The 57,671-nt window shown below is 35.3% G+C and carries 62 protein-coding genes and 2 riboswitches (2 of these 64 only partly in view); of the genes, 17 read left to right on the top strand and 45 right to left on the bottom strand.

The features are described from left to right. On the top strand, positions 1 to 70 hold the 3' end of the coding sequence (locus AC1DMU_RS09270) for a GNAT family N-acetyltransferase (RefSeq protein WP_088062589.1). Its footprint begins 509 nt before the window's first position; the window shows 70 of its 579 coding nt (coding positions 510-579); its start codon lies off the left edge, out of view; its stop codon occupies positions 68 to 70. Between the two features lie 37 nt (positions 71 to 107). Here the strand turns inward: AC1DMU_RS09270 and AC1DMU_RS09275 are convergent, their stop codons facing one another. Next, complete coding sequence (locus AC1DMU_RS09275; protein WP_088062586.1) at positions 108 to 710, bottom strand: histidine phosphatase family protein; 603 nt, start codon at positions 708 to 710, stop codon at positions 108 to 110. Between the two features lie 88 nt (positions 711 to 798). Next, positions 799 to 954, bottom strand: coding sequence for a hypothetical protein (locus AC1DMU_RS09280; protein ID WP_002096778.1), 156 nt, complete (start codon positions 952 to 954; stop codon positions 799 to 801). Positions 955 to 1,217: 263 nt separating this feature from the next. On the opposite strand from AC1DMU_RS09280, the gene AC1DMU_RS09285 reads away from it, so the two are divergent. Then, entirely contained in the window at positions 1,218 to 1,403 is a 186-nt protein-coding gene (locus AC1DMU_RS09285; protein ID WP_001165081.1) for a YkvS family protein, read from the top strand. A gap of 53 nt (positions 1,404 to 1,456) precedes the next feature. Here the strand turns inward: AC1DMU_RS09285 and queF are convergent, their stop codons facing one another. The 4 genes from queF to queC are packed head-to-tail and all read right to left on the bottom strand — an operon-like array spanning position 1,457 to position 3,835. Further along, on the bottom strand, positions 1,457 to 1,954 hold the full coding sequence (gene queF / locus AC1DMU_RS09290) for a preQ(1) synthase (protein ID WP_000918895.1): 498 nt from the start codon (positions 1,952 to 1,954) through the stop codon (positions 1,457 to 1,459). A gap of 18 nt (positions 1,955 to 1,972) precedes the next feature. Beyond that, positions 1,973 to 2,689 carry a 7-carboxy-7-deazaguanine synthase QueE gene (gene queE, locus AC1DMU_RS09295; protein WP_088062584.1) on the bottom strand — a complete coding sequence of 239 codons (717 nt, stop codon included), beginning with the start codon at positions 2,687 to 2,689 and terminating at the stop codon, positions 1,973 to 1,975. Beyond that, on the bottom strand, positions 2,682 to 3,173 hold the full coding sequence (gene queD, locus AC1DMU_RS09300) for a 6-carboxytetrahydropterin synthase QueD (RefSeq protein WP_000368411.1): 492 nt from the start codon (positions 3,171 to 3,173) through the stop codon (positions 2,682 to 2,684). The genes queE and queD overlap by 8 nt, the downstream gene beginning before the upstream one ends. Continuing rightward, positions 3,173 to 3,835, bottom strand: coding sequence for a 7-cyano-7-deazaguanine synthase QueC (queC, locus tag AC1DMU_RS09305; protein ID WP_000711595.1), 663 nt, complete (start codon positions 3,833 to 3,835; stop codon positions 3,173 to 3,175). The genes queD and queC overlap by 1 nt, the downstream gene beginning before the upstream one ends. A 93-nt stretch (positions 3,836 to 3,928) precedes the next feature. Further along, a riboswitch (PreQ1 riboswitch) is annotated at positions 3,929 to 3,972 on the bottom strand. Between the two features lie 207 nt (positions 3,973 to 4,179). Here queC and AC1DMU_RS09310 point away from each other — a divergent pair. Beyond that, complete coding sequence (locus AC1DMU_RS09310) at positions 4,180 to 5,388, top strand: ATP-binding protein (RefSeq protein WP_088062582.1); 1,209 nt, start codon at positions 4,180 to 4,182, stop codon at positions 5,386 to 5,388. 11 nt (positions 5,389 to 5,399) lie between these two features. On the opposite strand, the gene AC1DMU_RS09315 is transcribed toward AC1DMU_RS09310, so the two are convergent. The 4 genes from AC1DMU_RS09315 to AC1DMU_RS09330 all read right to left on the bottom strand — a co-directional run bounded on the left by AC1DMU_RS09315 (position 5,400) and on the right by AC1DMU_RS09330 (position 8,591). Further along, the gene (locus AC1DMU_RS09315) at positions 5,400 to 5,516 is read right to left on the bottom strand and encodes a DUF6254 family protein (protein WP_000038254.1); all 117 of its coding nucleotides are present in this window, start codon (positions 5,514 to 5,516) and stop codon (positions 5,400 to 5,402) included. Between the two features lie 100 nt (positions 5,517 to 5,616). Further along, the gene (locus AC1DMU_RS09320) at positions 5,617 to 6,150 is read right to left on the bottom strand and encodes a DinB family protein (RefSeq protein WP_087984814.1); all 534 of its coding nucleotides are present in this window, start codon (positions 6,148 to 6,150) and stop codon (positions 5,617 to 5,619) included. A 139-nt stretch (positions 6,151 to 6,289) separates the two neighbouring features. Then, the gene (locus AC1DMU_RS09325; RefSeq protein ID WP_087984813.1) at positions 6,290 to 7,984 is read right to left on the bottom strand and encodes a M3 family oligoendopeptidase; all 1,695 of its coding nucleotides are present in this window, start codon (positions 7,982 to 7,984) and stop codon (positions 6,290 to 6,292) included. Between the two features lie 160 nt (positions 7,985 to 8,144). After that, entirely contained in the window at positions 8,145 to 8,591 is a 447-nt protein-coding gene (locus AC1DMU_RS09330) for a MarR family winged helix-turn-helix transcriptional regulator (protein WP_000203344.1), read from the bottom strand. Between the two features lie 194 nt (positions 8,592 to 8,785). Here AC1DMU_RS09330 and AC1DMU_RS09335 point away from each other — a divergent pair, with 194 nt between their 5' ends. After that, positions 8,786 to 10,282, top strand: a complete 1,497-nt coding sequence (locus AC1DMU_RS09335; RefSeq protein ID WP_088062580.1) for a DUF3149 domain-containing protein — start codon at positions 8,786 to 8,788, stop codon at positions 10,280 to 10,282. 29 nt (positions 10,283 to 10,311) lie between these two features. Here AC1DMU_RS09335 and AC1DMU_RS09340 read toward each other — a convergent pair whose 3' ends face one another. Continuing rightward, positions 10,312 to 10,593, bottom strand: coding sequence for an aspartyl-phosphate phosphatase Spo0E family protein (locus AC1DMU_RS09340; RefSeq protein WP_000495532.1), 282 nt, complete (start codon positions 10,591 to 10,593; stop codon positions 10,312 to 10,314). 397 nt (positions 10,594 to 10,990) lie between these two features. Here AC1DMU_RS09340 and AC1DMU_RS09345 point away from each other — a divergent pair, with 397 nt between their 5' ends. After that, the gene (locus tag AC1DMU_RS09345; protein WP_046958227.1) at positions 10,991 to 11,761 is read left to right on the top strand and encodes a divergent polysaccharide deacetylase family protein; all 771 of its coding nucleotides are present in this window, start codon (positions 10,991 to 10,993) and stop codon (positions 11,759 to 11,761) included. Positions 11,762 to 11,827: 66 nt separating this feature from the next. Here AC1DMU_RS09345 and cbpA read toward each other — a convergent pair whose 3' ends face one another. From cbpA to AC1DMU_RS09400, 11 genes are all read right to left on the bottom strand, one after another. Next, positions 11,828 to 12,451, bottom strand: coding sequence for a cyclic di-AMP binding protein CbpA (cbpA, locus tag AC1DMU_RS09350; protein ID WP_048545012.1), 624 nt, complete (start codon positions 12,449 to 12,451; stop codon positions 11,828 to 11,830). A gap of 124 nt (positions 12,452 to 12,575) precedes the next feature. Then, a complete protein-coding gene (locus AC1DMU_RS09355) occupies positions 12,576 to 13,205 on the bottom strand; it encodes a class II aldolase/adducin family protein (protein WP_048545015.1) in 630 nt (209 codons plus the stop codon). A 248-nt stretch (positions 13,206 to 13,453) separates the two neighbouring features. After that, positions 13,454 to 15,754: an NEAT domain-containing leucine-rich repeat protein gene (locus AC1DMU_RS09360; RefSeq protein WP_142291694.1), complete on the bottom strand. Its 2,301-nt coding sequence runs from the start codon at positions 15,752 to 15,754 to the stop codon at positions 13,454 to 13,456. A gap of 429 nt (positions 15,755 to 16,183) precedes the next feature. After that, on the bottom strand, positions 16,184 to 16,966 hold the full coding sequence (locus AC1DMU_RS09365) for a DeoR/GlpR family DNA-binding transcription regulator (protein ID WP_088062576.1): 783 nt from the start codon (positions 16,964 to 16,966) through the stop codon (positions 16,184 to 16,186). A gap of 40 nt (positions 16,967 to 17,006) precedes the next feature. After that, on the bottom strand, positions 17,007 to 18,191 hold the full coding sequence (locus tag AC1DMU_RS09370; RefSeq protein ID WP_088062574.1) for a saccharopine dehydrogenase family protein: 1,185 nt from the start codon (positions 18,189 to 18,191) through the stop codon (positions 17,007 to 17,009). Further along, complete coding sequence (gene phnW, locus AC1DMU_RS09375) at positions 18,188 to 19,285, bottom strand: 2-aminoethylphosphonate--pyruvate transaminase (RefSeq protein WP_088062572.1); 1,098 nt, start codon at positions 19,283 to 19,285, stop codon at positions 18,188 to 18,190. The genes AC1DMU_RS09370 and phnW overlap by 4 nt, the downstream gene beginning before the upstream one ends. 15 nt (positions 19,286 to 19,300) lie before the next feature. Then, positions 19,301 to 20,095, bottom strand: a complete 795-nt coding sequence (gene phnX / locus AC1DMU_RS09380) for a phosphonoacetaldehyde hydrolase (RefSeq protein WP_088062571.1) — start codon at positions 20,093 to 20,095, stop codon at positions 19,301 to 19,303. Between the two features lie 21 nt (positions 20,096 to 20,116). Further along, positions 20,117 to 21,874, bottom strand: a complete 1,758-nt coding sequence (locus tag AC1DMU_RS09385; protein WP_142291693.1) for a putative 2-aminoethylphosphonate ABC transporter permease subunit — start codon at positions 21,872 to 21,874, stop codon at positions 20,117 to 20,119. Next, a complete protein-coding gene (locus AC1DMU_RS09390) occupies positions 21,875 to 22,876 on the bottom strand; it encodes a putative 2-aminoethylphosphonate ABC transporter ATP-binding protein (RefSeq protein WP_088062569.1) in 1,002 nt (333 codons plus the stop codon). Positions 22,877 to 22,896: 20 nt separating this feature from the next. Further along, positions 22,897 to 23,973, bottom strand: coding sequence for a putative 2-aminoethylphosphonate ABC transporter substrate-binding protein (locus AC1DMU_RS09395; protein WP_000750887.1), 1,077 nt, complete (start codon positions 23,971 to 23,973; stop codon positions 22,897 to 22,899). A gap of 228 nt (positions 23,974 to 24,201) precedes the next feature. After that, the gene (locus AC1DMU_RS09400; RefSeq protein ID WP_000240799.1) at positions 24,202 to 24,354 is read right to left on the bottom strand and encodes a hypothetical protein; all 153 of its coding nucleotides are present in this window, start codon (positions 24,352 to 24,354) and stop codon (positions 24,202 to 24,204) included. A 146-nt stretch (positions 24,355 to 24,500) separates the two neighbouring features. Between AC1DMU_RS09400 and AC1DMU_RS09405 the strand changes: the two genes are divergently transcribed. Further along, positions 24,501 to 24,836, top strand: coding sequence for a DUF3905 domain-containing protein (locus tag AC1DMU_RS09405; RefSeq protein WP_000725963.1), 336 nt, complete (start codon positions 24,501 to 24,503; stop codon positions 24,834 to 24,836). Between the two features lie 38 nt (positions 24,837 to 24,874). On the opposite strand, the gene AC1DMU_RS09410 is transcribed toward AC1DMU_RS09405, so the two are convergent. The 5 genes from AC1DMU_RS09410 to phaR form a co-directional block, all read right to left on the bottom strand. Then, positions 24,875 to 26,224, bottom strand: a complete 1,350-nt coding sequence (locus AC1DMU_RS09410) for a TrkH family potassium uptake protein (protein WP_088062567.1) — start codon at positions 26,222 to 26,224, stop codon at positions 24,875 to 24,877. 24 nt (positions 26,225 to 26,248) lie between these two features. Further along, positions 26,249 to 27,442, bottom strand: coding sequence for an NAD(P)/FAD-dependent oxidoreductase (locus AC1DMU_RS09415; RefSeq protein WP_088062565.1), 1,194 nt, complete (start codon positions 27,440 to 27,442; stop codon positions 26,249 to 26,251). Positions 27,443 to 27,536: 94 nt separating this feature from the next. Beyond that, on the bottom strand, positions 27,537 to 28,622 hold the full coding sequence (gene phaC / locus AC1DMU_RS09420) for a class III poly(R)-hydroxyalkanoic acid synthase subunit PhaC (RefSeq protein ID WP_000206842.1): 1,086 nt from the start codon (positions 28,620 to 28,622) through the stop codon (positions 27,537 to 27,539). An 82-nt stretch (positions 28,623 to 28,704) separates the two neighbouring features. Further along, positions 28,705 to 29,448: an acetoacetyl-CoA reductase gene (locus tag AC1DMU_RS09425; protein WP_000250411.1), complete on the bottom strand. Its 744-nt coding sequence runs from the start codon at positions 29,446 to 29,448 to the stop codon at positions 28,705 to 28,707. 153 nt (positions 29,449 to 29,601) lie between these two features. Further along, entirely contained in the window at positions 29,602 to 30,084 is a 483-nt protein-coding gene (gene phaR, locus AC1DMU_RS09430; protein ID WP_088062564.1) for a polyhydroxyalkanoic acid synthase subunit PhaR, read from the bottom strand. A gap of 199 nt (positions 30,085 to 30,283) precedes the next feature. Between phaR and phaQ the strand changes: the two genes are divergently transcribed. The 7 genes from phaQ (at position 30,284) to AC1DMU_RS09465 (ending at position 35,757) form a co-directional block, all read left to right on the top strand. After that, on the top strand, positions 30,284 to 30,736 hold the full coding sequence (gene phaQ / locus AC1DMU_RS09435) for a poly-beta-hydroxybutyrate-responsive repressor (protein ID WP_000903018.1): 453 nt from the start codon (positions 30,284 to 30,286) through the stop codon (positions 30,734 to 30,736). A 42-nt stretch (positions 30,737 to 30,778) separates the two neighbouring features. Beyond that, positions 30,779 to 31,303: a polyhydroxyalkanoic acid inclusion protein PhaP gene (gene phaP / locus AC1DMU_RS09440; RefSeq protein WP_000448583.1), complete on the top strand. Its 525-nt coding sequence runs from the start codon at positions 30,779 to 30,781 to the stop codon at positions 31,301 to 31,303. 101 nt (positions 31,304 to 31,404) lie between these two features. Further along, on the top strand, positions 31,405 to 31,848 hold the full coding sequence (locus AC1DMU_RS09445) for a MaoC family dehydratase (protein WP_001067916.1): 444 nt from the start codon (positions 31,405 to 31,407) through the stop codon (positions 31,846 to 31,848). Positions 31,849 to 31,995: 147 nt separating this feature from the next. Then, on the top strand, positions 31,996 to 32,181 hold the full coding sequence (locus AC1DMU_RS09450; RefSeq protein ID WP_000241212.1) for an alpha/beta-type small acid-soluble spore protein: 186 nt from the start codon (positions 31,996 to 31,998) through the stop codon (positions 32,179 to 32,181). 114 nt (positions 32,182 to 32,295) lie between these two features. Next, positions 32,296 to 33,615, top strand: coding sequence for a TrkH family potassium uptake protein (locus tag AC1DMU_RS09455; protein ID WP_087984798.1), 1,320 nt, complete (start codon positions 32,296 to 32,298; stop codon positions 33,613 to 33,615). 38 nt (positions 33,616 to 33,653) lie between these two features. Beyond that, a riboswitch (yybP-ykoY riboswitch) is annotated at positions 33,654 to 33,819 on the top strand. A 90-nt stretch (positions 33,820 to 33,909) separates the two neighbouring features. Continuing rightward, on the top strand, positions 33,910 to 34,704 hold the full coding sequence (locus AC1DMU_RS09460) for a TerC family protein (protein WP_000383317.1): 795 nt from the start codon (positions 33,910 to 33,912) through the stop codon (positions 34,702 to 34,704). A gap of 201 nt (positions 34,705 to 34,905) precedes the next feature. After that, a complete protein-coding gene (locus AC1DMU_RS09465; protein ID WP_048545034.1) occupies positions 34,906 to 35,757 on the top strand; it encodes a formate/nitrite transporter family protein in 852 nt (283 codons plus the stop codon). Positions 35,758 to 35,784: 27 nt separating this feature from the next. Here AC1DMU_RS09465 and AC1DMU_RS09470 read toward each other — a convergent pair whose 3' ends face one another. The 9 genes from AC1DMU_RS09470 to AC1DMU_RS09510 form a co-directional block, all read right to left on the bottom strand. After that, positions 35,785 to 36,096 (bottom strand): cyclic-phosphate processing receiver domain-containing protein, encoded by a 312-nt coding sequence (locus AC1DMU_RS09470; RefSeq protein ID WP_048545036.1) that lies wholly within the window; start codon positions 36,094 to 36,096, stop codon positions 35,785 to 35,787. A gap of 14 nt (positions 36,097 to 36,110) precedes the next feature. Then, the gene (locus tag AC1DMU_RS09475; RefSeq protein ID WP_000495731.1) at positions 36,111 to 36,833 is read right to left on the bottom strand and encodes a prepilin peptidase; all 723 of its coding nucleotides are present in this window, start codon (positions 36,831 to 36,833) and stop codon (positions 36,111 to 36,113) included. A gap of 112 nt (positions 36,834 to 36,945) precedes the next feature. Beyond that, positions 36,946 to 37,656 carry a LutC/YkgG family protein gene (locus tag AC1DMU_RS09480; RefSeq protein ID WP_000147203.1) on the bottom strand — a complete coding sequence of 237 codons (711 nt, stop codon included), beginning with the start codon at positions 37,654 to 37,656 and terminating at the stop codon, positions 36,946 to 36,948. Further along, on the bottom strand, positions 37,656 to 39,077 hold the full coding sequence (locus tag AC1DMU_RS09485) for a LutB/LldF family L-lactate oxidation iron-sulfur protein (RefSeq protein WP_000061936.1): 1,422 nt from the start codon (positions 39,075 to 39,077) through the stop codon (positions 37,656 to 37,658). The genes AC1DMU_RS09480 and AC1DMU_RS09485 overlap by 1 nt, the downstream gene beginning before the upstream one ends. Before the next feature lie 16 nt (positions 39,078 to 39,093). Next, the gene (locus AC1DMU_RS09490) at positions 39,094 to 39,813 is read right to left on the bottom strand and encodes a (Fe-S)-binding protein (RefSeq protein WP_000869144.1); all 720 of its coding nucleotides are present in this window, start codon (positions 39,811 to 39,813) and stop codon (positions 39,094 to 39,096) included. Positions 39,814 to 39,981: 168 nt separating this feature from the next. After that, the gene (locus tag AC1DMU_RS09495; RefSeq protein ID WP_255256195.1) at positions 39,982 to 40,671 is read right to left on the bottom strand and encodes a FadR/GntR family transcriptional regulator; all 690 of its coding nucleotides are present in this window, start codon (positions 40,669 to 40,671) and stop codon (positions 39,982 to 39,984) included. Positions 40,672 to 40,898: 227 nt separating this feature from the next. Beyond that, complete coding sequence (locus AC1DMU_RS09500) at positions 40,899 to 42,299, bottom strand: sensor histidine kinase (RefSeq protein WP_000494801.1); 1,401 nt, start codon at positions 42,297 to 42,299, stop codon at positions 40,899 to 40,901. 3 nt (positions 42,300 to 42,302) lie between these two features. Further along, positions 42,303 to 42,974, bottom strand: a complete 672-nt coding sequence (locus AC1DMU_RS09505; protein WP_088062562.1) for a response regulator transcription factor — start codon at positions 42,972 to 42,974, stop codon at positions 42,303 to 42,305. Then, positions 42,967 to 43,941 (bottom strand): YncE family protein, encoded by a 975-nt coding sequence (locus AC1DMU_RS09510; protein WP_097906771.1) that lies wholly within the window; start codon positions 43,939 to 43,941, stop codon positions 42,967 to 42,969. Before AC1DMU_RS09510 ends, AC1DMU_RS09505 begins: the two co-directional genes overlap by 8 nt. 136 nt (positions 43,942 to 44,077) lie before the next feature. On the opposite strand from AC1DMU_RS09510, the gene AC1DMU_RS09515 reads away from it, so the two are divergent. The 4 genes from AC1DMU_RS09515 to AC1DMU_RS09530 all read left to right on the top strand — a co-directional run bounded on the left by AC1DMU_RS09515 (position 44,078) and on the right by AC1DMU_RS09530 (position 49,341). Beyond that, entirely contained in the window at positions 44,078 to 45,193 is a 1,116-nt protein-coding gene (locus tag AC1DMU_RS09515; protein WP_088062558.1) for a CdaR family transcriptional regulator, read from the top strand. Between the two features lie 117 nt (positions 45,194 to 45,310). After that, positions 45,311 to 46,723, top strand: a complete 1,413-nt coding sequence (glcD, locus tag AC1DMU_RS09520) for a glycolate oxidase subunit GlcD (RefSeq protein WP_088062557.1) — start codon at positions 45,311 to 45,313, stop codon at positions 46,721 to 46,723. Next, a complete protein-coding gene (locus AC1DMU_RS09525) occupies positions 46,720 to 48,048 on the top strand; it encodes a (Fe-S)-binding protein (protein ID WP_088062555.1) in 1,329 nt (442 codons plus the stop codon). The genes glcD and AC1DMU_RS09525 overlap by 4 nt, the downstream gene beginning before the upstream one ends. A 465-nt stretch (positions 48,049 to 48,513) precedes the next feature. Further along, a complete protein-coding gene (locus tag AC1DMU_RS09530; protein ID WP_000747605.1) occupies positions 48,514 to 49,341 on the top strand; it encodes a CAP domain-containing protein in 828 nt (275 codons plus the stop codon). A gap of 40 nt (positions 49,342 to 49,381) precedes the next feature. Here AC1DMU_RS09530 and AC1DMU_RS09535 read toward each other — a convergent pair whose 3' ends face one another. The 9 genes from AC1DMU_RS09535 to potA all read right to left on the bottom strand — a co-directional run. Further along, positions 49,382 to 49,987 (bottom strand): DUF1648 domain-containing protein, encoded by a 606-nt coding sequence (locus tag AC1DMU_RS09535; protein WP_060489453.1) that lies wholly within the window; start codon positions 49,985 to 49,987, stop codon positions 49,382 to 49,384. A gap of 91 nt (positions 49,988 to 50,078) precedes the next feature. After that, on the bottom strand, positions 50,079 to 51,002 hold the full coding sequence (locus AC1DMU_RS09540) for an RluA family pseudouridine synthase (protein ID WP_087984791.1): 924 nt from the start codon (positions 51,000 to 51,002) through the stop codon (positions 50,079 to 50,081). Between the two features lie 100 nt (positions 51,003 to 51,102). Then, entirely contained in the window at positions 51,103 to 51,519 is a 417-nt protein-coding gene (locus tag AC1DMU_RS09545; RefSeq protein WP_060489448.1) for a hypothetical protein, read from the bottom strand. 101 nt (positions 51,520 to 51,620) lie between these two features. Next, on the bottom strand, positions 51,621 to 53,813 hold the full coding sequence (locus AC1DMU_RS09550) for an MMPL family transporter (RefSeq protein WP_088062553.1): 2,193 nt from the start codon (positions 53,811 to 53,813) through the stop codon (positions 51,621 to 51,623). A 109-nt stretch (positions 53,814 to 53,922) separates the two neighbouring features. After that, positions 53,923 to 54,570, bottom strand: a complete 648-nt coding sequence (locus AC1DMU_RS09555) for a phosphatase PAP2 family protein (protein ID WP_000727812.1) — start codon at positions 54,568 to 54,570, stop codon at positions 53,923 to 53,925. Positions 54,571 to 54,629: 59 nt separating this feature from the next. Next, on the bottom strand, positions 54,630 to 55,679 hold the full coding sequence (gene potD, locus AC1DMU_RS09560; RefSeq protein WP_000772499.1) for a spermidine/putrescine ABC transporter substrate-binding protein PotD: 1,050 nt from the start codon (positions 55,677 to 55,679) through the stop codon (positions 54,630 to 54,632). A 38-nt stretch (positions 55,680 to 55,717) separates the two neighbouring features. Beyond that, positions 55,718 to 56,518: a spermidine/putrescine ABC transporter permease PotC gene (gene potC / locus AC1DMU_RS09565; RefSeq protein WP_000714201.1), complete on the bottom strand. Its 801-nt coding sequence runs from the start codon at positions 56,516 to 56,518 to the stop codon at positions 55,718 to 55,720. 6 nt (positions 56,519 to 56,524) lie between these two features. Then, on the bottom strand, positions 56,525 to 57,373 hold the full coding sequence (gene potB, locus AC1DMU_RS09570; protein ID WP_000715495.1) for a spermidine/putrescine ABC transporter permease PotB: 849 nt from the start codon (positions 57,371 to 57,373) through the stop codon (positions 56,525 to 56,527). Continuing rightward, positions 57,370 to 57,671: the final stretch of a spermidine/putrescine ABC transporter ATP-binding protein PotA gene (gene potA / locus AC1DMU_RS09575; protein ID WP_000720323.1), read on the bottom strand. 682 nt of this gene lie beyond the right edge of the window; only the last 302 of its 984 coding nucleotides appear in the window; its start codon lies beyond the right edge, outside the window — the gene reads right to left on this strand; it ends in the stop codon at positions 57,370 to 57,372. The genes potB and potA overlap by 4 nt, the downstream gene beginning before the upstream one ends.

Raw genomic sequence — 57,671 nt, forward strand, 5'->3', positions numbered from 1 at the left:
CGTTATGCTTGTAGGCGAACCTTATGCACACCTCGTAAAAACATTAAACATCAAAATTTCTATGTCTTAAAAAGAAAGCACACGATTTATATATAAATCGTGTGCTTTTATGTTAATTTTGTATTTAATATATTTCCATCCATCGCTTCGTGGAATGTATAGGTTGTACATCCCCATGGCTTCCTATGTAAAATAGGAGAACCAGACCATCCCATCGCTCTCAGCTCCGCACCAACCATTGCATTAATGTAATTATGACCTACAAGAGCAATACTTCCATGTACGAGAGCATAACGGTGTAATAAGTAAGCCGCTTGCCTTGCCCTCTCTCTTACTTCCTTATAAGACTCAACACCTTTATAGTAACCAAGTATCCATAATGTTCGCCCGATAAACATCCATACGTTAGGTTTACATTTCAACCATGTTGGAGCATAAAAATTCGTCGGAATTTCAGCTTCCCTAAAAAGAGAATTTTGCATAAAAGATAAAGAATTCATTAATTCAGCTGCTGACTGTATAGCACACCTTTGATCACTCGTTACAATCAACTTTGCTGCTTCAACCGCTTCCATTGTTTCCATTGGTATAGGTGCTTTTTCTGTTATAGTATGTAAGTCATATCCTTTCATCCATTCATGAAAGGATGTAACCGTCATTGGTTCTATAGTACGATCTAAGCGGCCATGACGAATAAAAGAAATCTTCATTCTTTCCACTCTCCATTCATCACTTACGAACTCTATTATGTACTATTTTTAAATATCATACCACGCAAAAAAAGAAAGTTATACACCTTTACATATCCCCACCACTCTCATGTGTGACCCCAGCATGTATACCATCCATCCCATCAAAATATGTAGTCGTTTCATGATGACGAATCTTTTTTAAATTTATATAAGAAAATACAAATAAAGTTAATGCTATAACACTCCCCACAAATTCAAACATCATTTTACCGCCTCTAATTTCTCCCACTTTAGTAGGTTATTGTATTTTTTCATTATACCCCTATATAAAGATGCACGCATTTAAACCGTTCTTTTTTTCTAATAACTTGGAGTTCTTGCATATTTTCTTACAAAATGTGAATATTTTTCGAATTTTTACTTTGGAAACATTTACAAACTAGACAATATGGTTCAAAATAAGAGGAAATAAAAAAAAACCAAAATTATTCTTTTTTTGGAAAACTGTAACAAGGAGAGTTGCTTATGCAGATCGCAGAAACTGGAGATATCATTGAATTTAAAGGTGGAATGCAAGGCCGTGTTCAAAAAGTAAATCAAAACTCCGTTATTGTAGATATAACAATTATGGAAAATTTTAGAGAACTAGATATGGAACCTCTTACAGTTGTAAGTCATAAAAACTATACTGTCATTAATCAAAATGCATAATATAATAGAAAGAAAGGATCTGTATAACATACAGATCCTTTCTTTCTATTATATTAACGATTATCAATTGTTTCTGGATATAGATCATGGTTCATCATACGGTAGTCTGCCATTTGTTCATACTTCGTGCCTGGGCGACCGTAGTTGCAGTAAGGATCAATTGAAATCCCTCCACGTGGTGTGAATTTCCCCCATACCTCAATGTAACGCGGATCCATTAATTTAATTAAATCATTCATAATAACGTTCATGCAATCTTCGTGGAAGTCACCATGATTGCGGAAACTAAATAAATATAGCTTTAAAGATTTACTCTCTACCATTCTTTGTTCTGGAATGTAGCTAATATAAATTGTTGCAAAATCTGGTTGACCTGTTTTCGGACATAAACTTGTAAATTCAGGGCAATTAAATTTCACAAAATAATCACGGTTTGGATGATTGTTATCAAATACCTCTAAAATTTCTGGGCTATATTCAAATAAATATTTTGTATTTTGATTTCCTAATAAAGTTACATCTTTTAAATCTTCATCTAATCTTCCTGCCATTTTAAACATCCCTTCTCATTATACTCCGCGTTTATTTCCCCATACTAACGCATGAAGCTGTGGCAATACTTTTGCATTATTCATTTCTTTACAGTTAACCGCTTTTTCAATAAGCCACTCGTATTTATCTAATAATTTTTTAATCAACATCGCATCATCCACAGTTTTTGTATCATCATTCCCTACTTGTAAGAAGAATGGAACATTTGGATAACGTTCGTGCATCTTAACTGCATACTCAAAGTCATAATCGTCAAATACTACTACCTTTAAACTAATATCTTTTCCTGCTAGTTTCTGAATAACAGCATCTAACTTCTGAAAATCAGTATTCATCGTCGAACTTGGTGGTTTTGGAGAAATCGTTATCTCATCAATTTGAAGTAACCAATCTTGCCATTTACTCCCTTGCGTTTCGATTGCCGTCCGCATTCCATTCTCTTTTAATATAGAAAGAAGAAACTCAATATTTTTCAACAATGCTGGATTTCCACCTGAAATCGTAACATGAGAAAAATTTTCGCCACCAATTTCTACAAGCTCGTTCCAAACGTCCTCTGCTGTCATCTGTCTAATTTGTTCCTTAGCCGATCCATCCCACGTAAAAGCAGAATCACACCATGCGCAACTATAATCACAGCCAGCTGTACGGATAAACATCGTCTTTTGTCCCACAACCATTCCTTCACCTTGAATGGTCGGACCAAATATTTCTAAGACAGGGATTTTACTCATCGAGCATCCACTCCCGTCTTACTTCCGCATAACTAGTTGGCGTCTCGAAAAGACGAACAAATTCAACACGAGCTCCTTTATATTCGTTCGCACGATTATCTTTTAGTAATGCTTCTGCCATCTTTTCATAAATCCAAACGACCATGTTTTCAGCAGTCGTATTCATTGCTGGTAACGTTTCGTTTAAATAACGATGGTCTAAATAAATTTCTATTTCATTCTTCCAAATTTCTTTTATATCTCCAAAGTCAATCGCAAGACCTATTTCATTTACATATCCACTAATCCCAAATACAACTTTATATGTGTGACCATGTAAGTTTTTACATTTCCCCTCATAACAGTGTAAATGGTGTGCTGCATCAAATGTAAATTCCTTGCTGACCATTACTCTTTTATTATGATATTTGAGCTGTTTACGCTGAATATCCTTGTCCATTTTTTGCAAATTTTCTACGATGCGAAATCCAAAGAAATTATCCATTAGTTATTTGCTCCTTCGCGTTCTTGTAGGTACGTATCTAATCCTGCTTTACGAAGCTGACATGCTGGACATTCACCGCAACCATCACCAATGATTCCGTTATAACATGTTAATGTTTTTTCTCGAACAAACTCGAATGCTCCAAGTTCATCTGATAATTTCCATGTTTCCGCTTTATCAATCCACATAAGTGGTGTATGAATTACGAACGGATAATCCATGGATAAATTTAAAGTAACGTTTAACGATTTCACAAACACGTCACGGCAATCTGGATAACCACTGAAATCAGTTTCACATACACCCGTTACAATATGACGTGCTCCAACTTGTTTTGCTAATACAGCAGCAAATGATAGGAATAGTAAATTTCGTCCATCTACAAACGTCGATGGCAATTCACCTTCTTCATGTGTAATCTCCATATCCGTTCTCGTTAACGCATTTGGAGCAAGTTGATTTAATAGACTCATATCTAGCACCGTATGTTTAATTCCTAGCTCTTTCGCAATTTCCGCTGCACAATCAATTTCTAGTTTATGACGTTGATTGTAATTAAACGTTACAGCTTCTACTTCTGCAAACTGCTCTATTGCCCAAAATAAGCATGTCGTACTATCTTGTCCTCCACTAAAAACAACAACTGCCTTTTCTTTTTTCATTTCACTCATTCTCCTTCTCTACTACGAATAAGAAGAAAGAACGTTCTTGAACTGTCACAATAAAAAAACAAAACAATACCTAAAGATATTGTTGTTTCCATAGTTTTTTATAGAGGGAGTTCGCGAACCTCTCCCGTGCAATGCACGGAATTCCTTCTTTCATTGACAAAGCTTATTGTAACATATTGTATACTACCAGAAAAATTTTCTGATTTTTCCGCTATTTTTCATTTCATTTCTTTCATTTTATAGTATGATGAATTTAATGCGAGAAGAGAGGAGGCACCCCACTGAAACCCTTTATTATTTATCTCTTTCTAAATATATTATTCATCCTTGTTACAATGCTCGTATACCATTTATTTTGGAATCAAAAAGGGAAACGTTCTCCTAAATTAAATTCAGCTATATTTATTGCATTATGTTGCCTCGCTACCATACTATGTATTACTTTCGGAGCAAAAACAAATTATGGATTTCAATTTGATATGCGCCATATCGTATTAATTGTCGGTACATTAACAGGGGGCCCTATTGCTGGTGCTTCCATCTTAACTGTATTAAACATATACCGCTTCTTATTAGGGGGAATAGGTGTTTTTCCATCCCTTATCGCTTCGGTTCTACTGTTTATTGTTCTACTATTAACATACAAACTATTTAACCGAAGTTCTAATCGAATAAAAATAGCACTCGCTATCTTTTACAGTCTCATATTTAGCTTGGGCTGGGTACCTTCTTTCCTCTCAGAGGTTACAAATAGCGCCGATTACATACCCCATATTATCGTGTACGAAATATGTACAATAATTGGAACAATCCTTATTTTATATTTGCTACACATACTACAAATGCAAGTTCGTCTTCAAAACGAACTTATGAATGCCGAAAAATTCCATTTAATTGGAGAAATGGCAGCGTCCATCTCTCATGAGATTCGCAATCCATTAACTTCAACAAAAGGATTTTTACAACTCTTGCAGTCAAATACATGCACTGAGCAAGAGCGAAAATTATATATCGACATAGCCATCAACGGAATCGAACAAGCAAATCATGTTCTTACAGACTACTTAACTTTCGCGAAACCAAGTATTGAAAAAGAACAACAGTTACAAGTAGAGGAAGAATTATTGCATGCCTTATCTTTAATCACACCTCTTGCTAATTTAACAAATGTTCGTATCCACTATATCAAACAAAGTACATCTTTCTATATCGCTGGTGAAAAACAAAAACTAAACCAATGTTTATTAAATATTTTAAAAAACTGTATTGAGGCAATGCCTACAGGCGGTGATCTCGTACTCACTTTAGTTCCAGACCATAAGCATATACAATTGTATATAAAAGATACAGGAGTTGGTATGGATCAAGAACAAGTAAAACGCCTTGGATCCCCTTTCTACTCAACGAAAGAAAAAGGAACTGGTCTTGGAATGATGGTCGTATTCAGTGTTATTCAAGCTATGAACGGAAAAATTGATATTATAAGCGAAAAAGGTACAGGTACAACCTTCTTATTAACTTTTCCACTCATACAAAAAACGTGATGAAATACTCATCACGTTTTTTCTGTTCCTTCAACTAATTCAGCAAAGGCTTTCACTTTACCATGTGGTTTTTGATTTTCTTTACGTGCTTTCCACGCGCGCTCTTCTTCTTTCTTTTTCTTGGACATACTTTTCAACTCCTTCTATTCTTTCTCCATGTAGTATTCCAAAATAAGAAAGAAAACTATGCACGTATCAAAAAAGAAGTGGTCTCCCACTTCCTTCTGATTATCGTTGCAAAATTGCGTGTTTCGCCTCTTTTAACTGCGTAAGATGTCTTTGTTCATGCAAATCAAGAAATTGAACCCACTGATACAAATTCAAATCGTTAAAAATAGGATGCTTTAATCCATTTTCAAATAAATCTTTTTCATCTATCACACTATGAAGCGCGTGTAATAGTTCTTGTCGTGAATGTTCTAGCAATTGAATTCCTTGCTGTTTTTTCATTAACGTTTCTGTTGGTTCCATTTGCTGAGGAGCTTCTCGTTTATGTGTGCGATCAAGCGTAAGTTGGAGGTCTTTAAATGGAGTCGTGTTTCTTTCATTTTTTTGTAAAGCATATACAAGGGCAGATGTAACTGATTGTTCAACTAAATGCAAGTGATGCAAAATTTGAATAATACTCCATTTATCACGGCGTGGCTTTACATTCACTTCTGTATCATTTAACATTTCAATTTCTGATAATAGCGTGCTTCGAGTAGACTGTAATGAGTTCACCAAACTTTCTAAACTCACATCCATATTAGATTGAAGCATAATTCTTTCCCCCCTTTTTGTTGGTGAAAAGAGGTGCTCCTTATTAGAAACACCTCTTTAGTATTCTGAATTTTCTTTTATTATCTCATCATTTTCTAGTTATGTCGATGTTAAACATGTGAAAAAAAGCGCATGTTTTTTACAATTTTGTGTCGTCAATCGCACGTAGCCACGCTTCAATTTCTGTAATGACACTTTTCACACAGCCTTCAGCAAATGGTGATGTTAAATTTGCAACTTCTACTAATTCCAAGAATGATTTACTTCCACCTTGTTGACACAGATTCACATAATCTTCCCATGCCTCTTGTCTATTATCTCTTGCACGTTTCCAAAATTGCAGTGCACAAATTTGTGCTAATGTGTAGTCGATATAGTAGAACGGCGAGCTATAAATATGTCCTTGACGTTGCCAGAATCCACCGCGCTCTAAATAATCATTATCTTCATAATCACGATGCGGCAAATACTTTTTCTCTATATTACGCCATGCTGTCTTACGCTCTTCTGGTGATGCTTCTGGATTTTCATATACATAATGTTGGTATTCATCAACAGATACACCATACGGTAAAAACAGAAGTGCTGAACTTAAGTGAGAGAAATAATATTTATCTGCATCTTCTTCAAAGAATGACTTCATCCATGGCCATGTAAAGAATTCCATACTCATAGAATGAATTTCACATGCTTCATACGTTGGCCAATTGTATTCTGGAATTTCAAACTTACGACTTTCATATACTTGGAAAGCATGACCAGCTTCATGTGTTAATACATCAATGTCGCCAGATGTTCCGTTGAAGTTTGAGAAAATAAATGGCGCTTTATAATTCTCAATATATGTACAATATCCGCCACCAGCTTTTCCTTTTTTCGCAACTAAATCTAATAAATCATTATCTAGCATGAAATTGAAAAATTCATCCGTTTCAGCCGATAACTCTTTATACATCGTTTTCCCATGATTAACAATCCAATCCGCATCTCCTTTTGGAGTTGGATTACCAGTAGCAAACTCAAAGTTTTCGTCGTAATATGCTAACTTCTCTACACCAATACGTGCTTGTTGTCGTTTTCTTAACTCCGTTGTAACGGGAACGATATAATCTAGTACTTGCTGACGATAATTCGCCACCATTTCCGCATTATAATCTGTACGGTACATTCTTGCATATCCAAGTTCAACAAAGTTTTTGAAACCTAAAGATTTGGCGATTTTCGTTCTCACTTTAACAAGCTCATCATAAATACGATCTAACTCTTCCTCATTCTCAGCTAAAAATCCGTAATATGCTTCACTTGCTGCTTTACGTTCACTTCTTTCTTTCCCTTGCATAAACGGAATCAGTTGCGATAACGTTCTTTCTTCTCCTGCAAAGTCAATTTTTGCAGATGCTAATAACTGTGTATATTGTGAAGACAATTTATTCTCTAATTGTAAATCTTTCACAACTTCATCAGAGTATGTTTTCAAATCACACTCCGCTAAAGCAAATAATTGCTTTCCATAATACGCTTCTAATTCTTCACGGAATGGAGAATGAATTAACGCATTATAATACTTTGTACCATATCCTTGTACAACGGGAGAGAATTCATCAAAGAAATCTTGCTCTTCCTTATAAAAAGCATCTGTCGTATCAACAGAATGACGAATGTAACAAAGGTTCCCCATTGTACCGAAGTCGTTGCGAATTTCGTTAATTGAATTGATGACTTGTTTTTGTTCTTCTACCGTTTTTACGTTATCAAACTTCTCTAAAGCAACGGTAAACTTTTCTTTTAATTCTTCAATATTTGGCCGTTTATATTCATAGTCTTTAAATGACATGAACGAGCCTCCTCTCCATTATGTGCATCCTTACTATAATTCAATGCTTACTTACAAATCTCCTCTTATTCTTCAACAAAATACGGCAGATGCTGTCATAATTACATGTAAACAAAAGAACCTTGGATTTCTTTATCCAAAGCTCTTTTGAAACATACTATTATTTTTCATATTTTCCAATCTTTTTTAATAGAGCTAGTAATTCATCCTTTTCCTCTTTCGTTAACATTTCAAAAGACTGATGTATAACTTGCTCATGCCCTGGAAAAATAGAAGCAATAAAGCTCTCTCCAGATTCAGTTAGTTGTGCATAAATAACACGTCTGTCATTCGGGCACGGAATTCTCTTTACTAGTCCCTTTTTCTCTAGCTTATCTACAACATATGTAATGCTGCCACTAGCTATTAAAATACGCTCACCAATTTGCTGAAGCGGTTGACCGCCTTTATGATATAACAGTTCTAATACAGCAAATTCAGTTGGATTTAGCCCGTTACTTTGTATAGATTTATTTGTAGTATCCATAACAGAACGATGTACACGAGATAATGCAATAAATACTTTTAAAGATTGAGAAATATCTTCTCGTTCATTATTTGATGTCATACAACTTTCAACCCTTCACTTAAATTCTCAGTAATAAAAAGAAAAAACAACTTAGTACTTCATCTGAATTCCGAATGAGTATTCACTCATTCATTTCCTCTCCCCAAATATATTATGAATGATTCTTGAATAAAAACATGACAATTTTAACATAGTTTATATATAATGATAATAAAAAAGAAGGAGTACCAAATTTGAAAGTCAAATTCCACAGCATAGTTTTATATATAGTGCTTGTTATCCTACCAACGATAGGGATTGGTGCTACATTTTATTCATATCATTCGTATAAAATGAAGCAGGAAAACAAACTATCTGCTCACACGGTTCTCTTTTTATATAGAGACTATTTAGATCATCACCTTGGTGAAGCAATTTCCGCATTAAAAATGCTCTCAAAGGTCGTAGGAACCGAGACTGGAAATATAAATGGAGTTAAACAAATTGTACATGATACAGATGGAAACGATGCACGTTTTTCTGGTTTATATTACGCTACACCAGAAGGAATCATTACAATCGCATCTGAAGGCGACCGGCCACCTGTTGATGTCTCAGATCGCAAATATATTCAAGACGTATTGCAAACGAAGAAAACAACTGTATCATCAGTCATTACAGATCGTGTTCTTGGACATCAAGCTATTATGATTGCTTCTCCCATTTTCAATAAACAGAAGGAAATCTCAGGCTTATTGTTAGCAAGTTTACGCTTTGACTACATTTCAGCATCTTTAAATGCCATTAAGCCACAATATCATTTTGAAGTAACTGATAAACATGATGTAGTTTTTCTCACCGATGATAATAACGAAACAAGTGATGCGCATTCTAATATGCTTACTACCCCACTCAAAAGATTAAATTGGAAGGTCTCTGTTTCTCCATTGCCTATCCATCAAAAAACTTTATATCAGTGGGTTGCAATAGAGTGTATAGCTACTTTATTTTTAATGTCTATTTTATTTTTACTTGCTCAATATATGTTGTTAAAACGTCAAACAAAACTGGAAAGACAACAAAATGAACTACAAAAAATTGAATTAGTTGGAACTTTTGCAGCTAGTACAGCCCACGAAATCCGTAATCCTCTTACCGGAATTAAAGGGCTCGTCGCTCTATTAAAAGAGAAATATAAAGATGAACAAGATCAGTTTTATTTTTCCATCATCGAACAAGAAATAGAACGGATTAATGAAATTGTAAGCGAATTTCTTATTCTTGGAAAGCCAACTGCTATCATTGAACAAACATATGATGTGAGAACCATTCTAAATGAGGTAGCATTAATTATTCAATCTGAGGCGAATCTACATAACATTGTATTCCATTTACATTTGCCAGACCATCCTGTTCATATCCGTTGCTCAAAAGACCATATGAAACAAGTGGTTTTAAACATTACAAAAAATGCAATTGAAGCCATGAATTCTGGTGACACACTGACCATTTCCGTAACAAACAATGAGACACACGCACAATTGAAAATTACAGATACTGGAAGGGGAATTCCGAAACATATTCAAAAACACCTCTTTCATCCGTTCTTTACTAATAAAGATACTGGAACCGGTCTTGGACTTGTCATATGTAAACGAATTGTAGAGATGTACAATGGGCATATTTTTATTGATAGTATAGAAAATGAAGGAACGACAGTTCATATCGAAATTCCGTTACACCTAGTATAATTATCCTTATCCCAAAAGGGTAATTATACTTATTTCATAAAACCAGCCACAAGCATTCGCCAAAAATTACTTGATTTCCCTTCATACCCAATTTGAAAAATAGGTACCTTTATAATTGATAACCATTTTGGTGTTTGTTTTTCTTTATAACACTGGTACTGTAAAATAAGCTTGTCCAATTCTTGACTCACTTGAATTGTCTCCATACTATTTAACCCACTTGTTAAACCTAATTGAATCATTTCTTCACGTTTCATATGAATATCACGTGAAAGCTTTTCTAATGTGTACTTCCTTTTTACAGTAAACATCCATATCCCCCTTATTATACTTCCGTGCTCTCGACTTTACTTCTCCATCGGCCTTTTAACTACTTAATCATATTTGAATTTGAAGAATCAGAAAATTTAACATTTTCTCCCTGTAATTTACAAATCTTTACCCTCACTTTGAGAATTATTACAAATTATTCTATCTTTGTAAATACATTCGCAATAATAGACATTTTTTTCATCTTCTTTTTTTACAAATACCAATTAAATAGCGGATTCTCTATTTTCCATATACTTTTCTTCGACATTTTTTGTTTAATTTATATAAAAACGCAAAACATAATGATGATTGATAAATTGAAATTTAATCATTGGGGATTTTGTCCATTCCTCACTGCTCGCAAATAGCGGGATAAAATAGAAAGGAAATATTTATATGCGCAAATATACGATTGCATTGCTTATATTTACTATGTTTTTACCATCCTTCTTGTTTCCTGTTCAAGCAAAGGCCCATACAAACAAAGTCGCTATTGTCATTGATGACTTCGGCAATAATATGAAGGGGACTGATAAAATGTTATCACTTCCTATTCCACTGACTGTTGCCGTTATGCCTTTTCTCCCTTCCACAAAGGAAGATGCGATAGCGGCTCATAAGAAAGGGCACGAAGTTATTATACATATGCCAATGGAACCTATTAAAGGTAAAAAAGAATGGCTTGGACCAAAAGCAATTACAACTGATTTAAGCGACGAAGAAATAAATAACCGACTCGAACAAGCGATTCAAGAAGTACCGCATGCAATTGGCATGAACAATCATATGGGATCAAAAGTGACCGCGGACGAAAGAATTGTACGACTTATACTTGCAGCTTGTAAAAAACACGGTTTATTTTATTTAGATAGCAAAACAAATCCTAAGAGTGTTGTCCCAAAAATCGGGAAAGAATTAGGAGTGCCTATTATTGAAAATCAATTATTTTTTGATGATGTGTATACGGCGGCACATATTTCAAAACAAGCCCAATTACTCATTAAAAAACTTCAAGAAAAACCGATTATGGTAGCTATTGGACACGTTGGACCTCCAGGTGAAATTACATCACGTGTTATAGAAACTTCTATTCCTAACATTCGCGCGCATGCAGATTTTATTTTTTTATCTGATTTAGCACTATCTCCACCTCCTGTTTCAAAATAAGATTCATTACTCACACTAAAAAGGTACCAATCTGCATATAGCAAATTGGTACCTTTCCTTTTCACCTTAAATATAATCTACATGACTCACCCTGAATCCTTTTTTCTCTATTTTTTCGATTAATTGCTTTAATCTTTTTTCATTTAACTCATCTGCTATATTTACGATAACGCGGCGAATATATTGATCACCGTTATCTAGTGTAAATAATCCACCGATATTAAATGCTTTCAACAATGTCCCAAGTTCTTTAATCGTTCCCTTACAATCTTGTGTTGCAATTGTTAATATATAACCACCCGTCCGCATACCGAATGAATCTTCAATAACATCAAATATATTGGAATGCGTTAAGATACCGACAAATTCATTATAGTCATTTAGCACAGCTAAAAATGGAAGTCGACGAATAACATAAAATGCTCTAAAAAAAGAATCCTTTTCAAAAATAAATGCGGAGGAATCTCCCAGCATATGTTCCGCACTTAATTTCTCTAATCCGCTATTACACTTCTTTTCTAAAAGATCTACTTTATAAATAATCCCTATGAATTTCTTTTCATCTTCTGCTAATACAGGGATTGCTCGAAATCCCGTTTCATTCATAATGTGCAAAGCCTCTTCACCTGAATCGTTCATTTTGCAAAATGTTACTTGCTGTTTTGGCAGAAAATGATATTTAACTCGCAAAATATGTTCCTCCTTACATGTCAACATGTAATCTATATATAATAAGGAGACCTATATTTTATGAGTGAAATTATTTTTAAAACGCTTTCATTTTTTATTGACTTGTAACGACATCACAAACATTTTATATAACAGAGCTCTTTGCACCTTTTATCATTAACAACTTTACATGGTAATTCATTAAATATTCTATACCCTCTAGCCATTTTTTCGCTTCTTCTGGAGTTTTCCCCCACACAATCATGCCATAATTATGAACAAGAACTACTCCTCCACCTTCAATAAAATTCGGTACATTATTTTCTAATAAATCAGCAAATTTCTTCTCATCTTCTACAATGGGAATTGTCATTTCTGTTATACCTTCTTTTCCAAAAACACGTTCCACACTACGTTTATCGAATGTTACTTCCCCTTCTTCTCCATATAACTCTGATATTAAATGACTATCTACAGTCTGCACTTGTAAAATACATTCTGCACTACTTTTTTTATAAATATCCGCATGCATAAACGATTCTGCAGCTGGTTTTTCCTCATTTTCAAATACTGGCTCACACATACAATTAACAACAATAAAGTCTTCTTCTGAAAATAACCCTTTATCTCTTCCCTCAACGTTTATTAAAAAAGTTAACGGCTCTTTTGACGTACAGAGTGATAAACTAATTTTTGTACCATAAAACCAATCACGAAGTGCCAATTCAGATTTCACATCTTTTAATTCATTCCATTTTTTTAGAAAAAATAACATTTCGTCACCCCCGGCATAATATTTATATAATGTTCGAATCCTTTCTATGTAAAAGGAGTATTTTTTGATTATTCTAAAAATTTAATTGAATTATCACATGATAACGCCTTTTTGTCAATATAGTTTCATAGCTCTTCTTTAAAATGGGCCATCCATATATCTATACTTCTGTCTATTCCCTATTTCATTTTGTACATAAAAAATACGTTATTCTTTTTAAATCAAAGAATAACGTATTTTCTCATCTTTTATTTCTTTATTGCGTTATATAAAAACTGTGCATATTGTTCACGTGTTACGAAATCATCACCTAAAAAGTTTCCTTTTCCATCACCTTTTGATATATTATTATCCGCTAAAGCTTTCACATAGCCTTCTGCCCAATGACCTTTTGGCACATCAGTAAAGTTCTCTACACTCTTTTCATTTCCCTTTAACTGAAATACTTTTTGTAATACTACTGACATTTCATATCGAGTTAATACTCCATCTGGACGGAACTCCCCAGTACCATCTCCTTGCATAATTCCAGCTTGCGCAACTGTGGCAATCTCTTGCTCAAACATATGCCCTTTCGTATCTGTAAATCTCTCTTTCTGCTCTACTTTATTTTCTAATTTCAAGTACCTTTGTACTAAAGACGCAACTTGTCCACGAGTAATACTATCCCCAAATCCAAATTGTCCATTTCCATATCCCTTGAAAATATTTTCTTTCGCTAAATAATGAATTGCTTCTTCTGACCAATGTCCTTTTGGTACATCTTTAAATTCTACTACTTCTACTTTTTCATCTTCTTTAGAAGTATTGTTTTCTTTAGAATTGTTGTCCCCTTTACTTTCTACTACATTTTGAATTATAGATCCTGTAAAGAAAATACCTGTATCTGCAAATGGATCTTTCACTCCAAATTCATATACTTTCTCACCTGGTGTACTCCATTTCACTACACCATTACTATACGTACCACCATCACTCTTCAGACGGATTTTTGTAGATACCTCGCCGTCTTTTTCGTATATAGGTACTTTTACTTCTTTATTTACTTCTGTATCCTCTAGAAAGACTTTTTGGTTTTGAACATTAATATAAGCCTTCTTACTTAGTTCTATTACTGGTCTAACATCGCGGATTTCATTTGCAACAAAACTTAAATATACTAACTTATTCAACTTACTAACTGGCGATAAGTCTGAAATATAATTTGCTTCTAAATCAAGTTTTTGTAAGTTTACTAGATTTGATAATGGAGTAATATCCTTTAACTCATTATTAGGTAAATCTAATTCTGTAAGCTGAGTCATTTTAGCAAGTGGTGTCACATCTTCAATTTGATTTTTACCGATAAATAATTTATTTAATTGATTCATTTGATCAATACCCGATAAATCTTTAACTTTATTACGCGTTAATACTAAATCTTTTAAAGGTAATGAATATAACGGTTTAATATCTTCAATTTGATTACCTGCTAAAGTTAAGTATGTTACATTTTTCAACGCGCTTAATGGAGCAACATTCGTAATTTTATTATTTGCTAAATTCAAGTAATCTAGTTGTTCCATTTTCGCTAATGCTGTTACGTCTTCTATTTGGTTGCCTGATAGATATAAACTTTTTACATTTTTCATTTCAACGAGTGGTGCAACGTTTGTAATTTTATTATTACTCAAATCAAGAGATGCTAAATTATCCAGCTTAACAAGTGGTGTTACATCTGAAAATTCATTACCACGCAAAGCTAAATGATTTAATTGCTTTAAATTAGCAAAGAACGACGGATCTGTTATCTTCGCATTCGCAACTGTTAAAGATTTTAAATTTGGCATATATTTTAATGCACTATAATCAAGAATCTCATTCGTGTTTAAAAACAAGTCCTTTACTTGTAATAACTCCTCTTTCGTAATTGGTGTATTTAAATCTTTTCTATTAAATACTTTTTTATTAACAAGTTCTCTTAATTTGTTATCTGTTATCATATTTTGACTATCAACTGGATGATCCGTTTCCGTATTGCCTGAATTAGAGTTATCATCTGGTTTCTCTGTTTCTTTGTCACCTACAGTTGGATCTTTAATTTCAAATTGAACTTGATATTTGTGATCATATCCGATGGCCGGAATAAGTATATGCATTTGCATATTATGCTTCTTCTCAAATTCGCCAATTTCAAATTGGACCACTTTCGTTCCATTTTTCCTCTTATCTTCTGATAAAACTTTCACATCTTGAAATACACCAGGTTGGTTTTTATCCTCTATTCTAAGATATTGAAAATAATCGCTATCTTGTATTGTTACAGTAACGATTTTTTTCCCATCTTCAATTGCTACTTTAGGATTTTTTATGTACTGAGAAACCATAGATGGCTCATTTTTTTGATCCTTATATATTTTAATCTCAGTATCGTATGTACGTTCACTAGCTGCTGCCACCGACTGGTTTGCTTCAGCTTTTAGTGCTGCTAATGCTGGAGTAGAGTATGTAGCAAATGGAATTGCTAATGTTGTGGCTACTACTAGCGCCTTAATATAACTTTTTTTCAAAATAATATCCCCTATCATATATAATTTTCATAATTGATAAATGTTATCAATTATCTACAAATAAATGATAATGAATATCATTATCATTGTCAATGATAATATTACATTAAGTTTATATTTCCAAAGATAAAAAATAAAAAACCCTTTAATCAAAGGGCCTTTTTACCTAGCATATGAAGAATTTCACTTTTTTCTTTTTCATTAATAAAACCAATTTTTTGCAAAATATTTGCATACAATACAAGTTTATTATATATCCGTTCTGACATGCTTCTCCCTTCTTTCCTTCGACCAACTTTTTTTGTATTGGTAAATTATATGAAAGAGATGAGAAAATGTGTCCACTTTTTGCATACATACAAATCTTTTATCCCGCTATTTGCGGACAGTAAAACTCCCACCTCAAAAACAGGTGGGAGTTCAATTTATTTAGCAAATTGTCCATTGAATATTATGATTTTTGACTTCCTCTTCAAAACTATAGGGCATTTTCTTATCACAAATTACATGTTGAATACGTGAAAATGCTGCTATTCGATAATTTCCTTTTACCTCTACTTTTGTATGATCACATAAAATATATGTTTTCTCCGCTAATTTCAGCATCGCTTCTGACAGTTTCGCCTTTTCTAATTCAAAACTAGAAACCCCAAAACCAGGTAACAATCCATCAATCGAAACGAATGCTTTATGAAAATGAAATTGCTGGATTACTTGCTGTGAAATAGAACCTGACACACGTGAATGCTTTGGAGATACTTTTCCACCAATAAATAAAACTTCACCGTGAAACATCTTTTTATTAATAGAAGAAATTAATTGTGTAGCTACTGGAAATGAACTTGTTACAATCGTTAAATTTTTACGATGAACAAGATATGGCACCATTTGAAGTGGTGTACTTCCATCATCAATCGCAATCACATCCCCATCTTCCACAAACGTTGCTGCTTTATACCCAATTCTCTTCTTCTCTTCTATATGCAGCATCTCTCGTTCTAACATTGGTGCCTCTATTCCAGCTCCCGGAAGTTGGACGGCTCCACCATACACTTTCTTCAACTTCTTTTCACGATCCAATTCTTCTAAATAACGACGAATCGTCTCTGTTGATACAGCAAACTCTCTCGCTAACTCTGAAACTTTTACTTTCCCTTTAAACTCTACCTTCTCAAGAATGGTTCGCTTTCTTTCTTCACCTACTACAGACATAGCTTCACCCCATTGATTTCTACCTCATACACTGCCTTACTTATACAAAGTTATAACTTTCTTTTTCAGTTAAAATTTCTTCATGAATATGAATACCACGCTTTTTTAGTTCATCAAAAATAATTTGTGGATTTACAAAAGCTTCCTCAGGTGTCACAACACCAACTTTATTTACATTCCCTTTTGCGATTAACTCTGTAGCAATCCCAAATGGAATACCGACGTTTCTCGTATAAGCTCTTAATTTTTCCCACCCTACAACAGAACCATCAGATAACGGGTGTGTATGATATAATATGTGCCTTTGTTTCTCATTATTTTTCATACCTATTACTTCTACATGAAGTGCATAACCGTAAATTTCTGTTTCTTTCCCTTCTTTCGATTGCAATAAATACTTCGAAATACAATCCATAATACCAATTTCTTTCCCACTTATGTCAACCAGATCATTACGCAATATACCATAATCATATAAAGCACGTACGAGCTGCATATTTTGCTTTGGCCAAGTTCCTCTCGTCTCTATCAGTTTGACGCCTTTATTTTCTAGTGCTTTTGCTAACGTAATCGTTTCAGAATGCGGTATTATATACTGCGTTGCCTTACCATAAGGCGCCGGTAATTCAATTTCTCTTGGACGCGCAAACGGAGGTACTTGCTTAAACTCACCATCTTCATATACTGTACGCGATGGTAAATGTGGATCATATTCATATGTCGTTGTTTCTGTAATTGATGCAGAAAAAGCAATTGGACGGTACGAGCCATGACTTACACGTACTGACTCTACAGTATCTAGCTGATTTGCTGCATGCATTGCCATCATTTGCGTTACACCTGGCGTCATACCAAAACCGGGTAAACACGTTTTTTCATTTTGAGCAAATATAGAATGAGATTCATTTTCTTCACCAAATCCATTCAAATTCACACCGTGACAACCCGCTTCTGCAATACATCGAGTAGACAATCCATTTAACTTAATTGTCGTACCGTCCATTACAATGTCATAACCTTTCATTTTTGCAACCGTATCCTCGTGATTCGTTACATCTACTTTCACAAAATCAACACGAGGATCGTTGAGCCATTCTACTACTTTCAGGCCCTCTTCTTCATTAAAATCAGCTACTGTAATCGCCTCAAAAGATGAAAATTGCACTAAATCTAAAATTGCTTCACGACAAATTTTACCTGCTCCCCCTAAGCAAAATACTTTCAACCTATAACAACTCCTTTAGCAATACTATCAACTAAGCGATGGATATCTGCCTCATGTACATCACCGATATTTCCAATGCGGAATGTATCTACTTTTGAAATTTTACCTGGATAAATAACAAACCCATCGCACTTTAATTCATTATATAACTGCCCAAAATCAAACCCCTCTTCTGGATAAATGAAGGATGTAATAATAGGCGATTGATATTTTTCATCTACTAGTGGCTTAAATCCGATTTCTCTCATTCTATTCACTAATATTTTTTGATTGTTATAATATCGATTGTAACGCGCTTCTACTCCGCCCTCTTTTTCTAATTCAAGTAGTGCTTGATAAAAAGCGTGTACAACATGTGTAGGTGACGTAAAACGCAATTTCCCATTTTGATTTTCCATCGTTTCCCACTGATCAAATAAATCTAATGATAATGAACGTGCCTGCCCTTTACATTTCACCAATTCATCGCGCTTTGCAATAACAAAGCCGAATCCAGGAACCCCTTGAATACATTTATTCGCACTACTAATTAGAAAGTCAATTTGCAACTCAGCGATATTTATTTCAATACCACCAAAACTACTCATTGCATCAACTAGTGTTACTTTTCCGTATTGCTTCCCTAATTTACATACATCTACAATTGGATTGATAATACCTGTTGTTGTTTCACAATGAACAACTGCAATATGTGTAATCTCTTTATCTTGTTGCAATATCTTTTCTACCTCTGCAATATTAGTAGGCTCCCACTCTTCTGTTTGACTGACCACGACATCTATATGTAACAGCTCTGCCATTTGTACAATTCGCTTACCGTACGCACCATTTGTACATACGAGCAGCTTTCCATTTTTAGGAACGACAGATCCAATCACTGCTTCAACTGAAAACGTACCGCTTCCTTGCATGAGAACAGTTGTATATGTCTCTTCTTCCTTCGTTGCTAACGATACAAGCTTAGCTCTTACCTCTTGTACCATTTTGTTATATTCAGCATCCCACGTACACCAATCGTATAACATAACTTCTTTTACTGTTTTGGTTGTTGTTAATGGTCCAGGCGTTAATAATAAATAGTGATTTTCAGTCATGATCCTATTCCCCTTTTATGAAATAATAAGTTCTTGTTTCTCGATATGTTCCATTACGTTTTCGAGTTCCTGCATCGTTTCTATCGTAAAGTGCGCCCCATTTTCAACGAAACGATTGCGAACTACTTCTATTTTTTCACGAAGTTCTACCGGATCCATATTCTCCACTTCCTCTTCAGTTAAGCCGAGTTCGCTACTGCCGAGAATTACACCCACTGTCCACATACCAGCATTTCTTCCCTCTTTCATATCTGATACCGTGTCTCCAACTTTTATCATATGATTCATTGGATATACACCAAGCTCCATCGCATTTTTATAGCACATCCACGGATACGGACGACCTGCTGGAACATCATCTGGTGTTACAAGAAAATCAGGTTTATACCCTTGTAGTGCTGCTTCTTTTGCTACAATGTCCATCATTTCTCTCGTATAACCAGTCGTTGAACCAATTTTAATTCCTCTTTCACGTAAAGAAGCAATCACTTCTTTTACTCCATTAACCGGCGACGCATAGCGCGGTAAAATAGTGAAGAGAATCTTTTCGAATTCTTCATACATCTCCTGAATGTCTGCTTCTGTTGGTAATTGTCCGAAAATACGATTCCACTCACTCGCAATACGAGGCATCTCTGTTAATGCCCTAACATGATCAATTTTCAATAATCCCATTGGCTTACGGGCTTCTTCTGCAGTAATTGCAACACCTCGTTTATGGAAAATCTCCATAAATACTTCCAGTGGTGCAAAACATCCGTAATCAACTGTTGTACCTGCCCAATCAAAAATAACTGCTTCTACTTTCATCCAATCCATCACCCTTCTTATTTATCTTTTTTGCCATTGTGACGTTCGGTTACGAAGTGCTTTCGTTCCCCATTCATATACAACTCTCACTACAATATTTGTAACAACAATAAGTACACTCATTGCAGCTGCTGGTGCTACATTTCCTGCATCATCCATATTTACAATTGATACGGCAGCTAGTTTAAAATCAGCTGCATACAGGAATACAACTGCTGAGACAGTTACCATTGAATTTACGAAGTAGTACATTACCATTTCTAAAATGGCCGGTAAACACATCGGTACCGTAACTCGAAAGAATGTTTTATAAAACGGTATCCCCATCGACTGTGAAACAAGTTCAAACTCTCGGTCCAATTTCTTTAAAGCTGTCGTTGCCGTAACAAATGTTACAGAATAAAAATGAATGATATTGACTAGTACTAGCACAGCAATTGTTCCGTATAGAGAATGGAACGGGTTCGTTACGGAAAGTCCAAAGATTTGTATTGTTGGTTGACTAAAGAAGAAGACGTAGCCTAACCCAAGTACTAAACCTGGTATCGCTAAAGGAACGATAGAGAAAAAGTAACCTGCTTTTCGGAAAAATTGTAGCTGATCTATTTTCTCAATCGCATAAGCGAACATAAATGTTAAAACCGCTCCAATAACTGCAGTAATTGTTGAAACAATTACGCTATTTTTAAATGCTTTAAGTCCATCTCCTGTTAAACTGGAAAAATTAAAATGCTCAAATGTAAAGCTCATATTATATGGCCATACTTTCACACTTGCAGCAATACCAACTGCCACAAATAATAGAATGATCATAAGCGTTACTACGCTACAATATACGAACGAAATAACATCTCGTTTCTTATTATTTATTATTCTGTAAGGTACTGATTTGGAAGATAAGAGATTCGCCTGCTTTCTTTGCGTAATGCGATCAACTGCAAAGGCAAATATAGCTGGGATTAATAAAATCATTCCGACAGTTGCACCCATCGGCATATTTTGCTGCCCAATTACTTGCTTATATACGTCAGTAGCAAGTACATTATATTGCCCACCAACAATTTTTGGTGCACCAAAATCAGTGAAACTAAGTGTAAACACAACGAACATCGCACTAATTAATCCGTACTTTACACTAGGTAAAGTAACAGTGAAAAATTGCTTTGTTTTACTCGCTCCTAACATATTAGAAGCTTCATATAAACGATAATCAGAGCCTTGAAAAGCAATTAATAATATAAGAAATGCTTGCGGAAATGTATACATGACTTCAGCCATTACAATTCCTACTGGTCCATATAAAGGGATTTGTATCCCTTCAAACAAACCAAACATTCCTTTCGTTACTAACCCTTGATTACCAAATAAATATGTAAGTGCGATACCATGCATCATCGTTGGTGCGAATAATGGTAACAACGCAATATATTGAAATACACGCTTTCCAAACACATTCGTACGAGCGATCGCATAGGCGTAAGCGAAAGCGAGTGTTACTGCAATAATTGTTGTCGCGCCCGAAATCCATATCGTATTTTGTAATGATTGAACTAGCGTTGGTGTTGTGAAATATTTACTGAAATTCGCAACACCAATGAAAGCTCCATCTTTATCATAAAAAGCTTGTGTAAACAATTGTAATAGAGGTAATACAAGCATGATCAAAAACGCGAGAAGCATACCAATAATTAATAGTCTTTGTATCCACTCTTCTTTACCGATACGTCTCTTAATCTTTTTTTTCGTACTTTCTACCTTGAAATCTTCTAACATCTCCATCTATACAATGACCTTCTTTCCATATGACAACATATGATTTTCTGAGAAAGAGATTTGAATCGGCTTTCCTTTTCTAATTGCGGTTACTTCTACTTCTGATGCCAATATATCCACTACAATTTTCTCGTTATAAAGATGTGTTTTTTCTTCTACGACCCGCACTTCCGTCCGATATACAGATCCGCGAAATTCCATGCTTTCCACAACCGTTTTAATACCATCCTTTTGTACAACTGTTACATGCTCAGGACGAATTGCATGTTCTTCATTGTTTTTCGAAAAGAAATTAATAGAACCAATAAAATCTGCCACAAATGGATTGGCTGGTCTTTGATAAATCTCCTCTGGTGTGCCAATCTGCATAATTTCCGCATGATTCATTACAACAATTTTATCGGCCATCGTTAATGCCTCTTCTTGATCATGCGTAACCATAATAGTTGTTACTCCTACTTTTTCTTGCAAATCACGCATTTCTCTACGTAACTTTTCACGCACTTTTGCATCTAAAGCAGATAATGGCTCATCGAGTAACAAAATATCCGGAGACAGAGCGAGCGCACGTGCAAGTGCTACTCGCTGCTGTTGTCCACCAGACATTTGAGCAGGATATTTATCTTTTACATTCAGCAAATCTACAAGTTCTAACGCCTCTAGCGCTTTCTCTTTTACTTCTGCTTTTCCATATTTTTTTGTCTTTAAGCCATATTCAATGTTTTCAAGTGCTGTTAAATTCGGAAATAATGCATACGATTGAAACACCATTCCGAAATTCCTCTTTCCAGGAGGTAATGCTGTAATATCTTTTCCATCCACAGCGATACTACCTGTTGTTGCCTCTTCTAGCCCTGCTAAAATTCGAAGCAATGTTGTTTTCCCACAACCACTTGGGCCTAATAAACATACAAACTCATTTTTTTTCACAGTAAAAGAAATATCTTTTAACGCTGTAAATGCATCAAACTGTTTTTGAATGTGTTGAATTGATAAATATTCGCTCATTTTTTCTCTCTCCCACTCACTTACTTTTTCGGTTCTGCTTTTTGGCCAAACTCTTTTTCCCATTTTTCTAAAATTTTGTCACGATTTTCTGCTGCCCATTTAAAGTCATTCTTTTTGTATAACTTTTCTGTCACATCTTTAGGGAATCCATCTGGAAGTTTATAATCATTTTTAATTGTCGCGAATCCATTTTTCTCGAAGTATAACTTCATTACATCATCAGTAATTGCCCAATCTAAAAATGCTTGCGCTAATTTTTCATTTTTTGCATTATCTTTTTTAATAAGTGCGTTCGCTTCTACTTCCCAACCTAATCCTTCTTTCGGCAATACAACTTCAACTGGTGCACCTTTTTGTTTCTCTTTCAAAGCACTATAAACCATTGATACGCCAACTGGATATTCACCTGCGCCTGCTAATTTCGCTGGTTTTGAACCTGAATGAGTATAAGTTGCCATATTATCATGAAGTTTCTTCATGTAATCCCAGCCTTTATCTTCACCCATAATTTGTAACCATGCAGAAACTGTTAAAAATCCTGTTCCAGAAGAAGCTGGATGTGGCATAACAAGCGTTCCTTTATATTCTGGTTTCGTTAAGTCTTCGTATGATTCTGGCATCGGTAAATTTTTCTTCTTTAATTCTTCTTTATTTATAGCAATCCCCGTCATAAATGCCGTATTACCTACCCATTTTTCTGGTTGCTTATCATCTTTAAATTGCGGAAGAACACGATCCGCTCCTTTTGGAGAGTATCCTTTTAACATATCTTTTTTATCTAAAGCTAATAGACTAGACGCTGCTGTTCCCCATACAACATCTGCTTGTGTATTTTTTCCTTCAGCTAGCAATTTCGCTGTAATAACTCCAGTTGAATCACGAACAATGTTCAGTTTCACATCTGGATATTTCTTTTTAAAAGAATCAAGATAAATTGGTACAAGTTCTTCTTCAATCGCTGTGTAAACAGTTAATGATCCAGATAATTTATCATCCTTTACTTTTGCCCCAGCACTTTCTTCTTTCTTTGCACCACACCCCATTAATAACGAAAATACCATTCCAGTTGCTACAGCTTTAAAGATTGTTTTTTTCACTGTCTCTCTCTCCTTTTATAAATCTTATGTACAACTCTAATATAAACAACTAGTGTAAAAGCAGTATTAAACCAACATTAATCTTTTGTTTGTTGTTTGTTTTTGTGTAATACGTTGCTACTTCTATGTTTTTTCGCATTTTTCTGCTAATAATGAACACTAAATTTACAAATAATTAAAAAAACCTTTATAATCCCACAAAAAAATGAGGCGTTTGTAAAAAACGCCTCATTTTTGTTTACCTTTTTTTGAATTACGATTTGCATACTTCGCGCTATTTTCTCCTTCATACTCTAATGCAAATTCTGCATCTGGTAAGCTTTCTTTCGGAGTTTTATTATTGTTGATTGCCGCATTTTGTTTCACTTTTCTTTTTACCAATACATTCACCTGCTCTCAAGAATTCACTTTCTACTCTAGTTTGAAACAACATTAAATAATTATTACTGGCAAGTGTTAACAAGTACATAAGGCCGCTAGATGGAAATACTACCTATGAAAAAAACATTAGAAAAGGGGCGATTATTTTGAAGAAGAAAGATAAAATCCAGTCACCAATTTTAGATGAAACGCTCCCGCATCAAATGAATTTCCCATCTTTTAAAGGAACAGGAAAGAAGATGCAACAACCTTTCATAAATCAATATGACGTCGTAATCGGAGACAGTAAATATGATTCCGAGAATAGTCCACTTCACAATTGGACTGATGAAGTAGACCCTGCCATTATGGCTGGAGAAGAATGGATTCATCCTACAAATGATATTGGGTGGATTTCAGAAGAAAATCAAGAGTTGCTAAAAAAAGAAGTGGATAATAAGAATGAGGCTTTTATGCATCCGCAATTTGGCATTAACGACTAAAAAACCATTCTACCTCACATAGGTAGAATGGTTTCATACTATCCAATAATAATTCTCTCTTTCGGGTATTTATAGCGAGGTGGCTGTTCTCTTCCCCCACTAGCCAGTATAAATGTTAAAATACCGACACGCCCAATAAACATAAGTACAATGAGTACAAGTTTACCAACAGTTGTTAAATCTGGCGTAATACCTGTCGATAGCCCTGTCGTTCCGAAAGCAGAACACACTTCAACAATTAAACTCATAAGCGGTACATTTTCCGTAATAGATAAAATAAAGAGTGCTGTGGCACATAATAAAATCCCCATCGTCATAACGACAGATGCTTTTAGCACGTCTTCTTCATGTAACTGACGTTTGAAGACTCTAACCGTTCTTCCACCTCTTGCAAAAGTGTATAACGATAATATACTAACAGCAAATGTTGTTGTACGTATTCCGCCCCCAACCGAACTTGGAGATGCCCCTATAAACATTAATATACTCATAAATAAAAGCGTCGGTTGTGACAATTCACGTATATCCATTGTAGCAAGTCCACCGCTTCGCGTCGTCACAGATTGGAATAATGTATAGAAAACTGTTTCATGCCATGACTTTCCTGCTAAAAATTGATTTCGTTCTAGTAAAAAAATCATAATGGTTCCAACGATAACGAGGGCAAAAAATGTTGTTGTCGTCAATTTTGTAAATAACGAAAAGCGGAATAATTGCTGTCGCCTTTTACTAAAGAATTGCTTTATTTCCATTAACACCGGGAAGCCAATCGCTCCTAAAACAATAAGTAACATATGAATCATTTGCACAATATAATCTTTTTTGTACGGAATTAGTGATTGTCCAGTTAAATCAAATCCGCCGTTCGTGGTTGCACTAACAGCGGCAAAGAAACCGTGAAAATAAGCTTCTTGCCAAGTTGGAAAATAAAGTAGAAATCTTGTACCTAATAGTATCGCTCCGATAAGTTCTATCGAAATAATTACAATTAAAATAGAACGCATCAATTCTACAAGGCCTGATAAATTCCCTTGATTATGGTCTGCCATAATGAGTCTTCTTCTCTGCAAACCGATCTTTTTCCCCGTTATAATCCAAACAAACGTACCAAGTGCCATAATTCCTAAGCCGCCTAATTGTAAAATAAGGGCTAACATAATAATTCCTGCCGTAGTAAATGTATCTGAAATTGTAACAACAGACAGTCCCGTAACACTTACCGCACTAACAGATGTAAAGAGGGCATCGATAAATGTCCATTTCACACCAGACTTCGTAACAAACGGGAAACTAAGCAATATCACCGATACAACTACTGCTAATAAATAAAATAAAACAATGAGTTGTACAGGACGTAATTTTTGTAAAAATTTTTTTATATCTCTCATTCCATCACTTCGCTACCTTTTTTTCTATCGATTAAATAAAGAAAAATCTTCACTTTCTTTATTTGTAAATAACTGCTCAAATAATTTGGCAAATACCATTCCATACACAGTTCCATTACCTCCATATGGCAATGCGTAAAATAAATTATGTATCTCTTTGTCTTCTTTTAAAATAGGGAGACCATCATGACTACCGCCAAATGCTGCCGCCCAATAGTACTCTGCCTGTATATTCTTATACTGCGGGAACATCTCTTTTACAATGTTAATAAGGATATCACGCTTATGCAATAATTTCGTATCACCAATTGTTTGAATTTGCATCGCTTCATCTAATCCGCCTACAATAATACGGTTTTGATACGTTCGAAAATATAAGTAAGGCCGTGCTGTTTCCCAAATTAATGATTGTTCATGCCAGCCTTCAAATGAATCTACCTTATTTGTCACCACTGCATATGATGTTTCCACTGTTGTATTTTTTTCTTTCTTTCCGAAAAGTGCTTCATAACCTGTCGCCATAATAATATTCTTTGCTACAATTTGATTTCCTGTTTTCGTGTAACAAATTAAATCATTTTGGCGTTTTTTTATATGTATGGCCTCTGTATGCTCAAGTATAGTAGCTCCCATTTGATTTGCTTTATGCAAAAGGCTATGCGCTAATAAATACGGATTCACTTCGGCATCACCATGCGTATATAACGCTGCTTGTTTTATAAATGAATACTTCTTCTTCATATGTGAATCGGTAAAATATTCAACCGGGAATCCATAATGGCGTAACGTATTATATTCTTCTTGTAAAAACGATACATCCTCATTTCTACTTGCATAATACAAACTACTTCGCGGAATAAACTGGGGATCAATATCGAGAGTCGGTACAACTTGCTCCATTGTTCGTAGCGCTTCGTAACAAAGCTTATATGCTCGTACCCCCTTTTTTTCACCAAATGTATGGATAAATGAGGTTAGCGATTTATCATGAAGAAATTGTAGTAAACCTGTATTAGCAGCTGTGCTACCACATGCGATTGCTCGTTTTTCAATGAGCGTAACACGCATTCCAATTTTTGCTAACGAATATGCTATATGAGCACCTGCTTCTCCGCTTCCGACTACAAGCACATCACATATCATATCATTTTCTAATGATGGATAACAAGGTATAGAAACTCCTGTATTCCAAAACAACTTACCAGTCATAAGTTTCATAATTATACTCCTAAAATATAAATTTCTCCTTTCTATCTTTTGTTATTTCCCATAAAAAAATCCAACTAACATACGCTAGTTGGACTTTTTATTTTTAATTAGAACGCTCCTCCAGCCAATTTCCAACCGTCGGATATGTTTGTTTTACCGCTGTTCCACCGTAAACGATCGACATATGTCCCGTTGGTAAACATACATATTGTTTATCTGTGCTAGAAATATGGTCTAGCAAAGCTTCTACTTGGCATGGCAGGGCGATATGATCACGTTTCGCAGAAATATTTAAGACATTCGCCTTAATATTTGCAAGGTCTACCTTTTGTCCGCGAATAACGAGTTCACCTTTCACTAATTTATTATTTTGATAAAAATCACGAATCCATTGTCTATACGATTCACCTGGGAATGGAATACCGTCACCAACCCACTTTTGAACTAATTTCCAGCTTTCAACGAAGCGCTCATTTTCTGAACGATCGAGTAAAGCGACATATGGACCGACAAAGTTTGTAATTGGTTTTAACATCTTATTTCCGAAATCAATCATTTCTGGCGGAATATTTCCGAATGTATCAACCGCTTTATCTAAATTGAAGTATTTCTCATCTAATAAAGGACCGTATAATCCTGTTTCAGAGAAATCAAAAGGACTTGTCATAAAGATTAAGTTGCGAATTGGCATGTGCGGATGAAGTGCTGCATAAATAGAAGTTAGCGTTCCACCCATGCAATAACCAAGTAAAGAAATCTCGTCCGATTTCGCAGTTCTCATTACTTTCTTCACTGCTTTTGCAATATAATCAAACACGAAATCATCAAATTTCAAATGACTATCTTCTAAACCAAATGTGCCCCAATCAAGCATATACACATCAAAACCACGATCTACTAAATATTCCACTAAACTATTTCCTGGAGTTAAATCCATAATATACGGTTTATTAATAAGCGCGTATATTAATAGGATTGGAACTCTCTGTGTTTTTTCTTGTTTTGGAATGTAACGATACAGCTTCGTTTTATTCTTCGTCCAAATAACTTCTTTTGGTGTTAAACCAACTTGTGGTTCTGGTTCGCGCAATAAAACTTCGCTCGCTCTTTTCACACGGCGATATGCTTTACGATATTCTTCTGGGTACAACTCCAATTGCTTTTCCCATTCCGTTACGAATGTAGTCATTTTTCTATCTCCTTTTCGGTCGATTTATTTCTAAAAAAAGAAGTGCATTCCTGCTATGGATATGCACTTTTTTCTCGCTTCATTACATGTATAATCCACCGTTAATGTTTAATTGCTGACCTGTGATATATGCACCGTCACGGCATAGGTATACTACACCTTTTGCAATTTCATCAGCTTGACCAAAACGTTTTTTCGGGATTTTCGCAACGATTTTTTGACGTACTTCTTCTGGTACTTCTGCTACCATTTCAGTATCAATAAATCCTGGGCAAATTGCGTTTACAGTTACATTTGTTTTTGCAAGCTCTAATGCTAATGATTTTGTAAATCCTAACATACCTGCTTTTGCTGCAGAGTAGTTTGTTTGTCCAAATCCACCAGCTTGGCCAATAATAGAAGAAATACTAATGATTCTTCCTTCTTCTGCTTCCGATATGTATGGAAGTACCGCGCTTGTTGTATTAAATACACTGCTCAAGTTCACGTCAATTACGCGCTCCCAATCTTCACGATTTAATTTTTTGAATGTACGATCTCTTGTAATACCAGCATTATTAACAAGAATATCAACTTTACCAAAATGATTCACAGCTTCTTCTACAAGTCTGTTTGCATCTTCTACTTTCGAAACATCCGCTTGAACTGCATAAACGTCATGTCCTTCTTTTCCTAATTCATTTACTAAGTTTTCAGCTGCTTCTTTACTGCTGTTATAGTTAATAACTACTTTTGCTCCCTCTTGTGCTAATGCTACTGTAATTGCTTTTCCAATTCCTTTTGCCCCACCTGTTACGATTGCTACTTTGCCATTTAATTGAACCATTTCTTTTCCCCCTTAAATGAATTTGTGAACGATTGTTATGAATCATTTTGGTACTCATATTAATAGAGTCCATATATTAATTATGTTTCGTTGTTTATACATGAAAAAGAGATTCTCCCCTTCCCTTTTACACGTTATAAACAAACGCTATTATCATTTTTTATTTTCCGGCTTATTCGTAGGTTTTACTTCTTCTTTTGCAGGTACTTGTAATTTCGCTAGTACTGCATTTTGCTTTTCTAGTAACTCTAAAATTTGATCAACTTTCGTTTCTAGCGTGCGAATATCTTGTTTTACTTTCGTAACATCACGCTTTAATGTAGGAGCTTGTCCTAATGAATCCACTTTCTCTTCTAGAATCTCCTCAATGTTATCAACTTTATTTTCTAAATTGATAACAAGCGTAGCTACTCTAGCGATATCCTCTCTCGTCGGCACATTCACCTGTTCTAAATAATTTTTTGTCGTATCATTTAATGCTTTTTGATAAAACAAATTCAAATCTAGAACGCTGCCCATCCAAGCAGAATATTCTTCTGTTTTAATTGTTTCATTGAGCGCTTTTCCCCAAAATGTTTCGGTTTGTTCATAAGCATTTTTCCATGCTTGCAATGGATCGAATTTTTGATCAATCACTTCGCCTACACTCCCTTTTTCGTTTTTGAAACAATTCAACCTATTCACTATTTTCTAATATTCTGAATAAAACTTCAAGTCTATATTTTATTTTTCTTTATTTTCCGATAAATTTGTTGACATTAAAAACAGATAGGTGTAAATTGCACTTATAAGCAAAAAAATTCCATCTAACTGATTCATGAGGTGATGCACAATCATGCTACATAATGAACCAGAACACCCAGAAAGTTTGGAAAAAAACCAAGCGAAACAACCAAACTCCATGCCCAAAAACTTCTTAGTTCCTTTCTTACTTCTCTGTCTAAAAGACTGGAGTCTTCATGGTTACAAACTCATTCAAATGCTAATGGACATCGGCTTTTCTTCTGTTGACCAAGGTAATGTGTATAGAACATTGCGCAAGTTAGAAAAAGAAAATCTCATTTCTTCCACTTGGGATACAAGTGAAGGCGGGCCAGCGAAACGAATTTATTCTTTAACAGAATATGGAGAGCAATATTTAACAACATGTGCAACTTCTTTTGAACATTATCAAAATATGTTGCGGACGTTTTTTACGTTATACACCAATGCGTTCTTTCCATTTTCTACTTCTCCAGAAAAGGATGAAAAGGATTCTTCATCTTCACCTGGTGGTACAGCAGAGTAATCTGCGTTCACAATATGCAAAAAAACATTTGGAGGTCAAACAATGGAAACTAAACCATACGAATTAGTCGATGCATTTTGGAAAAACTGGTCTCAATCTCTTTCCCTCTTCTCTTCAGCTGGGAAACAATTAGAGCAACTTACTTTAGAAACTTTAAAACAACAACAAGACGCTTTGCATAAATTAACATCAGGAGTAGATGAACTAGAAAAAGAACTACAACAATTCACTGCTCAGTTCAATAACCAATATACAGATTACGTGAAGCAATTAACTGGAAACTCCTTAAATGATCAAATTAACGAGTGGCAAGGGAAATGGAATGAACTTTCTAATCAAATGCACCAACTGACTGTTTCTCCTACGAAAACATCTTTGTCTATTCTTACTCAAACTAGCGGTCAATTTGAAGAAACAACAAAACAATTTATTGAACAACAACAATTACAACGTGAAGAGGTTCAAAAACAGTTAGAAGTTTTTTTGGGAGAGTTCAAGTCCAAACAACTAGAACTCGCAAAGCAGTTCGAGGAAAACTCAAAAAATTTATTTACTTCCATCAAGTAAGAAAAATGTGGGAGCTAACTGCAGCACAAACAAAACTCTTTCTTCCTCCTACTACATCAAGATGGCTAGCATTTTTCGATATGGAAAAGAAGGAGGCCAAAATGAATCCATTTCAAGAAGCACAAACTGTTCCGGAGCTTCGTTATGATGAGATTCAAGTCGGTGATCAAGCATCCCTTACAAAAACTATTACGGATGAGGACGTTATTAATTTTGCAAAATTAACTGGAGATGTGAATCCTATTCATATTTTAGATTCTTTTGCAAAAACGACAATGTTTAAAGAACGTATTGCTCATGGCATGCTCGTTTCCAGTTTCATTTCGACGATTCTTGGAACGAAACTCCCTGGCAAAAACACGATTTATTTATCTCAAAACGTTTCATTCCGTGCTCCTGTCAAAATCGGTGATACACTTCGCGTTGTGGCAGAAGTCATTAAAAAACGAGACGATAAAAAAATCATTACGTTGCAAACAAACATATATAATCAATCCGATGATATTGTCGTGGAAGGTACAGCGACAATACTGAAAAAAGAGTAGCAAATTTGCTACTCTTTTTTCTATCCAATAACTTCTAATCACACCGATTACTTCCGCGTATGAGTACGTCGTTTCCACATAAAATAACGTTACCAGTTTAGATAAGTATTTAGCTGAATTGGACTACTCATAAGGATGTGTATCAACATGGTAAAAACAAACAAATTACTAGTTCCAGGTGCAGAACAAGCGCTTGAACAATTTAAATATGAAATCGCACAAGAATTCGGTGTTAGCTTAGGTTCTAATACAGCATCTCGTTCTAACGGTTCAGTTGGCGGTGAAGTAACGAAACGACTAGTCGCTTTAGCTCAACAACAATTACGTGGATAATACAATAACCTATGGCTTAGAGGCAGATATTCTCTGCCTCTTTCTATTTTTAACATACATAATCGTGCTTTTTCACATACTAGTAAGAGCAAACTGAAAGGAACGATATGTGACATGAAACGGATTAATATTAGCATGAGTCCTCCCCGTGTTCTTACTTTGTCTTTTATTATGTTATCAGTTATCGGTACATGCTTATTAAAACTACCAATTGCTACAACAACTTCTATTTCATGGATCGACGCTTTATTTACAACAGTTTCTGCTTGTACTGTTACTGGGCTTGGTGTTGTAGACACCGGAAAAGTATTTACTTTGTTTGGACAGTGTGTCATTTTAACGCTTATACAAGTAGGGGGACTTGGCATTATGAGCTTTGCCGTTTTAATTGCGATTATGCTCGGCAGAAAAATTGGTCTTCAAAACCGAATTTTACTGCAACAAGCGTTAAACCAAACGAACATTGGTGGTGTCATTCGTCTTGCCAAAGCATTATTTTTATTCTCTTTTACAGTCGAATGTATCGCTACTTTGATTCTTTCTTTTGAATGGGTACCAAAATACGGGATTGCTAAAGGAATCTATTATAGCTTTTTTCATTCGATCTCTGCTTTTAACAATGCTGGTTTTTCTGTGTGGAGCGATAATTTAATGTCCCATTCTCATAGCATTCTTGTCAATCTCGTTATTTCCTCCCTCATTATTTTAGGTGGGATTGGTTTTACAGTAATCGTAGATATAAAAAGAAAGAAAAATTTTAAAAACCTTACATTACACTCAAAACTTATGCTCTCTTCTACTCTAATCGTCAATATTATTGCGACTGTTTTTATTTTTATATTCGAGTTCCACAATTCCCTTTCTATGAGAGGATTTACCCCATTTGAAGAAGGAATGGCCGCTTATTTCCAGGCGGTTTCAACTCGTACTGCCGGGTTTAATACAGTTGATATTTCTGCATTATCAAAGCCTTCCCTACTATTAATGATGCTCCTTATGTTTATTGGCGCTGGTAGTGCTTCAACCGGTGGTGGAATTAAGTTAACAACATTTTTAATCATGTTTTTTGGGGTATTTAAATTTTTACAAGAACAAGATGATATTGTCGTTTTTAAAAAATCTATTAAAGATACTCTCATTGTCAAAGCATTGACCATCACTATTATTTCCATTTCATTTATCTTTTTTGCTATTTTAATTTTAAGTATTACTGAGCGAGTTCCTCTATTGATGAGTGCTTTCGAAGTATTTTCAGCATTTGGGACTGTCGGTCTCAGTATGAATTTCACACCACACTTAACTATGATCGGAAAAGCTATTATCATCTTTATGATGTTTTTTGGGAAAATGGGACCTTTAACATTGGCTTTTTCATTTGCACGTAAAAAGAACCGAAAAATAAAATATCCGAATGAAGATATTTTAACAGGTTGACAACCGTATACATTATCCATATAATGAGAGTACAATAGCATATCTCCAAAGGGGAGTAGCGTCCAAGAATATTTCTTGGAAACAAAGTCGTCATTACGTAGAACTTAGTTCTTCCGGCTTTGTTGGCATTTTCATTACATATGTCTAGCAAGACCTTTGCCTATTAACGGCAGAGGTCTTTTTTGTATTAATTTCCAAATTCTTCCAAAGTTAATAGGCAGGAGTATGGGGAAACTAAATAGTGGGGAAATTCTTCACTTATTTAGTACTTATAGAAATGAGAGGAGAATGTACATGGATGTATCATTATTATTGGAGTATGGTTGGGTATTACTCATCCTAATTGCACTAGAGGGGATTTTAGCGGCTGATAACGCTCTCGTTCTTGCAATTATGGTAAAACATTTACCAGAAGAAAAACGAAAGAAAGCATTATTTTACGGATTAGCGGGGGCATTTGTTTTCCGATTCGGATCGTTATTTATGATCTCGTTCTTAGTCGACGTATGGCAAGTGCAAGCAATCGGTGCCATTTACCTTATGTTTATAGCTGGTAATCACTTATTTAAAACGTATGTTAAAAAGAATACGGATGAAGAAACAGAAGAAAAAGAAGCAAAGAAAAAACAAGAGAACTTTTGGTGGACTGTATTTAAAGTTGAGGTTGCTGATATCGCCTTCGCAGTTGATTCAATTTTAGCTGCAGTTGCGTTAGCAATGACTTTACCAAAAACAGGATTAGGTACAATTGGTAGTCTTGATACTGGGCAATTCGTTGTTATCTTTGTAGGTGGACTTATCGGGTTAATCATCATGAGATTTGCAGCAACTGCTTTCGTACAAATCTTAAAACGTAAACCAGGACTTGAAACTGCAGCATTCTTAATTGTAGGTTGGGTTGGTGTGAAACTAGCAGTTTATACATTAGCGCACCCTGCATTAAATGTAATTCCGCATTCATTCCCAGAATCTACACTATGGAAGCTTACATTCTGGATTGTATTAGTCGGAATCGCAGTTGGCGGTTGGTTCTTCTCGAAAGAAGTAGAAGTAAAAGTAGAAAAGAATTTAGACGAAAAAGCGCTGTAATTACAGCGCTTTTTCTTTTTCCCTTCCCCTCTCAATGTCCAGAAAAAATTCTATTATACTACCATTTGTAAGCGTTTTCTTGATATATGTATGTCCTTTTTGTGAAACATTGCACAAACTTATTGAAACTAAGAACAATTCCATGTACTTTATTCATATAAGGAGTATTTATAGATGATGTACTAAAGGAGCGTATTACTCATGCTAGAGCAAGGAATAGATTATGTTGTCAAACTGGCTAAGAGCAAAAAACAAATGCTAGATACAAACCCGATGCAATATTTCATTCGTGCCGCACTTGCGGGTATTTATATCGGTTTTATTATTGTACTATGTTTTAAATTAGGTAACTTTTTTCACATTGCAGATTCACCGGCAACTTATTTAGCTGCTTCTATGTTTTTCGGAATTGCCCTCGTACTTATTATATATGGCGGTGCTGAATTGTTTACTGGAAACACAATGTACTTTACTGTAGCAACTTTAAGAAAAGAAACAACGATTTCTGATACACTTCGTAACTGGGTCGCTTGTTATGCAGGGAATTTAGCTGGAGCTTTATTCTTTGCCTTACTATTTTATGCAACTGGAATTTTCGAAGCAATTGATCACGGCCATTTCATGAATAAAGTAGTAGAAGGAAAAATGAATACACCTACAATGCAATTATTCTTTAAAGCAATTTTATGTAACTGGCTTGTATGTCTTGCGTGTTTCTTACCTTCTCAAGTTAAAGGTGATACAGCAAAAATTATGATGATGATGCTACTCGTTTTCACATTCTTCTTATCTGGTTACGAGCATAGCATTGCAAACTTATCACTGTTTGCTCTATCTTTAGTTTCACCGCATCCGGAGACAATTTCTTTTGCAGGTGCTATTCATAACTTAATTCCAGTTACAATCGGTAACATTATTGGCGGGTCCGTCTTTGTCGGCATGGTATACCATTACTTAACAAAGAAAGTACCTGACGTGAAACAAGAAGAAACTGAATTAGTAGCGGCTCAACAAGAAGAAATCATTCCGTTACAAGCACATATGAAACATTAAAAACTCCAAAGTAAAACTTTGGAGTTTTTAGCTCCCCACATATTTAACAACAAGGTGCGGATTAATTTCTCCTTCTTCCTTTCCCTTATTAATTCTCTGTTTCATCTTGTGCATACCGATGACATCATTCGTATGAAGGTGAATTTCATTTACATATAAACCCTCTTTACAAAAAGCCTCTACAAAATCTAATCCATTTCTTTTCCCCCATCCCATATTAAAATCAAGGGAAAGAATATTCACATCATAATCCCGAACCATTTGCAAGGCACATTCTACTGTAGTAGCGGGCACATACCCGTACGGACAACTTCTTTGATCATCCATATATACATTCATGTTCTATCCTCTCTCTATTTTGTATACGTAACCAACATGTAACATATTGCCCCAAGGCTAATAAAAGGACCGAACGGAATTTGGCTCCTCATTTTCATACGTTTTAATACTATACCAACTCCAAAGAAACAAAGACTAAAGCAAGATGCTAAAAATAAGATCATAAAAATCCCTTTCAGTCCCACTATAAATCCAAGTAACGAAAGTAATTTTATATCTCCTCCACCAAGCCCTTCTGGATATATCTTTTGCATGCAATATAACAAAATGAATATAACGCCACTACCAACTATACTATCTGTCCAAGTCACTAACGGCACAAAAACACATTCTAAAATGAGTAAACAGGCAAACCAAGCTAAAATACGATTGGGGATTAACATATATATGTAATCTGTAACTGAAATAATAAGAAGTAGAGAAAAAAGCGATAAAATGATGATAAGCTCCCGTTCCACCCCAATCATATATACAGTAAGAAGAAATATCATTCCTGTTACAAGTTCAAATACTACGTACAAAATTGAAATTTTCCTCTTACAATTCGTACAACGTCCTCTTTGTATACAAAAAGAAATGATTGGAATCAATTCTTTTGGCTTTAGCACATACTTACAATAATGACAATGTGAACGCGGGGTAATGATAGACTCACCAAGTGGTACTCTCATCGCAATTAACATAAAAAAAGAACCAAACACCATCCCCACTAACAATGCATATAAATAAGTGAACATCCCTTCCTCTCCTTTCCAGAAGAACATAGCAAAAAAAGGAGAGAAATTCTACTTCATATTATTTCTATTCTATTAAAAAAGCAGGCCATTTTCTGGCCTGCTTTCCCCTCTTTTATACGATGAAATATACTGCTTTTAATGGTCCGTGTACTCCGACAACAAGATTCATTTCAATATCTGCCGAGTTACTAGGTCCTGTAATAAAGTTAATACAAGATGCTACTGCCTCGCCATTTTCTACACGTGTGTTCATATCCTGAACTGCTTGTGTAATACGAGGCACAAGTGTTTCACGTGGAATAATAGCAAAGTATACAGTCGGTAAAAAGTGTAAAGAACGACCTTGGCCTTTATGACTTTGTACAACAATCGTACCAGATTCAGCTAAAGTATAATCACTAAATGCGATTCCAATATTCGCTCTTTCTGCGATACGCATATTCTCTTCTTTTTTCTCAGGATCCCATACATTCACTTCAACATTTTGCTTTGGAAGCTCTTCTTTAAATAAAGAAGTCAATCCATAAGAATCAAAACGTTCGTCTGCCGATAACATAATAGGTCCCCCGCCGTTTTCCACGATTACTTTTTGAATATCTTCACGTAAACGGTCGTTTGTCGTTTCCACTACAGTTGTATGAATGTTTGTACATTGATTTTTAAATACTTCTAACAATTCTTCTTTTGAATAATCTTTTAGCGTTTCTACATTCACATTACTTTTCCATGCTGGACGCTTTACGCCTTCCGTTTTCCGCTCACGTCCAAGTTCTTTTGCAATATTATCTAGAAAGGACTCACGGTTTTGAATTAATCCTGTCATTATTTGTCCCCGCCTTTCTTATGATCTTTATACCAATCACGGAATCGTTCTTTACTTGGAGCCGGGAATTCACGAATATCTGTCCAGTTTTTAAGTGGCCCAACACCTTTTGATACACGGTTGCCCGATGTAAATGGACTCATTGCTGCTGGCGCCATTTTTGATCCCATTTTATATAAAGCTGCTGAAGATGCACCCATACTAAACATTTTCATTGCTAATTTTTCTGCAAGTGGTGCACGACCTTCTTGCTCAACAATTACTTGACGATGTTTTAATAATAAATCATGCAATGGTATTTTTACTGGACAAGCTTCTGTACACGCTCCGCATAAACTAGAGGCATATGGAAGCTCTTTGTAATCATCGTATCCACCTAAAAGTGGTGTTAATACCGCACCGATTGGTCCTGAGTATATAGAACCATACGAATGTCCACCAACGTGACGATATACAGGACATACGTTAACACAAGCAGCACAACGAATACATTGCAATACTGAGCGGAATTCAGACCCAAGAATTTGAGAGCGGCCATTATCAACAACAACTAAGTGGAATTCTTCTGGTCCATCTACTTCCTCTTCTTGGATTGGTCCCGCTACAGTTACATAACTTGTTAATTTTTGCCCTACTGCACTACGACATAGTAAACCAACTAAAACATCTAATTCTTCCATTGTCGGAACCATACGTTCCATACCCATTACTGCAATTTGAGTTTTCGGAATCGACATAACAAGATCGGCATTACCTTCATTCGTTACTAAACAAAGAGAGCCAGTATTTGCAACTGCAAAGTTACAACCTGTCACACCAATTTCTGCATCCATAAATTTCTCACGAAGTTGTTTACGAACAAACTTTGTCATTTCATATGGATCATCAGAATTTTCATAGCCAAGCTTTTCTTTAAATACATCACGAATTTGCGTTCTGTTTTTATGAAGTGCGGGCGCAATAATATGTGAAGGTGGATCGTTATCTACTTGCAAGATATACTCTCCTAAGTCACTTTCTAACACTTCACAACCAATCTCTTCAAGGGCATGATTCATACTAATTTCTTCAGTTACCATTGATTTTGATTTTACAACTTTCTTCGCTTGTTTCTTTTTTGCAACGTCTTGAATATACTTTGCTGCTTCCTCTTTCGTTTTCGCAAAGTACACATGTCCGCCTCTTTTTGATACATTTTCACTTAACTGCATTAAGTAATAATCAAGATTTTCTAACGTATGTTGGCGAATTTGTTCACCTAGTTCACGCCACTCTTCCCAATTTCCTAATTCTTCCGCTGCTTTTAAGCGATTCGTATATAAGCGCGTTTGCGCAGAAGATACTGCTCCGCGCATAAAAGAATCTTGAATTCCATCGCCAACGCGATCATTAAATTTTTTCTCACTGATTTTCATAGACATAGCTTATGTTCCCCCTTCATGAGCGACTATTTAGTACCTCAGCAATATGCATTACTTTTATTTCTTTTCCTAAACGCTCAATACGCCCGCCAATGTTTAACAAACACCCACAATCTGCACCGATTAAATAATCAGCACCTGTTTCCATTGCACTATCTACCTTCTCATCTACCATTTGCTCAGAAATTGGAGTCATCTTCACTGAAAACGTTCCCCCAAACCCACAACAATTTTGTTCGTTTGGCAGTTCTCTCACAGTTAATCCTTTTACGTTTGATAATAAAATTCCTGGTGCCTCTTTTACTCCAAGCAGGCGTGTCATATGACAAGATTTATGAATAGTAGCTATCCCTGGTAAGCTTGCACCAACATCTGTCACTTTTAAAACATCTACAATAAATTGTGTAAATTCATATGTTTTATCAGCAACCTTTTGTGCACGTTTAGCCCACTTCGGATCATCTTTAAAAACATGCGGATACTCATGAAACATTGTCGCACAAGAACCAGATGGTGTAACGATATATTCTGCATCTTCGAAAGTTTCAATCATATGTTTCATCGCTTCTTTTGCTGCTTCTACATGGCCGCTATTATAAGCAGGCTGACCACAACAAACTTGTGCTTCTGGAAATTCAATTTCACAACCTAAACGCTCCAACACTTCAACTGTTGCTTTGCCGACGTTTGTTTCAAACATATCGACTAAACAAGTAACAAATAAAGTAACTTTCATAATTATTACTCCCCCTTTTTACAACTCCACCAACAAACGTATGGTCATCAGATGACTAAGGAAAGAAGAAGTAGGCTCAACCATGGCCTATCCTCTCCCTCTTCTAAAGAAAACGCTTACTTAATCTTTCTCTATTTTATCAAAAAATTTGATTTTTAAAAGATTAAATTACGAATTTATATCGTTTTTACCTGTGACAATATGTTCTACATTTGTTAAATGATCTAGCATTGCTTGCTGCGCTAATTCTACATCTTGCTTTAACACTGCATCATATATAACTTGATGCTCTTCTATAAGTCGTTCTGATGTTGTTTGTTCACCATATAAAATAATGCGTCTTGATTCACCAATCGTTTCAGCAATCATCTCTGAAACATGATTCATGAGTTCAAGCAAAATGTTGTTATGCGAAGACTCCGCAATTCCCATATGGAACTGAAAATCTGCTTTTTCGCCAGCCTTTTCATCTCCAATGCTCTTTACCATTTCATCTAACCAATGCTTCATATTTTGCAAATTATCTTCCGTACGTTTTGCCGCAGCTGCTCGAACTGCCCCCACTTCAAGCACCTTTCGTACTTCTAATAAGTTTAAAATATCTTCTTTCTTCATTAATAATTTATTGTTTAATGATTTTGTTAATGAAGAAGAATCGAAATTCTTCACATATGTACCTTCTCCTTGTTTCATCTCAATTAAGCCCATTGCTCTTAGCGCACTTAGCGCTTCACGAACAGCAGATCTACCCACTTGAAACTGCTCAGCTAATTGATGTACAGGAAGTAGTTTGTCACCAGGTTTTAACGTACCATTTTTAATCATTGTTAAAATAGCTTCAGATACTTCTTCGTAAATCTTTTTCGGTTTAATAGATTTGTACTCCAGTTAAATCACCTCAGTATCTTCCAAACAACAATTGAAACGATTTATAAGAACTTTGCATCATAACTATTTTAGAACGAATTGGTAAGAAGTACAAATGTTTTGTTCATAAAATCGTCAAATTTTTAATATTTATTTGATATTAATTTATATTTATTCCTCTATTCATTGCACTCATGAAGAAAAGCATGTCCTTCACGTTAGAACATGCTTTCTTCAACTTGTATTTTCAATTTAATACTAACCGTCGTTCCATGCCCTTTTTCACTTTCAATTCGCCACTGTCCATCATGTATATGAACAATTTGTCTGACAATGGCAAGGCCTAAACCTGTTCCACCATGTTGACGACTTCTCGCTTTATCAACGCGGTAAAAACGTTCACCAAGATTTTCTAAATGCTCTGTTTCAATACCGATTCCTGTATCTTTTATGTTTAATTCACAGTAATCATCTATCTGCCTGAGTGTTATCACAATATCCCCATTTTGATTTGTATACCGTATCGCATTATCTAACACGTTATGAAGCACTTGTTGCATACGATCCTCATCAATCATTACAATGATTTCTGGATTTAAATTTGTTGAAATACGAATTTTCTTTTCTATAAACTTAATCTCATACGTATCTAACACATCTTCAATCAGTTGTGAAAAAACGATAGGTTGTTTCTTTAACGGAAAATGTTCACCTTCTAATTGTGCTAAATCTAATAAATCATGAACGAGACGCTGCATACGACCCGCTTCTTTATGAATGAGCTGTGTTACTTTTTCCTGCTGTGGTCCCTTCGCTACACCATCTAAAATAGCTTCACTATATCCTTTTATATAACTAAGCGGTGTTCTTAGTTCATGCGAAACGTTAGCTAAAAATTCCTTACGCTTTACGTCTTCTGTCTCTAAAGAATTTGCCATTTTATTAAATGCTTTTCCTAATCGTCCAATTTCATCTTCGGAAGAAATTGTAATCCGTTCTGAGAAATCTCCCGTAGCCAAATGATTGGCAACTCGTTCCATTTGCGAAAGCGGTCTCGTAATAGCAATAATAATCTTTCTACCAATCCATATTGTCAGTAAAGTCATAGCAAGTGCTAATGGTGCTAAAATAAGGCCCATATCATATATTAAGTCTTTTATACTTTTTAAAGGAATATAAGAATATACAATGCCAACTAACTTTTTATTTTCTAAAACAGGGATGACAACCCCCATAATATTTCGGTCAAAATGTTCCTCATACCCTATCTTTGTCACAGTTTTTCCATCTAATAATGCTTGCCTGTCCCCTTCACTTATAAGAGAATGATGATGCACATCAAAAGGTAAACACGCGCTTAAATCACGCGGATTAGATACGAAAAGAACATCTGAACTAGATATTTGATCAAATGCTCTTACTTTCTCTTCAAAAGTTGCTATTCCTTCACGCTTATCATATTGCGCAGCAAGACGTTTCCCTTCCATTACTAATGAATCTTTTAAATTATCAACGTATAGTTTTTCATACGAGTATAAAGATACAAAATAAAGAAAGGAAACTGTTACACATACTGCACATACTACTGTAAGCCAAAGCTTCTGTACCATCGTAAACATACGTTACACCTCAAATTTATAGCCTACACCCCAAACCGTTTGAATGTAGTTTCCACTTTCTCCAAGCTTCAAACGCATCGTTTTCACGTGCGTATCCACTGTTCTTGTACTTCCGGCATAATCATATCCCCATACCTTTTCCAGCAATTGTTCCCGGCTAAATACTTGTCCCGTATGTTGGCAAAGAAAATAGAGTAAATCAAACTCTTTTACTGTAAGAGAAATCGGCTCACCATCAGCCTCAATCTTCCTACTTTTTTCATTAATAAGTATCGGTCCAAACCGAATCTCTTCTTGTTGCTCTTGCTTTGTATAACGTCTTAGCACAGCTTCCATACGAGCAATTAGTTCTCCAGGACTAAAAGGCTTTACAATATAATCATCTGCTCCCATACGCAAGCCGTTCACCCTATTCCACTCTTCACCTTTTGCTGTTAAAAATATAATTGGTACATCCGACGTTTTTCTAATTTCTTTACAAACTGAAAGTCCATCCATCTCTGGCATCATAATATCTAATACAACGAAATCATAATGATCAGTCTCTAATTTTTTTAGAGCCTCTTTTCCATTTTCAGCTTCTCCCCACTCGTATCCGAAATTATCTAAGTACATTCCAACAAGCTGCCTCATATCACTTTCATCATCTACAACTAGCACCCTATATTTACTCATTGTCCTTCCCTTCCCTCTCTATGAGTTGAAACGGCCCTTTTCCGACTTTAATTGTTCGTTTTATTTTCAAGCTCTTCATATCCATGACACACACTTCATCACTATCATAGCTTGCTACGTATCCTTCTGCTCCGCTCTTCAAAAATGCAAATGGATTCGATCCTACTTCTACAGAAGCCACCTCTTTATACGTGCTAACATCAAACTTTCTAAGCGTATTCGAACCGTGACTTAATGCATATACATTCTTATTATCCTTCGTTATATTCACAGGCATAAACGGAGCATGTAAAGAACGTACCATTTCTCCGCTCTGCAATGAATACACTAATACTTTTTCATTGACTTGATTTCCATCACCATGTCCGCCAATCCATATTTCTTTCCCATCTGGGCTAATTGTCGCTCCCGTTGATGCTGGGGGAATCATAAAGGATTGTATCACTTCTTTTTTCTTTGTATCAATGGTCGTTAGCTTCGTATCATAAAAGTTTAATACAGATAACTGGTTATCGTGCTCTACCATCGTAATTGGTCCTTTTCCTGTTGATACACTCCCTGTCTCTTTCCCTTTTATCGTAAAGAACCTTACCTTTTGGGCAGTTTGATCGGCAGCAAATAATTGTTTTTTATCCTCGGATACAATCACATTTACAATGCCTTTTCCCGTTTTATATTTGTCCACTTGCCTTCCTTCTGCTAGTGAATATACATACATGTACTCTAACTGCTTGCCATATACAAGTATGTCCTCACCGTTTGGAAGTAGTGCAACTCCTGCCATTGGTTCATTAAGTTCCCATGTCGTAATTAACTTTTTAGTTTTTTCATCAACAAAACTAATACTACCTTCTTTTATATTCGTTGTTATAATAACACTTTTATCTTTAGCAATCGGTGTATATGAACTTCCTTGACACCCTACTAATAGAAATAAAAAACAGAGAAGAAAAACATACTTTCTCAAAAGATTCCCTCCATCTTCGGATGATTTCGTTATAATTGTAAAATAACAAATAAATGTGTGGAAATTGTGAAATTTTCCTTTCTTACTTCATTTACATATATAATGTACAACAAATAGAATTTGAGGTGTGCAAATTATGCTTTTTCCTGATTTAGCGAATAAAATTGTACGAGAAGTACGCAGATTAATTAAAGAAAATATCATTATCATTAATATACAAGGCGTTATTATCGCAAGTACAGATGTAGAAAGAATCGGCCAATTTCATGAAGGTGCACTCCGATGCGCGAAACAAAAGAAAACTGTCATTATTACAAAAGAAGATGAACGACGTTTGCAAGGCGTAAAGGCGGGTATGAACCTCCCCTTACTATTTCATGACGAAGTAATTGGTGTCATTGGAATTACAGGCGAACCTGAAAACATTTCACAATACGGAGAAATATTACGTAAAATGACCGAACTACTCATTCACGAAAACTACTTTTTAGAACAACTAGAACTTGAACACCGTTCTTATGAAGCATTTGTCTTTGATTGGCTTCAAAATACAGACTGGTCTCCAAGCTTTCTCGATCGCGCAAAAACACTTGGTATTGATTTATATAAGAAGAAACAACTTATTTTGTTCTCTATCGATCAAAATGACACGATGCTTCAGCGTAAGATTTGGCAACACGTACGCAATCTATTAACAAAGGAGCATCTATTTGTTCGTTGGGGAAATGATCGATTCATTTTATTTACAGCCACAAACTCCAAAGAGCAAACGTATCAATTTTTAAAAAGATTAAAACAAGACTGTGAAACTTTGTTTTCTATTCCTTTATATATTGGGATTGGACAATCCGTTACACCAAGCAATATGAACTTATCGTACGAACAAGCATTACAAGCTCTTTCCGTATCACTTGAAACGAAAAAAATTGTATTTAATGAAGATTTACGTTTAGAAATGTGCTTACAAGATATTTCTGCTGAAACGCGGGAACAGTTTCTAAGGCGTACTATCGAAAACTTACTATCATCTCCTGAGCTTATGCACACTTTACGCTTATTTATTGATTATAACCAATCCTATAAACAAACAGCTGAACAATTACATATACACATTAACACATTGCATTACAGACTTAAAAAGATTGAGGAGCATACAGGACTTGACCCGAAACAATTCAAAGACTTAAACATTTTATACTTCTCGCTCCTCTTATTAGATAATCAAACAAAAAAGAATGATAAAAAAGATTAATCTTTAGATGATTATACATAGAAAGAATCCCTCAACTTTTTTATCATTATAATGAAAGCACTGTTACAACGTTTTTTATGATGACTAAATACGTTAACAGTTTGAGGGGGATTTCCAATGTTAGAAAAGCAAATTATTCATTCATTCGTATCCATTGTTGGTGAAGATAATGTAGATACATCCAATATGGGGCGTTTAACGTATAGTTATGATGCCACTCCAAACTTCCAAGCAATGCCTGATGCAGTCATTGCTCCTCGTAATACAAATGAAGTAGCTGAAGTGTTAAAAATATGTAACACTCACAAAATTCCTGTATATGTTCGTGGTTCTGGAACAAACCTTTGCGCGGGGACATGTCCACTTGAAGGCGGTATCGTCCTTATCTTCCGCCATATGAATAACATTTTAGAAATTGATGAAGAGAATTTAACAATTACTGTACAAGCTGGTGTAATTACACTTGATATTATTAAAGCGGTAGAAGAAAAAGGTTTATTTTATCCACCAGATCCAAGCTCGATGAAAATTTCTACAATCGGCGGTAACATTAATGAAAACTCAGGTGGATTACGCGGATTAAAATATGGCGTAACACGTGATTATGTGATGGGTCTTGAACTTGTCTTACCAAATGGCGATATTATTCGTACTGGCGGTAAATTAGCAAAAGATGTAGCCGGTTACGATTTAACTCGTTTATTTATCGGTTCTGAAGGAACACTTGGCGTCGTAACAGAAGCAATATTAAAACTTGTTCCTATGCCTGAAACGAAGAAAACGATGCTTGCACTATATGAAGATATTAATGAAGCTGCACGTGCTGTTTCTTCTATTATTGCAAATAAAATCATTCCAGCGACACTTGAGTTTTTAGACCAGCCGACAATTGAAGTAGTAGAAGAGTTTGCACAAATCGGTTTACCAACTGATGTAAAAGCAATTTTATTAATTGAACAAGACGGTCCACCTGAAGTTGTCCATCGAGATATTGAAAAAATGGCTAACGTTTGCCGCTCTATGAATGCAGTCGATGTTCGCATTGCAAAAGATGAAGCGGAAGCAGATGCGCTTCGGACAGCTCGCCGTAGTGCACTATCAGCACTTGCAAGATTAAAACCTACTACAATATTAGAAGATGCAACGGTACCACGCTCACAAATAGCTCCGATGGTTGAAGCTATTAATGCCATTGCAAAAAAATATAATATTCCTATTTGTACGTTTGGGCATGCTGGCGATGGCAACCTACACCCAACTTGTATGACAGATGCTCGTAATGAAGAAGAGATGCACCGAGCTGAACAAGCTTTTGCTGAAATATTTGCGAAAGCAATTGAACTTGGTGGCACAATTACTGGTGAACATGGTATTGGTGCGATGAAAGCTCCTTATTTAGAAATGAAATTAGGTAAAGAAGGTATTGCTGCCATGCAAGGAATTAAACAAGCCTTCGATCCAAATAACATTATGAACCCTGGCAAGATGTTCGCGAAAGACACTCGCAAAAGAGTGGTGGTTGAGCGATGACAACATTAAATAAAGAAAACATTCAAAAAGAATTTAAAGAAAGATTAAGTGAAGATGAACTACTAAACTGTATGCGATGCGGTTTCTGTTTACCTACTTGTCCTACTTACATTCAATCTGGATATAAAGAATCACATTCACCACGAGGACGTATTGCATTAATGAAAGCGGTCGTTGACGGTTTAATTGAACCAGATGAAGATGTTGAAAATACATTGAATGTTTGCCTTGGCTGCCGTGCTTGTGAACCTGTTTGTCCATCAGGTGTAAATTACGGACATTTATTAGAAGAAGCTCGTAATATTATTAATCAAAACAAAAAGTTCTCGGTGCCAGTGAGAGCCGTTCGTAAAGTCGTTTTTGAAGGGCTCTTCCCGCATCAAAATCGAATGAGAACATTAACAGGGTTAATCGGATTTTACCAACGTTCTGGTTTACAAACACTAACACATAAAATGGGTATTATGAAGTTATTCCCTGAAACACTTGCAACAATGGATCTCGTTTTACCAAAAGTCCCTAAAATGAAAGCAATGAAAGATCGTCCTGCATTTTTACCTGCTGAAAGTACAAAAAAGAAACAAGTTGCATTCTTCACAGGCTGTTTAATGGATACGATGTTTTTAGAAACAAATAACGCAACAATGAAACTTCTTCAGTTAGCTGGTTGTGATATCGTTATTCCGAAAACACAAAGTTGCTGCGGTGCATTACATGGGCATGCTGGTGAAAAGAGCGGAGCGAAAGAATTAGCGAAACGAAATATAAAAGCATTCGAAGATTTAAATATTGACTATATTATTACGAATGCAGGTGGTTGCGGAGCTTACCTCGTAGACTACGATTATCTTTTAAAAGATGATCCACAGTGGGCTGAACGCGCAAAGCAGTTTGTTTCTAAAATTAAAGATATTACTGCTATTCTAGTAGAACTAGATTTCCATAAACGAAATGACTTACGACTTCCATCGCAAATTATTACGTATCAAGACTCTTGTCATTTACGCAATGTTATGCGAACATCTTCAGAACCTCGTATGTTACTAGAAGCAATTCAAGGCGCAACATATCGTGAAATGAAAGATGCGGATCGCTGCTGTGGTTCTGCTGGTATTTACAATATTGTTCATTCAGAACTATCCATGGAATTTCTAGATTATAAAATGGACCGTGTACATGAAACAGAAGCAGCAACTATTGTTACTGCAAATCCAGGTTGTCTACTACAAATGAAATTAGGCATTGAACGAGAAGGACTTTCTCATAAAATGAGAGGAATTCACATTGTAGATTTATTATTAGAAGCAATTGAAACCAACTCGTAATAACTCGTAACATACGTAATAATAGGAAAACGGCTATCTCCTTCGTCTATGTAAAGAGATAGCCGCTTTTTTGTCCGCTACAATATTAAAAATATGTTACTTTATTATAAAAAAGAACAACAGATACATTACAGTTTTGTAAAAATCAATCCAGTATATTCCTAAAAAAAACTCTCAAACCATTGATACAATAGGATTCTTCATTTTCTGTTTAGGTAAATTCATCCAAAATACCCCTCTTAAAACCAAGTATAAAAATGCTGAAAATTCCTTTTATACTCTATGTTTCTCTTATTTTTCCTCTTTTCCCCTCTTAGGATAAATTAGGTAAATTTTAAGTCTATGAATTTTTTTCCATCTTTTTTCTCACAAAATCTATGCTACGATGAATTTGTCAGTCAGACAGGCTGTCAAAAACAAATCGTGTGAAAACAAATTAAAACTTTATATAGGGGGACACACATCATGAAAAAGCGTGTTTTATTATCTGTAGCTGCTGCAACGGCTCTTACTTTAGGAGTATCTTCTCTAGATGCACAAGCTGCAACAGTACAACCATCTAACGTAAAGGTTCAAAATATTCAGCATTCAAAAGTGATGATGAAGCAAATGAGCCAACAAGAATTACAAGCATTCTTACAATCTATGGGCGTGGAATCATTAGCACAATGGCAACAAGGAAACTTCCAACCAAATTGCATTATTCCTGGTCAACAACCAACTGAAAATGTTGTAACTGAGCAACCAACAGCTAAGCCAGAAACTCAAAAGCCTGCTGAGCAAAAACCAGTTGAACAAAAGCCTGCTGAAGAAGTTCAAAAACCAGAAGCTCAAAAACCTGCTGAAAACAACAATACTCAAAAACCAGCTGAACAAAAACCTGCTGAGCAAAAGCCTGCTGAAGAAGCAAAATCTTTAAGCGAATTCGAACAACGTGTTGTTGAATTAACAAACGCTGAACGTGCAAAACAAGGCTTACCAGCACTAAAAATCGATACTGAATTAAGCAAAGTAGCACGTGTTAAATCTGAAGATATGCAGAAGAATAACTACTTTGATCATAACAGCCCTACATACGGGTCTCCGTTTGACATGATGAAGAAATTTGGTATTTCTTATACATCTGCAGGTGAAAACATCGCTCAAGGCCAACGTACACCTGAAGAGGTAGTACAAGCTTGGATGAACAGTGCTGGACACCGTGCAAACATCTTAAATAACGGCTTCACTCACATCGGTGTTGGCTATGTAGAAAGCGGCAACTACTGGACACAACAATTTATTACGAAGTAAATAGATTAAAAGAGTCTTCTCATAATGAGAAGACTCTTTTTTATGTTTCATAACTTTCTATTATGTATGAGTATAAAATGTAAAACATGAACAAAATAGAACCACTACTTATTACACTAAGTAATACATAAAACCCCCACTTCAAGTTCAAAAATAATGAAAATAATATACTACATGCCATCATTTGAAAAATCCGCCTACTCACTAAACGGATCTTTTGTAATTTGATTGGGTCTTTTTCCGTACTCTGAACTTGTTTAAACAACTTACTAAGCATAAAAAGAAACATACTAATCCCAATTGTTAGTCCTGTTTGAAAGGATATCATACTTCCAAAATTAATAAAGAGAATGAGCATATGGATAAACAACATAAATAAAGTAATCGTCTTTAGAAATCCACTTATAATGACATGCTCGCCTTCATTAAACTTATATATATTATGTGAAATAATATACATCAACCCATGTAAAAAAATAAGAAAAAAAGGAATAAATGCTATAACAACTTGTTTACTCATAAAATCGTTCGGCCCACCATTTTCATCCCAATGTACAGCCATCTCATTTGGTAAATATGGATAGAGGCATAGAGTAACTAAAAGACAAACGAAAAATATTCCTAGTATGTATTTATATTTGACCAAGCAATTCTCACCTCTCTTTTCTCTTAACGGCTTCGCTTCTTTTAGAGAAATTCCTGCAGGAATCTACTTTTCTCAAATTTAAACTTACACTTTACGCATTCATTCTTTGAAATTCTTTCATTGTATCATTTAATTTTGCAGGGAATGGTACATCCACTTCGATCTCTTCTTTCGTAATTGGATGTAAGAAGTTTATCTTCATCGCATGTAATGCTTGCCTGGACATATATTGCGTTTGTCCACCATATAATACATCCCCAACTAATGGATTACCATGATAGCTCATATGAACACGAATTTGATGGGTTCTACCTGTTTCTAATTGTAACGTTACGAACGTAACATTTTGGTTTTTAAAATACTTCTCTACTTTATAAAATGTGATAGCTTGATCTCCCTTTGGAGAAACACGTCGTCTCGTCGCATGATGGCGATCTCTTCCAATAGCTGCGTCAATTGTTCCTTGCTTACCTTTTACTTTCCCTTCCACAAGCGCCGCATATGTTCTTTTAATTTTTCGTTCCATTAATAAACGATCCATAATTGCACCAGCAATTCTATGCTTAGCAAACACGACACCACCTGTCGTATCTTTATCTAACCGATGAATATGACGAACCTTCGTCTCTAAACCTTGCATTTGAAAATGAAAAGCAACAAGGTTTGCAAGTGTTCCCATCCCACCTTTTTCCGCAGGATGCGTATCCATCTTCTCAGGCTTATTTACGATGAGTACGTGATCGTCTTCATATACTACATCTAATTCACCATATTCAGGATCTACATCGTATTCTTCTTCCATAAACATATGCACTTGTAACTTATCGCCTTCTTTTAAAAGCTCATTCCATCTTCTCTGTTCTCCGTTAACGGTAATACCTTTTTCCATACGAAGCTGATGTAACAACTTTTTCGGTATTTCCCATTCTATTTTTAATAACGAATCAATACTTATGCCATTCCATTTCGCTGGAACAGTAATTTCGCACCATTCGCCCTTCTTCTTCGTTTCCATACTGTATCACCTTATTTCTATTGATTCTCTCATTGTAACGGAAAACACAATTTGATGCACCGTCAAAAATAGAGGCCAGTCTTATAGTAGACTGGCCCCCTCACGCTCTACGCCGTTTCATTTCCTGCAATACTTCTTCCGCTTTTTGCTCATACGATAAATCTTTAAAGAAATCCGCCAATCTTTTATAATCATTATACGTATCTAATAAGTCATCAATTTTTTCTACTTTCATCACTTGTTGTTTTTGCTTCATTTTTACTGGATAACGATAGCCCGATACCTCTTGTATTTTGTAATACTCATCCTCTACTTGAATGACCTTTACAAGTTCCTCCTCTTCCGCATCCATCGTATACCCATCAAAATCTCTAAGTAATTCATAAATGATATGAGTCCATTCATCTTTTGGATAATATCCTTTTTCTAACCGATAACCGACAATGCGATACATATGCCCATCGTTTTCTGCAAACTGTACTGTATCATTTAGCTTAAACTTAAAATAACGAAACATTGCCTTCACCTACTTATATGTAATGTTCTTATCACATACTATTTGCAAAATGTAGGTCTTGCTATTCATAAAAAAATACTCATCTATAAGATGAGTATTTTTTACGATGATTTTTCTCTTTTCTTTCGGAATGGTAACCACCAGTTCCAATCTCCAAACAGTTTCATTAAACTTGGTACAAGCATAAGACGAATAATTGTTGCATCAAGGAATATTGCTAATGCAACACCAAGCCCCATTTGCCGTACTGGTAAAATATCAGTAAAGGCGAACGCACCTGTTACAACAATCATAATTAACGCAGCTGATGTAATGATCCTACTTGTTGACACAAGTCCTTCTAACGTTGCTTGATCATTATCTCCTGTTTCTTCATATAACTCATGAATACGTGAAATAAGAAAAACTTCATAATCCATACTAAGCCCAAATACGAGACCAAAAATAAAGATTGGTAAGACAAATAGAACAGGACTCGCTTCTAAACCAAAATGCCCACCTTCAAATAACCAAACAACAATTCCAATTGTTGCGCTTAAACTAAGTATATTCATAATAATCGCCTTAATTGGAATGAGTATAGATCGGAATGCAAATAATAATATAACAAAGGTCGATCCAAATATAACAGACATACCAATTGCAACTTTATCTTTAATTTCATCTTCTAACTCTTGTTGGAACGTCGTCATCCCGCCTAAATAATACGTAACATCTGTTTCTTTATAATTTTGTTTAAAATCACGAACCCACTGTTTAGCAGTTTCAGTACGTGGTTTTGTTTTCAAAAAGATTTCTATCGTCGTCTTATTTCCTTTCGTATACGCTTCAAATATAGGAGCTAGTTTCGCCGCTTCTGGCGACTCTAACATTCCAGCAACTTGATCTGCTTTCATACGAGTTAACCCGTCGTATAAACTTCTAACTTCATATACTTTCTTATCATCTTTTAACTTTTGAACGACTTCTTCTATCTTTTGTAAACTTTCTTTTTCTTTCATATCTTTTTTCGTCTCTACTACTAACGTAACATCAGCGTGTTTTTTTGCAGTTTTATTAAATGCCTCTTCGTACTTCTCATATGCAATTCTTGTATCACTTTGTTTAGGTAGAGCTTCTACGTCAGGGAACTGCAAATTAGCTGTACGTAACGGTAATAAGCAAATAACAATAAATGTTGTAACAATAATAATCATTGCGATTGGATGTTTCATTACAAATTGCGCAAATTTGCGCCAAGCCTTTGCCGGCGTATGTGCTACTTGATTCTTTTTTAATATTCGTTTCCCAATTAATGATAATAGCGCTGGGAGAAGTGTGAGTGAGAATAAAATACTCATAATCACAACAATCATTCCGCTAATTGCGACAGACTGAATATAATCGATTTTAAAGAAAAACAAGCCAGATAATCCAACAAATACACATAATCCTGAAAATACGATAGCGCGCCCTGCTGTTTGATATGTAATTGCTATCGCTTCTTTTACCGCTCGCTTTGCAACTTCCTCTCGAAAGCGATTTACAAATAATAGTGCAAAATCAATAGATAGCGCAAGTCCAATCATCGGTGCAACATTTAACACAAAGATAGATAGTTCCTTATCGCTACCTATAAAGTATAATATGCCCATCGTACTAATAACACTAAGCGCCCCATTTACAATTGGTAAAATAGATGCCAAAAGACTACCAAATGAAAATAGTAATACGAGAAATGCAATTGGTAACCCAATCATCTCCGCTACTTTTAAATCATTTTGCGTTCTTTCATTAATCTCTTGATTAATTTTTGGAAACCCTGTAGGCGTTACTTTTAATGCGGCATTACTTTCCTTTTCGATTTTATCAGCAAATTGCAATGTCTTTTCCATTCGTTCTTTATTTGTTTTCCCGGAAAATAAAATTGTCGCATAGCCGATATCATCTTGTAACATTTCTTTATTTTGCACTGGGTGATGGAAAGATTCATATGTCTCTTTCTCTTGTACATTCTTTACAATTCCCTCTACTTGCTTTTGAAATTCCTCATGTGAAGCACCCTTATTTTTTTCAAAAACGAGTAGAAGTGTGTCTTGAGACCTCTTAAAATCTTTATCTAAAATTTCTTTCGTTTTTTGATAGTCCCCTTCCGTTTGGAAACCATCACCGCCTAATACTCCCGGCAGCTTTGGAGCGAAAATACCGAGTGCGATCGCAACCAATAGTAATGCTACAATTACTGTATAACGAAACTGATACAAAAAAGCTCCTAATTTCCCCCACTTATCTACTTTATGTACATTTGTTTTCACACATTTTCACCTACTTTAAATAATTCAATTGTCATTTATACTGTATCACATCTTCGTACAAACAAAAAACGTCTGGAAACACTATAATGATAGTTTTTCCAGACGTTTTTTATCTCTCTTTATTAAGTCCCAATCTCTTGGTAAGTAAACGATGGCAGTAAATCGCCATAATTAACAAAATACCACCTACGCAATAACCAGCTAAAATATCAGTTGGATAATGTACATTTAAAATAACTCTACTTAATCCAATCGATACAATTACAATTCCCATCAAAATCGTTATAACATATTTTCCAGTTACACTCTTCAAATTTGCCGCAATAATATAAGTAAGAAACCCGAATGTCATAATAGATAACATTGCATGTCCACTAGGGAAGCTATACCCAAGCGCATCCAACGTTTCATTTAACGATGGGCGCTCCCTTTTCACAATTTCTTTTATCCCTTTATTAACAAGATGTGTTATTAAAATGCCCATTGGATACACGATCATCGCAGCATAATAACGTTTTCTCCAAAAAACAAGTAAACTTATAGCCAGCGTAGTTACGATCCCGATAGCAGAACCTAATTTTGTATAGTGTGAGAAAAATGTAAGCGAACCTTCTGTTTGTAATCCTTTTACTAATGCTCGGACATATGTATCCATCACTGTAACGCCACCCGCATGTACGCGCCAAGCAACAATGCCAAATACAGCAAGTAATAAAACGATACATACTACCTCATATTGATGCAACTTCTTTTTCAAGCGATTTCCTCCTACTATGAAAAAATGCGATTTCTATTTTAGAAACCGCATTTCCTTACTTATTTACCTTTTGTTTTTAACTCTGTCCAGTAACGATCATAGTCTTTTAGCTTATCGTCTACATCAACAAGCCATTCTGTACGATCTAATTCTTCTTTCGTTAAGAAGATCATATGATTATCACGATATTCTTTACTATGAAGAGGATGAGCTTTTTCATTAGGATTACTGTATCCAATTGACTCGTAGTTTTTCACACTTACTTTTTCATCTAATAAGTAGTTCATAAACTTCTCTGCAAGCTCTTTGTTTTTCGCACCTTTTGGAATTGCTAACGTATCAGCCCAAATTGTGCCGCCTTCCTTTGGTACAACGTACTCTACATCTTTATTATCTTTTGCGATAAATGCTGCATCTCCAGACCAAACTGTTCCGATCCAAGCATCTTCTGTAATGAATTTTTGTTTAATATTATCTGTATCAAATGCTAATAAGTTTGGAAGCAGCTTCTTTAAATCATCTGCTGCTGTCTTTAACTGTGTATCGTCTTTCGTGCTGTTTGAGAATCCATGCTTCTTAAGACCCATACCTAATACTTCACGAGAATCATTTAATAAAGTTACATGCCCTTTATATTTCTCATTCCATAGGTCAGCCCAGCTTGTAGGAGCTTCTTTCACATACTTTTTATTGTATGCAATACCTGTTACGCCCCAAGTATATACTAAAGAATATTTATTCTCTGGATCAAACGCCGGTGTTTTGAAGTTAGAAACCATATTTTCGATATTCGGGATATTCTTTTTGTCTAACGGCGCTAATAAATCCATTTTCGCCATTGTTTTAACCATGTAATCAGACGGCTGAATTAAATCATACTTCGCGCCACCTGCTTGTAATTTCGCAAGCATTTCTTCATTACTTGCATACTTATCATAGTTAATTTTCACGTTATATTTCTTTTCAAAATCTCTTAGCACTTGCTCATCAAAATTGTCAGCCCAGCTATAAATGTTTAACTCTTCTTTCTTTTCACCACAACCAGCAAGTACACCAGCAACAAGGCTAAAGCTAATTGCTGCGCCGGCTAATCTTTTCATTAATTTCATCGGTTTATTACCTCCTCGTACTTTCTATATCGTTCGTATTATAAAGGAAGGTGTCCTCCAGAGTTTTCTTCACCATCTGCACCTTTGTTACGGAAGATTTCAGATAGAACCATTAATCCTACGATAGCCACAATTAAAATTGTAGAAAGTGCATTAATTTCTGGTGATACTCCGCGCTTAACCATACTGTAAATGTATAATGGCAATGTTGTTGATCCTGGTCCTGATACGAAGAAACTAATTACAAAATCATCAATTGATAATGTGAATGTTAATAATGCGGCTGAAATAACCCCTGGTGCAATTGCTGGGAACGTTACATAACGAAACGTTTGCCACGGCGTTGCTCCTAAATCATTCGCAGCCTCTTCTAAATCACGTCCCATACCAGAAAGACGCGCTGCTAAAATAACGACAACAAATGAAATACTAAATGTAATGTGCGCAATAATAATTGTTGTTTTGCCAAGTTCCATACCTAATTGACTAAATAAGATAAGTAAAGATAATCCCATTAAAATATCAGGAATTAAAATTGGTAAATACACAAGACCGTTAATAGCCCCTTCATAACGATATTTATAACGATGTAATGCAATCGCGAAAATCACACCAAGAACTGTCGTTACAACCGTCGTTACGATCGCAATCGTCATACTATTTACAAACGCATCAATAACATCTTGCTTTTGAAATAAATCTGTATACCAATGGAATGTAAAACCTTCCCATTCCGCATTAATGCGAGAATCATTGAAGGAATATACCATTAAAACCATCATTGGAAAATACAAGAACAATAAAATTAACCAAGAATAAGAAACTAAAAACTTCTTCATCTTTGCCTATTCCCCTCCGTTCCCATCATATTTATATACTTTCGTTGCACGATAATATAAGTAAATTAACAGAACAGAGAATAGAACAACAATCATAGATAACGCAGATCCAAACGGCCAGTCACGCGCTCCTAAGAATTGATTTTGAATTACGTTTCCGATTAACGCTACTTTCGATCCACCCATAACGTCTGATACAACAAACATTCCGATAGAAGAAACAAACACTAAAATAGAACCAGTAGCAATCCCTGACATCGTCATTGGTACTGTTACATTCCAAAATGCCTTTGCTGGTGTTGCTCCTAAATCATAAGCTGCTTCTAGCTTACGCTTATCAAGCTGCTCAATCGCTGCATACACCGGTAAAATCATAAATGGTAATAAAGAATAGACCATTCCGAGTATTACAGAAGGTGTGTTATATAGTAAATTTAAAGGTTCACTTATAATACCTAGTTTCAATAGCAATGTGTTTACAAGACCTTGTGAACGTAAAATAACAATCCATGCGTATGAACGAACAAGGAAGTTAATCCAAAACGGGATCGTTGCCAATAATAAAAGAATTGAACGGTATTTGCGATCAACAATTGTAATTGTATAAGCAAATGGATAACCAATTACTAAACAGATTACTGTTGTAATAACTGCAATCTTAACAGTTTCCCATAACGTTCCCATGTATAGTGGATCAAACACACGAGCTATATTCTCTAACGTAAATTGCATTTCAACTGTCCCATATGCCCCGCGCTGCATAAAGGCAAATGCCAATACAAACAGAAGGGGAATTAGGAAGAAGATTAACAGCCACGCGACTGTCGGTAGTGCGAGTAATTTCCCTTTTTTCAATTTAAGGTCACCTCGTCCTCTTGCTCCCAGCCTACGTATACATTATCTCCAATGCTCCACTGCGCTGCTTCTTCAGCAGTTTGATATGCCATTAGTAATTCTGATGTTTTCTCGTCACGTACATACAGCTTTTCCATATTTCCAACAAACTCAACGTCTTCAATATGTCCAAGATGGTATTCTTTTAAAATCGGCTCTTCAACCGAACGTACTTTTACGTTTTCAGGGCGAATTGCTACATAGCCTTCCCCGTTTTTCACAATATTATTTTCACCGATAAATGTCGCAACGAACATTG

The sequence above is a fragment of the Bacillus sp. 01N45 genome (assembly GCF_056399205.1).

Coding starts and splice junctions, on each gene's coding strand:
- AC1DMU_RS09275 (WP_088062586.1), bottom strand. CDS start 710: ATGAAGATTTCTTTTATTCGTCATGGCCGCTTAGATCGTACTATAGAA.
- AC1DMU_RS09280 (WP_002096778.1), bottom strand. CDS start 954: ATGTTTGAATTTGTGGGGAGTGTTATAGCATTAACTTTATTTGTATTT.
- AC1DMU_RS09285 (WP_001165081.1), top strand. CDS start 1,218: ATGCAGATCGCAGAAACTGGAGATATCATTGAATTTAAAGGTGGAATG.
- queF (WP_000918895.1), bottom strand. CDS start 1,954: ATGGCAGGAAGATTAGATGAAGATTTAAAAGATGTAACTTTATTAGGA.
- queE (WP_088062584.1), bottom strand. CDS start 2,689: ATGAGTAAAATCCCTGTCTTAGAAATATTTGGTCCGACCATTCAAGGT.
- queD (WP_000368411.1), bottom strand. CDS start 3,173: ATGGATAATTTCTTTGGATTTCGCATCGTAGAAAATTTGCAAAAAATG.
- queC (WP_000711595.1), bottom strand. CDS start 3,835: ATGAAAAAAGAAAAGGCAGTTGTTGTTTTTAGTGGAGGACAAGATAGT.
- AC1DMU_RS09310 (WP_088062582.1), top strand. CDS start 4,180: ATGCTCGTATACCATTTATTTTGGAATCAAAAAGGGAAACGTTCTCCT.
- AC1DMU_RS09315 (WP_000038254.1), bottom strand. CDS start 5,516: ATGTCCAAGAAAAAGAAAGAAGAAGAGCGCGCGTGGAAAGCACGTAAA.
- AC1DMU_RS09320 (WP_087984814.1), bottom strand. CDS start 6,150: ATGCTTCAATCTAATATGGATGTGAGTTTAGAAAGTTTGGTGAACTCA.
- AC1DMU_RS09325 (WP_087984813.1), bottom strand. CDS start 7,984: ATGTCATTTAAAGACTATGAATATAAACGGCCAAATATTGAAGAATTA.
- AC1DMU_RS09330 (WP_000203344.1), bottom strand. CDS start 8,591: ATGACATCAAATAATGAACGAGAAGATATTTCTCAATCTTTAAAAGTA.
- AC1DMU_RS09340 (WP_000495532.1), bottom strand. CDS start 10,593: ATGTTTACTGTAAAAAGGAAGTACACATTAGAAAAGCTTTCACGTGAT.
- AC1DMU_RS09345 (WP_046958227.1), top strand. CDS start 10,991: ATGCGCAAATATACGATTGCATTGCTTATATTTACTATGTTTTTACCA.
- AC1DMU_RS09355 (WP_048545015.1), bottom strand. CDS start 13,205: ATGTTATTTTTTCTAAAAAAATGGAATGAATTAAAAGATGTGAAATCT.
- AC1DMU_RS09365 (WP_088062576.1), bottom strand. CDS start 16,966: ATGTCTGTAGTAGGTGAAGAAAGAAAGCGAACCATTCTTGAGAAGGTA.
- phnW (WP_088062572.1), bottom strand. CDS start 19,285: ATGACTGAAAATCACTATTTATTATTAACGCCTGGACCATTAACAACA.
- phnX (WP_088062571.1), bottom strand. CDS start 20,095: ATGAAAGTAGAAGCAGTTATTTTTGATTGGGCAGGTACAACAGTTGAT.
- AC1DMU_RS09385 (WP_142291693.1), bottom strand. CDS start 21,874: ATGGAGATGTTAGAAGATTTCAAGGTAGAAAGTACGAAAAAAAAGATT.
- AC1DMU_RS09390 (WP_088062569.1), bottom strand. CDS start 22,876: ATGAGCGAATATTTATCAATTCAACACATTCAAAAACAGTTTGATGCA.
- AC1DMU_RS09410 (WP_088062567.1), bottom strand. CDS start 26,224: ATGAGAGATATAAAAAAATTTTTACAAAAATTACGTCCTGTACAACTC.
- AC1DMU_RS09415 (WP_088062565.1), bottom strand. CDS start 27,442: ATGAAACTTATGACTGGTAAGTTGTTTTGGAATACAGGAGTTTCTATA.
- phaC (WP_000206842.1), bottom strand. CDS start 28,622: ATGACTACATTCGTAACGGAATGGGAAAAGCAATTGGAGTTGTACCCA.
- AC1DMU_RS09425 (WP_000250411.1), bottom strand. CDS start 29,448: ATGGTTCAATTAAATGGCAAAGTAGCAATCGTAACAGGTGGGGCAAAA.
- phaQ (WP_000903018.1), top strand. CDS start 30,284: ATGCTACATAATGAACCAGAACACCCAGAAAGTTTGGAAAAAAACCAA.
- phaP (WP_000448583.1), top strand. CDS start 30,779: ATGGAAACTAAACCATACGAATTAGTCGATGCATTTTGGAAAAACTGG.
- AC1DMU_RS09445 (WP_001067916.1), top strand. CDS start 31,405: ATGAATCCATTTCAAGAAGCACAAACTGTTCCGGAGCTTCGTTATGAT.
- AC1DMU_RS09450 (WP_000241212.1), top strand. CDS start 31,996: ATGGTAAAAACAAACAAATTACTAGTTCCAGGTGCAGAACAAGCGCTT.
- AC1DMU_RS09455 (WP_087984798.1), top strand. CDS start 32,296: ATGAAACGGATTAATATTAGCATGAGTCCTCCCCGTGTTCTTACTTTG.
- AC1DMU_RS09460 (WP_000383317.1), top strand. CDS start 33,910: ATGGATGTATCATTATTATTGGAGTATGGTTGGGTATTACTCATCCTA.
- AC1DMU_RS09465 (WP_048545034.1), top strand. CDS start 34,906: ATGCTAGAGCAAGGAATAGATTATGTTGTCAAACTGGCTAAGAGCAAA.
- AC1DMU_RS09470 (WP_048545036.1), bottom strand. CDS start 36,096: ATGAATGTATATATGGATGATCAAAGAAGTTGTCCGTACGGGTATGTG.
- AC1DMU_RS09475 (WP_000495731.1), bottom strand. CDS start 36,833: ATGTTCACTTATTTATATGCATTGTTAGTGGGGATGGTGTTTGGTTCT.
- AC1DMU_RS09480 (WP_000147203.1), bottom strand. CDS start 37,656: ATGACAGGATTAATTCAAAACCGTGAGTCCTTTCTAGATAATATTGCA.
- AC1DMU_RS09485 (WP_000061936.1), bottom strand. CDS start 39,077: ATGTCTATGAAAATCAGTGAGAAAAAATTTAATGATCGCGTTGGCGAT.
- AC1DMU_RS09490 (WP_000869144.1), bottom strand. CDS start 39,813: ATGAAAGTTACTTTATTTGTTACTTGTTTAGTCGATATGTTTGAAACA.
- AC1DMU_RS09500 (WP_000494801.1), bottom strand. CDS start 42,299: ATGTTTACGATGGTACAGAAGCTTTGGCTTACAGTAGTATGTGCAGTA.
- AC1DMU_RS09505 (WP_088062562.1), bottom strand. CDS start 42,974: ATGAGTAAATATAGGGTGCTAGTTGTAGATGATGAAAGTGATATGAGG.
- AC1DMU_RS09515 (WP_088062558.1), top strand. CDS start 44,078: ATGCTTTTTCCTGATTTAGCGAATAAAATTGTACGAGAAGTACGCAGA.
- glcD (WP_088062557.1), top strand. CDS start 45,311: ATGTTAGAAAAGCAAATTATTCATTCATTCGTATCCATTGTTGGTGAA.
- AC1DMU_RS09525 (WP_088062555.1), top strand. CDS start 46,720: ATGACAACATTAAATAAAGAAAACATTCAAAAAGAATTTAAAGAAAGA.
- AC1DMU_RS09530 (WP_000747605.1), top strand. CDS start 48,514: ATGAAAAAGCGTGTTTTATTATCTGTAGCTGCTGCAACGGCTCTTACT.
- AC1DMU_RS09540 (WP_087984791.1), bottom strand. CDS start 51,002: ATGGAAACGAAGAAGAAGGGCGAATGGTGCGAAATTACTGTTCCAGCG.
- AC1DMU_RS09545 (WP_060489448.1), bottom strand. CDS start 51,519: ATGTTTCGTTATTTTAAGTTTAAGCTAAATGATACAGTACAGTTTGCA.
- potD (WP_000772499.1), bottom strand. CDS start 55,679: ATGAAATTAATGAAAAGATTAGCCGGCGCAGCAATTAGCTTTAGCCTT.
- potC (WP_000714201.1), bottom strand. CDS start 56,518: ATGAAGAAGTTTTTAGTTTCTTATTCTTGGTTAATTTTATTGTTCTTG.